At 41.7% G+C, this 47,812-nt stretch carries 43 protein-coding genes and 2 pseudogenes; 22 read left to right on the top strand and 23 right to left on the bottom strand.

All coding sequences use genetic code 11. From position 1 onward, the window contains the following. The first annotated feature begins 104 nt into the window (after positions 1-104). The 4 genes from parA to HCZ91_RS13025 all read left to right on the top strand — a co-directional run bounded on the left by parA (position 105) and on the right by HCZ91_RS13025 (position 2,679). Entirely contained in the window at positions 105-743 is a 639-nt protein-coding gene (gene parA, locus HCZ91_RS13040) for a ParA family partition ATPase (RefSeq protein WP_045448057.1), read from the top strand. 3 nt (positions 744-746) lie between these two features. Further along, positions 747-956: a plasmid partition protein ParG gene (locus tag HCZ91_RS13035; protein WP_045448060.1), complete on the top strand. Its 210-nt coding sequence runs from the start codon at positions 747-749 to the stop codon at positions 954-956. Between the two features lie 356 nt (positions 957-1,312). Then, positions 1,313-1,507, top strand: coding sequence for a hypothetical protein (locus HCZ91_RS13030; protein WP_140412949.1), 195 nt, complete (start codon positions 1,313-1,315; stop codon positions 1,505-1,507). A 245-nt stretch (positions 1,508-1,752) separates the two neighbouring features. Next, the gene (locus HCZ91_RS13025; protein WP_087813585.1) at positions 1,753-2,679 is read left to right on the top strand and encodes a cation diffusion facilitator family transporter; all 927 of its coding nucleotides are present in this window, start codon (positions 1,753-1,755) and stop codon (positions 2,677-2,679) included. Positions 2,680-2,865: 186 nt separating this feature from the next. Here the strand turns inward: HCZ91_RS13025 and lnt are convergent, their stop codons facing one another. Further along, complete coding sequence (lnt, locus tag HCZ91_RS13020; protein WP_045448063.1) at positions 2,866-4,434, bottom strand: apolipoprotein N-acyltransferase; 1,569 nt, start codon at positions 4,432-4,434, stop codon at positions 2,866-2,868. Between the two features lie 239 nt (positions 4,435-4,673). Between lnt and HCZ91_RS13015 the strand changes: the two genes are divergently transcribed. Both HCZ91_RS13015 and HCZ91_RS13010 read left to right on the top strand, forming a co-directional pair. Continuing rightward, positions 4,674-5,324 (top strand): DUF411 domain-containing protein, encoded by a 651-nt coding sequence (locus HCZ91_RS13015; RefSeq protein WP_011513677.1) that lies wholly within the window; start codon positions 4,674-4,676, stop codon positions 5,322-5,324. Positions 5,325-6,121: 797 nt separating this feature from the next. Next, positions 6,122-6,844: a CHAP domain-containing protein gene (locus tag HCZ91_RS13010; RefSeq protein WP_011513678.1), complete on the top strand. Its 723-nt coding sequence runs from the start codon at positions 6,122-6,124 to the stop codon at positions 6,842-6,844. 148 nt (positions 6,845-6,992) lie between these two features. Here the strand turns inward: HCZ91_RS13010 and cadR are convergent, their stop codons facing one another. Continuing rightward, a complete protein-coding gene (gene cadR, locus HCZ91_RS13005) occupies positions 6,993-7,403 on the bottom strand; it encodes a Cd(II)/Pb(II)-responsive transcriptional regulator (protein WP_011513679.1) in 411 nt (136 codons plus the stop codon). 142 nt (positions 7,404-7,545) lie between these two features. On the opposite strand from cadR, the gene HCZ91_RS13000 reads away from it, so the two are divergent. The 10 genes and pseudogenes from HCZ91_RS13000 (at position 7,546) to HCZ91_RS12955 (ending at position 20,247) form a co-directional block, all read left to right on the top strand. Beyond that, positions 7,546-9,762 carry a heavy metal translocating P-type ATPase gene (locus HCZ91_RS13000; protein WP_011513680.1) on the top strand — a complete coding sequence of 739 codons (2,217 nt, stop codon included), beginning with the start codon at positions 7,546-7,548 and terminating at the stop codon, positions 9,760-9,762. Positions 9,763-9,883: 121 nt separating this feature from the next. Further along, positions 9,884-11,932 (top strand): heme lyase CcmF/NrfE family subunit, encoded by a 2,049-nt coding sequence (locus HCZ91_RS12995; RefSeq protein WP_087813586.1) that lies wholly within the window; start codon positions 9,884-9,886, stop codon positions 11,930-11,932. Positions 11,933-11,938: 6 nt separating this feature from the next. Then, a complete protein-coding gene (locus tag HCZ91_RS12990; RefSeq protein ID WP_173240336.1) occupies positions 11,939-12,595 on the top strand; it encodes a DsbE family thiol:disulfide interchange protein in 657 nt (218 codons plus the stop codon). Continuing rightward, a complete protein-coding gene (locus HCZ91_RS12985) occupies positions 12,592-13,161 on the top strand; it encodes a cytochrome c-type biogenesis protein (RefSeq protein ID WP_045448069.1) in 570 nt (189 codons plus the stop codon). Before HCZ91_RS12990 ends, HCZ91_RS12985 begins: the two co-directional genes overlap by 4 nt. Further along, positions 13,158-14,438: a c-type cytochrome biogenesis protein CcmI gene (gene ccmI, locus HCZ91_RS12980; RefSeq protein WP_045448072.1), complete on the top strand. Its 1,281-nt coding sequence runs from the start codon at positions 13,158-13,160 to the stop codon at positions 14,436-14,438. Before HCZ91_RS12985 ends, ccmI begins: the two co-directional genes overlap by 4 nt. A 141-nt stretch (positions 14,439-14,579) precedes the next feature. Continuing rightward, positions 14,580-15,287, top strand: coding sequence for a signal peptidase II (lspA, locus tag HCZ91_RS12975; RefSeq protein WP_045448075.1), 708 nt, complete (start codon positions 14,580-14,582; stop codon positions 15,285-15,287). A gap of 245 nt (positions 15,288-15,532) precedes the next feature. Next, on the top strand, positions 15,533-15,895 hold the full coding sequence (locus HCZ91_RS12970) for a DUF3817 domain-containing protein (RefSeq protein ID WP_087813587.1): 363 nt from the start codon (positions 15,533-15,535) through the stop codon (positions 15,893-15,895). 548 nt (positions 15,896-16,443) lie between these two features. Beyond that, entirely contained in the window at positions 16,444-17,037 is a 594-nt protein-coding gene (locus HCZ91_RS12965; RefSeq protein ID WP_011959997.1) for a recombinase family protein, read from the top strand. 306 nt (positions 17,038-17,343) lie between these two features. Beyond that, positions 17,344-18,927 carry a Fic family protein gene (locus HCZ91_RS12960; protein ID WP_179799674.1) on the top strand — a complete coding sequence of 528 codons (1,584 nt, stop codon included), beginning with the start codon at positions 17,344-17,346 and terminating at the stop codon, positions 18,925-18,927. A gap of 438 nt (positions 18,928-19,365) precedes the next feature. Next, a pseudogene (locus HCZ91_RS12955) lies at positions 19,366-20,247 on the top strand (IS982 family transposase). 116 nt (positions 20,248-20,363) lie between these two features. Here the strand turns inward: HCZ91_RS12955 and HCZ91_RS12950 are convergent. The 12 genes from HCZ91_RS12950 to HCZ91_RS12895 all read right to left on the bottom strand — a co-directional run bounded on the left by HCZ91_RS12950 (position 20,364) and on the right by HCZ91_RS12895 (position 32,258). After that, on the bottom strand, positions 20,364-21,653 hold the full coding sequence (locus HCZ91_RS12950; RefSeq protein WP_036599449.1) for a hypothetical protein: 1,290 nt from the start codon (positions 21,651-21,653) through the stop codon (positions 20,364-20,366). Between the two features lie 97 nt (positions 21,654-21,750). Then, a complete protein-coding gene (tatC, locus tag HCZ91_RS12945) occupies positions 21,751-22,620 on the bottom strand; it encodes a twin-arginine translocase subunit TatC (RefSeq protein WP_011959994.1) in 870 nt (289 codons plus the stop codon). Continuing rightward, entirely contained in the window at positions 22,617-23,003 is a 387-nt protein-coding gene (gene tatB / locus HCZ91_RS12940; RefSeq protein WP_036599454.1) for a Sec-independent protein translocase protein TatB, read from the bottom strand. Before tatB ends, tatC begins: the two co-directional genes overlap by 4 nt. 55 nt (positions 23,004-23,058) lie before the next feature. After that, positions 23,059-23,343 (bottom strand): Sec-independent protein translocase subunit TatA, encoded by a 285-nt coding sequence (tatA, locus tag HCZ91_RS12935; protein WP_011959992.1) that lies wholly within the window; start codon positions 23,341-23,343, stop codon positions 23,059-23,061. Between the two features lie 80 nt (positions 23,344-23,423). Beyond that, entirely contained in the window at positions 23,424-26,042 is a 2,619-nt protein-coding gene (locus HCZ91_RS12930) for a copper-translocating P-type ATPase (protein ID WP_087945736.1), read from the bottom strand. 575 nt (positions 26,043-26,617) lie between these two features. Further along, complete coding sequence (locus tag HCZ91_RS12925) at positions 26,618-27,112, bottom strand: DUF305 domain-containing protein (RefSeq protein ID WP_060492335.1); 495 nt, start codon at positions 27,110-27,112, stop codon at positions 26,618-26,620. 27 nt (positions 27,113-27,139) lie between these two features. Next, entirely contained in the window at positions 27,140-28,204 is a 1,065-nt protein-coding gene (locus HCZ91_RS12920; protein WP_045448088.1) for a copper resistance protein B, read from the bottom strand. A 31-nt stretch (positions 28,205-28,235) separates the two neighbouring features. Next, positions 28,236-29,942 (bottom strand): copper resistance system multicopper oxidase, encoded by a 1,707-nt coding sequence (locus HCZ91_RS12915; protein WP_045448091.1) that lies wholly within the window; start codon positions 29,940-29,942, stop codon positions 28,236-28,238. Positions 29,943-30,036: 94 nt separating this feature from the next. Then, on the bottom strand, positions 30,037-30,675 hold the full coding sequence (locus HCZ91_RS12910; RefSeq protein ID WP_011959987.1) for a DUF411 domain-containing protein: 639 nt from the start codon (positions 30,673-30,675) through the stop codon (positions 30,037-30,039). Positions 30,676-30,840: 165 nt separating this feature from the next. Beyond that, positions 30,841-31,464 (bottom strand): cytochrome c, encoded by a 624-nt coding sequence (locus tag HCZ91_RS12905; protein WP_045448094.1) that lies wholly within the window; start codon positions 31,462-31,464, stop codon positions 30,841-30,843. Between the two features lie 61 nt (positions 31,465-31,525). Continuing rightward, a complete protein-coding gene (locus HCZ91_RS12900; protein WP_011959985.1) occupies positions 31,526-31,798 on the bottom strand; it encodes a hypothetical protein in 273 nt (90 codons plus the stop codon). A gap of 133 nt (positions 31,799-31,931) precedes the next feature. Next, positions 31,932-32,258 carry a hypothetical protein gene (locus HCZ91_RS12895; RefSeq protein ID WP_045448097.1) on the bottom strand — a complete coding sequence of 109 codons (327 nt, stop codon included), beginning with the start codon at positions 32,256-32,258 and terminating at the stop codon, positions 31,932-31,934. A gap of 325 nt (positions 32,259-32,583) precedes the next feature. Here HCZ91_RS12895 and HCZ91_RS12890 point away from each other — a divergent pair, with 325 nt between their 5' ends. From HCZ91_RS12890 to HCZ91_RS12875, 4 genes are all read left to right on the top strand, one after another. Further along, a complete protein-coding gene (locus tag HCZ91_RS12890) occupies positions 32,584-33,330 on the top strand; it encodes a heavy metal response regulator transcription factor (protein WP_045448100.1) in 747 nt (248 codons plus the stop codon). Continuing rightward, complete coding sequence (locus HCZ91_RS12885; RefSeq protein WP_060492334.1) at positions 33,320-34,792, top strand: ATP-binding protein; 1,473 nt, start codon at positions 33,320-33,322, stop codon at positions 34,790-34,792. The genes HCZ91_RS12890 and HCZ91_RS12885 overlap by 11 nt, the downstream gene beginning before the upstream one ends. Positions 34,793-34,975: 183 nt before the next feature. Next, positions 34,976-35,860: a prolipoprotein diacylglyceryl transferase gene (gene lgt / locus HCZ91_RS12880; protein ID WP_011959981.1), complete on the top strand. Its 885-nt coding sequence runs from the start codon at positions 34,976-34,978 to the stop codon at positions 35,858-35,860. 812 nt (positions 35,861-36,672) lie between these two features. Then, a complete protein-coding gene (locus HCZ91_RS12875) occupies positions 36,673-37,395 on the top strand; it encodes a CHAP domain-containing protein (protein ID WP_060492333.1) in 723 nt (240 codons plus the stop codon). Positions 37,396-38,765: 1,370 nt separating this feature from the next. Here HCZ91_RS12875 and HCZ91_RS12870 read toward each other — a convergent pair. The 7 genes and pseudogenes from HCZ91_RS12870 to HCZ91_RS12840 all read right to left on the bottom strand — a co-directional run bounded on the left by HCZ91_RS12870 (position 38,766) and on the right by HCZ91_RS12840 (position 42,747). Further along, complete coding sequence (locus HCZ91_RS12870) at positions 38,766-39,734, bottom strand: DNA-binding protein (protein WP_060492332.1); 969 nt, start codon at positions 39,732-39,734, stop codon at positions 38,766-38,768. Between the two features lie 141 nt (positions 39,735-39,875). Next, entirely contained in the window at positions 39,876-40,172 is a 297-nt protein-coding gene (locus tag HCZ91_RS12865) for a hypothetical protein (RefSeq protein WP_045448295.1), read from the bottom strand. After that, positions 40,159-40,445 (bottom strand): annotated as a pseudogene (locus HCZ91_RS12860) (BrnT family toxin). Before HCZ91_RS12860 ends, HCZ91_RS12865 begins: the two are co-directional and overlap by 14 nt. Before the next feature lie 8 nt (positions 40,446-40,453). After that, complete coding sequence (locus tag HCZ91_RS12855) at positions 40,454-40,669, bottom strand: type II toxin-antitoxin system RelB/DinJ family antitoxin (protein ID WP_045448298.1); 216 nt, start codon at positions 40,667-40,669, stop codon at positions 40,454-40,456. A gap of 84 nt (positions 40,670-40,753) precedes the next feature. Further along, positions 40,754-41,707, bottom strand: a complete 954-nt coding sequence (locus tag HCZ91_RS12850) for a replication initiation protein (RefSeq protein WP_045448300.1) — start codon at positions 41,705-41,707, stop codon at positions 40,754-40,756. Between the two features lie 329 nt (positions 41,708-42,036). Then, a complete protein-coding gene (locus HCZ91_RS12845; protein WP_157292455.1) occupies positions 42,037-42,207 on the bottom strand; it encodes a hypothetical protein in 171 nt (56 codons plus the stop codon). Positions 42,208-42,405: 198 nt separating this feature from the next. Further along, entirely contained in the window at positions 42,406-42,747 is a 342-nt protein-coding gene (locus tag HCZ91_RS12840) for a hypothetical protein (RefSeq protein ID WP_045448302.1), read from the bottom strand. Between the two features lie 261 nt (positions 42,748-43,008). Here HCZ91_RS12840 and HCZ91_RS12835 point away from each other — a divergent pair, with 261 nt between their 5' ends. Next, positions 43,009-45,657 carry a MobA/MobL family protein gene (locus HCZ91_RS12835; protein ID WP_179799673.1) on the top strand — a complete coding sequence of 883 codons (2,649 nt, stop codon included), beginning with the start codon at positions 43,009-43,011 and terminating at the stop codon, positions 45,655-45,657. A 25-nt stretch (positions 45,658-45,682) separates the two neighbouring features. Then, complete coding sequence (locus tag HCZ91_RS12830) at positions 45,683-46,639, top strand: hypothetical protein (protein WP_087813584.1); 957 nt, start codon at positions 45,683-45,685, stop codon at positions 46,637-46,639. Between the two features lie 188 nt (positions 46,640-46,827). Here the strand turns inward: HCZ91_RS12830 and HCZ91_RS12825 are convergent, their stop codons facing one another. Together HCZ91_RS12825 and HCZ91_RS12820 are read right to left on the bottom strand one after the other, a co-directional pair. Continuing rightward, entirely contained in the window at positions 46,828-47,103 is a 276-nt protein-coding gene (locus HCZ91_RS12825; protein ID WP_045448311.1) for a hypothetical protein, read from the bottom strand. A 156-nt stretch (positions 47,104-47,259) separates the two neighbouring features. Continuing rightward, a complete protein-coding gene (locus HCZ91_RS12820; RefSeq protein WP_045448313.1) occupies positions 47,260-47,484 on the bottom strand; it encodes a helix-turn-helix transcriptional regulator in 225 nt (74 codons plus the stop codon). Positions 47,485-47,812: the final 328 nt, after the last annotated feature.

Raw genomic sequence — 47,812 nt, 5'->3', positions numbered from 1 at the left:
ATACTTATATACTTATATACTTATATACTTATATACTTATATACTTATATACTTATATACTTATATACTTATATACTCAATACATACTACAGGGATCTGTATTTATGAAGGTAATCGCGGTATTAAATCAAAAGGGTGGTAGCGGTAAGACTACCATCGCAACGCATTTGGCTCGTGGCTTACAACTAAAAGGTCATAGTGTTTTGTTGGTGGATAGCGACCAGCAGGGCAGTGCGCGTGACTGGAGAGCGGTTGATGAAGACAATCCGGTACCAGTGATCGGGCTTGATAGACCAACACTTGATAAAGATTTAAAAAGCGTTTCTGATAAAGATTACGTGGTGATCGATGGATCGCCGCAAGCTACTAGTTTGGCCATTTCAGCTATTAAAGCCGCAGATTTTATATTGATTCCGGTGCAGCCGAGCCCCTATGATATCTGGGCGACCAGCGATTTGGTTGATCTGGTGCAGCAGCGTATAGAGATGATGGATGGTCAACTAAAGGCGGCGTTTGTCGTATCACGTGCTATTCAAAACACCAATATAGGTAAGGAAGTCGCGACAGCACTACTGGATTACAATCTTCCAGTGTTAGAAACTAGAGTTATACAGCGTGTTGCTTATCCTAACAGTGCTGCCCTTGGTAAAACAGTATTTGATACCGAATCGCCTAACAGCAATGCGATACAAGAGATAACTGCATTAGTCAGTGAGATTCAAACATTTTTTGGTGAGGAGTAGGTCATGAGTTTATCAGCAGGTCGCCCTAGTAAGAACGTTAAGGATCAGTTAGCTCTATCGGATGTGACGGACAGTCCCAAAAAGACGGTACGCGTGAATTTTAATCTAGATGAAGATAAACACATTGCGCTCAAACGGTACGCGCTTGAAAGCCGAAAAACGGTTACTGAGCTGTTGACTGAAATGATTGATGAAAAGTTGGTTGAACGATAGATATAAAAAATCGGATTTTTTATACCTAAAAAAAGGATATGTATAAAAAACTCAAAAAACTATATATATCATCGAACGCTGTGTACCTTTCTAGTATCATCAGATGCTTGTTTTCTTAAGCCAGACGTAGAAGCAAGCTGCAAAAAAAATGCCCATGGCAAAACAAGCACTGTTTCCTATATCAGTACCATATAATAGAACCAAAAACGGTTAGCAGTGCTAAGGTATATTGCCCTTAATCAAAGCGTACTCAATAACGATTTAAGTTACACAAAATATAAGGGGCTTCTAGCCCCATCATTATTCTGAACCGCCCCGAGATTGTCGGAGACTCAACTTTCTGAGAGAATACGACAATGAAAAGACAAACCTACACTCCTGAGATTAAAAAACGCGCCGTTCGCATGCTGATTGAAGCATTAAACGATTACACCTCTATGTGGTCAACCATTCAAGTTATAGTACTGAAAATAGAATCTACTTTTGGAACATTGTGGTCATGTCATAAAAAGCGCACTAATGAAACCATACTAACCAACATTCAAGACTAAGCTACACATACTAAAGAGCTTGAACGTGAAAATAAGAAGCTTACGTAAGCCAGTTAGATTACAGTAAAAGCCGCTTTTTTCGCCCAAGGAGAGATAGGACATACAATCCAGTTGTGGCTCAGTTTATTGATAACAATAAGTGTGTCTACGGTATTAGAGCAATATTGACTGTGCAATATAGAAGATATGCAATAAAATTATTTTCTACCTTTAATAAAATGCAGCAACCTAAACAAGGGTAAATTATGAGTAATTCAGATAACCACAGTCACCAAGCTCCAAACCCTAAAAATATGAATAAGGCTTTCTATATTGGAATTGGTCTAAATTCTGCATTTACGCTCATCGAGTTCATAGTGGGCTACTCAACTAATTCATTAGCTTTAATCGCAGACGCTAGCCACAACTTAAGTGATGTTGCCAGTTTAATAATCTCGTTAATTGGAATGAAATTAGCACAGAAAGCATCTACTACGCTTTATACCTATGGCTACAAAAAAGCTTCTATAATGGCTTCTCTTATTAACGCCATATTGTTAGTTACAATCGTTATAGGTATTGCGTATGAGGCCTTGGGTCGATTTGATACCATACCGGAAGTTGCAGGAAAAGTTATTATTATTACAGCTCTAATAGGTGTATTTATAAATACTGTTTCTGCTTTTGCATTCTACAAAGGTCAAAAAGACGATATTAATGTTAAAGGTGCTTTCTTGCATCTAATGGTAGATGCATTGGTCTCTGTAGGTGTCGTTATCTCGGGCATTATTATTTACTATACAAGTTGGAATATCGTTGATCCTCTAGTTAGCTTGATTATTTCAGTCGTGATACTGTTATCGACTTGGGGTCTACTAAAAGAGAGTATCAAGCTTGCTATTGACGGAGTACCTCAAAATGTTGATCTCAGTAAAATCACTGCTATCTTAGAGAGCTATAAATTTATTCAAAACTTTCATCATCTGCACATCTGGGCCTTGAGTACCACTGAGAATGCTCTGACAGTTCATATCGTACCGAAGAGCGATGTGACATTAGAAGAGACTCTTATTATGAAAGAAAATATTAAGGAAGATTTGGCGCATCAGAATATACAACATGCAACTATTGAATTTGGTATTAAGGCAGATGACAATCAAAAATCGCGTGCATTAAATGAAAGTATCAACTAAAAGATGATAGACCGTATATAGCTATCTCTTTTTAAGTATGAGGCGCGTGCTTTATGTCGACATAATTTTTTCAATCAGTTCTTATGTGATCAATAGTTTAAAACTTTTATATTTACGTGCGTTAGGACGTTACCTAGAAAAAATAAAAAACTTACGCTGATTAAATTATTATAATTAAGTTTACTATTACCCTCGTCCTCTAAGTGTGGTTAGACCTTTGCCAAAATAGCTTAGTAGTAATAACAGAGTTATTATTATCAAGATAGGATAATTTCCCATAAGCATAAAGGGAGTGTTACCAACCCGTGCCTGTATCTCACCACGTAGTACAGTACGCTCAAACTGCGGTGCGCGTTCTACAATACGACCTTTATGGTTAATGATAGCGGTAACACCAGTATTGGTCGCTCGAATAAACCAGCGCCCGTTCTCAAGCGCGCGCATTTGTACCATTTGCAAATGTTGCAATGGTCCTGCTGAAGTGCCAAACCAGGCATCGTTAGAGACCGTCAACAAAAAGTCAGTATCGATGGCATTTTTACGCGTGGTATCTGGATAAGCTACCTCATAACAGATAGCCGTCCCTATATTGTGTCCACGCACCTGTAGCGGTGACTGCTGATCACTACCGCGACTATAGCTCTTAATATCCTGACTACCGGCCAAACTTGGGAAAATATCGAGCACGCCTTCAAATGGAATATACTCTCCAAAAGGCACCAGACGCTGCTTCTTGTATAGGCCTTCCGCTTCTACACCTCGAGCAATCACGCTATTGTAAAATGGGGGATACTTATCCGTACTGGCATTGAATGCCGCTTTATCCTTATAAGGGATACCAGTTATCCATGTCGTATTGGTCGCATTAGCCATTTCTATCATTTCACTAATAAAGCCCGCAGCCTCATCCTGAAACATCGGAATAGATGATTCAGGCCACACCACAACATCACGTCCCCACTCAGTGCGCGTTAACTTCGCATAAATCTTTAGCGTTTCTACTTGATATTGAGTCAGCCACTTTATATCTTGTGAAATATTACCTTGAATCAATGACACTGACAGATCAGGTGTGCCCTTAGGTTTTGTCCATTGCGGATTGACCAGCCATAATGATGTGCTAATGGCCAATAACAGTACAGAAACGACGGCATAACTACTGCGCCGAAGCAGTAGCTCTACTAAACTTGCAGCCAATAGTATGGCAACAAAAGAGACGGCAAAAACACCAGCAACGGGTGCTAAGGACGATAACCAATACTCTTCAGTAAACGCATAACCAACAAACAGCCACGGAAAGCCTGTGAATAACCAAGTTTTTAACCATTCTTGTAGCACCCAAAGAGCAGCAAATGAAAAGGGTTGTTTGCCTACCATACGGTTAAAGGCTAGTGCTAAAAATCCATGAAACAGTCCCATACCGAGACCCATCAATCCAATCATAATCAATGCGAGCCACGTTGGAGTATCGCTATAATCATGGATAGCTGTATAGAGCCAAAAGCCGCCGACGCACCATAGCCCCATACCGTAAGCTTCACCGATAATAAAAGCGCGACGACCACTCATATTTGGCACCAACAGCGCATATAAAATCGCTGGTGACACTATTGCTAGCGGCCAGAACCCATAAGGCGATAATGCAAATAAAAAAATAGCCCCTGCAAGCCATGCTGCTACTAGCGTAAGCCATAGCGGTAATTGATTTAAGTGAGTACTCAAACGCTTTTGTAGACTAATAGTAGACAGGTGCATCGCAAATTATCCAAAATTATGAGCCTTGAATTTTTAATCAAAATCCAAAACTCAGATAGACCCGTTAATACTACAGGCAGCATTTCAAAATAAAAACTGCTTATGATACCAGTCCGCACTGCTCAATGTATAAATTTACGTACCCCGTTTGATGGGTTATTATGCTACATTACCAAACGATATGAAGTGTTACTTGACCTTCTATAGCTCACAATATCTACAGTACATGAGAGAGCACTATGACCCCCTTAAAAATAAAATCCAGTCTTATATTCAATCGTCATCTGTCTAAGGGGTTGCGTGGTACGCTGGTGTTACTTGCCGCCTCATCACTATTTGCTTGTAGCCAACCGAGTAGTGGCGTATCTGATGCAAACACAACATCAGTAACAACCGAAAATGCAACAGCTATCACTTTAAAGGAAGATGAACCAAACGCTAAAAGTGCTCACATGATGACAAGGTCAGTAAGTAAACCAGACCTACTAAAAAACGTCTCAGCTACGGTCTATAAAGATGCCAATTGCGGCTGCTGTAAAGAATGGATAAGTCATGCAGAAGATAATGGTCTAAGTGCAACCGCGCAAGATGTTGCGGACTTAGCCGTATTTAAAGAGCGCTACAGCGTTCCAACTGAGATGCGTTCTTGCCATACTGTAGTCACTACTGATGATTACGTCTTTGAAGGTCATGTACCTGCTAAGTATATGGCGCAGTTCTTAGAAAATCCGCCAGTACAAGCTATGGGTCTTGCCGTACCTGGCATGCCTGTTGGTAGCCCAGGTATGGAGTATCAAAATAAATTCATGCCCTATCAGGTTATGCAGCTCAATAAAGACGGGACGACCCAAGTTTATGCTGATATTGAATCGGTAGAGCAGCAATTATAGTGTGTTAGCAGTTAAGAATACTTTGATTATAGTGTTAGCGTTAAAAGTAAATGAGGCAGGTATAAGACTGTTCTATTGCTTATAAAATGATTCTTCATCAAAAAAATCATTAGCTATTGCGACTTTAAAAGCAAAAACAACTTTGAATTTGTAACTTTTGATGACAATGTAAGCGGATTTATCGGTTATTAACCCTTAAAATAGATAAATAATTAAGGGTTAATACAAGAATATACAGGATGTATCGAAACAATTACGTAATATTACATAAGCCAGTAGGGAATTAACATCTATATTAATATTATAAATTATTATATTATCTTAATAATTAGTTAGACCCTATATAGGGTAATTACTTCATCCAATAAAAAAACGTCTGAGGGTTAAATCTGTAATTTAGATTTAACCCTCAGACGTTTTTTTGCTTATAAAACAGTAGAAATTGTTGTCAATTTAGTCAGCTATATTCTGTATATGTTACACAAACTTACATTGTAAAATGTGGAATATTAGCAATTTTTTCAACATCAAAAAAGTATTTTTGGGGTTTTTAAGGGTGATGACAGGCTAAACAGCCTATGCTAAAGTCGGCTTTGTGTTTTGGCCAGCAGCTTGATTTGCAACAGCTTCGTAAGACTTCAATGATGCTGTGATCGCCAATAATCATTTTTTATATGAATAATATGCAGCAGAAGTATCAGTCACTATGACGTATATATACTTGAGTTGTTGAAATTTAATTGACTGCGCTGTTGTTGATAACAGACCATTTTGAATTAACCGTAGGTATTAGATTTATGAAACAGGCTTTATTGATTTTGTCAGTACTGGGTATGGGCATAGCACAAACGAGTGGTGCTGCTATCACAATCTCTCAAACAAATAATACCATCACCAATACTTCTGTGGCATCAAACTACGGTTCATCAAAAAACATCTATAGCACTAGCAGTGGTGCTTATGTTTCTAGTAATGACGAAATCAGTCAAGCTATTAGCAACCTAAGTGCGCAGGCTAAGCAAAAAGAGAGTCGGCTTTCATCATTAAACAGCCGCTTATACGCTGAAAAACAACAGCAGCAAGTCAATACAGTTCCTGATAGCAATTCAGCCCCCGCTATCGCTGCTGCTCGTGCTTCACGAGTGGCTCTATCTGGTAGCTCTGGATACTGTGCCCGTTACGTACGTAAAGCACTACAATCAGCAGGTTATGAGTTCACCCCCAATCCTTCAGCCTATCAGTACGCCACTCGTGGCACGCTTGATAAAGCAGGTTTTAGCAAAATCAGTAATGATATGCCAACCCAAGTAGGTGATGTTATTGTCTATGATCGCTCATCAAAGCGTCCACATGGCCATATCCAAATCTTTGATGGCGAAAACTGGATTTCTGATTTCCGTCAGAACAGCATCAGCCCATACAGTGGTGTCTATGCTTATACCACATGGCGTGATTCAAAATACGTGGATGACGCATCCGCATCAGATCGAAATATCTACCTTGCTATGAATGATAAATAAGACCTGATAAGTCAGCACAACATAGTTATTATTTCCTCCAACCCCAGTAGTGATCTTAATATCATTGCTGGGTTTTTTTGTGCTTAACATCAGGGTGTATTTAACCTTTCATGATTTGATCAGTCAGAAATGAACACTACTAATATCATTACTCATGACAAGAATTATCGGCAAGAGCCTTTAATATCCCACATGATACCGCTGGTGCACTACTTGCACATTTCTGGCGCAAAACAGTCAAGTGCTGCTTTAAGTGCATCAGTTCTTCCATTCGTATTTCTACAGCATAAATTTGCTTATCTAGTAAGGAGCTCACATCACCACAGTCTTTATCAGGTTCCTCCCAAAACTCAAGTAAGATTCGTACTTCGTCTAGAGCCATGTCAAGCGTACGGCAGTGTAGGATAAATTGTAGACGCTCAATGTGCTCTTCATTATATAAACGATAATTCCCTGCGCTGCGAGAAGGCTCAGGTAATAAGTGCTCCTTTTCGTAATAGCGAATGGTTTCCACTGTGGCACCTGTGCGTTTAGCGAGCTCACCAATTTTGATTGTCATAATAACCTCTATGATTTAAATAATTAAAGTGGCTGTAAAGACTGGCGCTAGAGAAATTAAATTTACAAAACTGTAGATAGACAACCTTGACTCTAAAGCCACTAGAGGGTTCATAATACCATTATTCAAAGGGTAAATTATTATGAAATATCATATTGAAGGTATGGACTGTGCCAGTTGCATCGGCAAGATTGAAACAGCTTTGAAACGTATGCCTGGGGTTTCTGATGTTGAGCTAAATTTTGCTACAGAAACGCTAGAGCTAAGCTTGGCCCCTGATGCGCCGACTCAGGCTAGTGATATTGAAAAAACCATCAAAAGCCTAGGGTTCGGTATATCTGCCAATACTGGTCAACAAACTGTATCGGCTATTGATATTGACAGCGACAATCAGATGGCTCCGCAGGATAAGCGGTGGTGGCAAACTCAAAAAGGCAAACAGGTTGTTGGTCTCGGTATTTTGATGGGCAGCGCTTATGCACTGTCACTACTGTTCCCCGCTTATGGGATATGGGTGTTTGCCATCGCTGTGATTGTAGGCGTTTTTCCATTTGCACGCAAAGCCTTAGCACTGGCTAAAACAGGTTCATTCTTTTCAATTGAAACGCTGATGTCCGTCGCCGTGCTTGGCGCACTTATCATTGGTGAAGCTGAAGAGGCCGCAGCGGTTGTCTTTTTGTTCTCAATCGGTGAACTGTTTGAGAGTATCGCTGCTGATCGCGCTCGCGCTGGCATCAGAGCCTTATCATCGCTGGTTCCGAAAAGTGCGATTTTACTTGATGCTCAAGGTGGGCAGCGTAACGTTCCAGCGACTTCACTACAAGTGAATGACCTTGTGCTGGTGCGTCCTGGAGATAGGGTATCTGCTGATGGTTCCATTGTTCAAGGTGCGTCCAGCCTTGATGATTCGCCCGTGACGGGAGAGTCTGTTCCTGTTGCCAAGACGATGGGTGACAATGTATTTGCAGGGTCAATTAACATCGATGGTGTGCTCCAAGTGCGCGTAGAAAAGACAGCCGCCGATAACACTATTTCGCGCATTATTGATTTGGTAGAGCAAGCGCAAGCTTCCAAAGCACCCACTGCCCGTTTTATTGAGAAATTCAGTCGTTACTATACACCGGCTGTGATGGCTATTGCCGCCCTAATTATCATCGTCCCACCGTTAACCATGGGCGGAGATTGGTCAACTTGGTTATATCGAGGTCTAGCCTTATTATTGATCGCTTGTCCTTGTGCTCTTGTGCTCTCAACACCAGCTGCTATCGCCTCTGGTCTAGCGGTCGGTGCGCGCCGCGGCTTGCTGATCAAGGGCGGTAGTGCTTTAGAAACCATCGGCCAAGTGAAGACAGTCGCTTTTGACAAGACAGGCACTTTAACTGAAGGTAAACCACGCGTGACCGATGTTGTTGACATTACACAAGAGTATTCAAGTGTTCAAGGTCAGGATTCTCAGGATCAGGGTTCTCAAGGTAAAGATAAGGTATTGGCGCTCTTTGCCAGTGTGGAGACAGGTTCTAGTCACCCGCTTGCTGAAGCTATTGTCAGTCATGCCAAAGCCGCCAAAGTTGTCATACCTGTGGCTTCTAAAGCTTCTGCTACTGCGGGTAAAGCGGTACACGCAACTATCGCTGGGCGCGCGCTAGCTATCGGTTCGCCTGTTTATGCCGCAGATGAGGCATCAATTTCAGCCGAGCAACAGGCACAAATCGAGGCGCTGCAAAATGAGGGCAAGACCGTCTCAGTTCTTTTCGATGAGCAAAGTCGAGAAGTGCTTGGATTGGTCGCACTAAGAGACGAGTTACGAGACGACGCTCATGAAGGTGTGGCTCAACTTAAAGCGATGGGTGTGCGCTCCGTCATGCTAACAGGCGACAACCGCTTAACCGCTCAAGCACTTGCCAGTAATTTAGACGTGGAATGGGAAGCTGAGCTGTTGCCTGAGGACAAACTGCGCTTGCTTAACGAGATGAAGAATAACAGCAAAATAGCGATGGTGGGTGATGGTATTAACGATGCGCCAGCACTAGCAACCGCTGATGTTGGCATCGCGATGGGTGGTGGTACCGATGTGGCCATTGAGACGGCCGATATCGCATTATTAAAAAGTCGTGTTACAGACATGGCCCATCTGATTGCACTTTCGCGTGCCACCATGCGCAACATTCATCAGAACGTCATTTTCGCTTTAGGTCTCAAAGGCGTCTTTCTGATCACGACCGTATTCGGCATTACTGGACTATGGATTGCGGTTCTAGCTGATGCTGGAGCAACAGTGCTCGTTACTCTCAATGCGTTACGTTTACTGCGCTTTAAAGGCGCGCCTCCACTGGTAACTCCGCCTAAAGTAGTTAAATAAAACCCTTCGAAATCAATTAAAAACTAGAGATAGCAGCAGATTTCGGGGGTGGGTTCTAATAATAAAAATTCCACCGCTACAGTAAACTGCAACCGCATTAGAGTAAATAAGGTTAGACCGTATGTTGATTACAGAATTGGGCTATTTTGCCTTGCTTACCGCTTTTGTATTGGCGTTATTGCAGGTAATTCTGCCAACTATTGGTGTTATTCGTAACCAAGTTGCTTGGCAACGACTAGCCCCTAGCTTAGCTTGGGCACAGTTTGCCGCCATGATAACGTCATTTGGCGCTTTGATAGCAGGTTTTTATTATAATGATTTTAGCCTCAGTTACGTCGCGCAGCATTCCAATACGCTGTTGCCTTGGTACTATAAATTATCGGCGACATGGGGCGGACACGAGGGCTCTTTGCTGCTATGGATGACCATCATGGCCACATGGTGTGCACTGGTATCATACTTTAGTCGCGGCTTGCCGTTATCAATGCGTGCGCGGGTATTAGTTATTTTGGCCGGTGTACAGTTAATGATGCTAACAATGCTGATATTTACCTCGTCACCGTTTGAGCGTACCTTACCCAATCTAGCGGTCGATGGCGCTGATTTAAATCCTGTCCTACAAGATTTCGGTCTGATTATTCATCCGCCCATGTTATATATGGGCTATGTGGGTATGGTAGTGCCTTTTGCATTTTGTATGGCGGCATTGTGGGAAGGGCGTTTAGATGCTGCTTGGACACGCTGGTCACGTCCATGGGCGCTCGCGGCTTGGGGATTTTTGACCATTGGTATTGCACTGGGCTCGTGGTGGGCCTACTACGAGCTTGGCTGGGGCGGTTGGTGGTTTTGGGATCCGGTAGAGAACGCCTCGTTTATGCCTTGGCTTGTCGGCTTAGCATTGCTGCATTCATTAGCAGTCACTGAAAAGCGCGGGGTGTTTAAAGCATGGACCATCATGCTGGCTATTTTCGCTTTTGCCTTAAGCTTGCTTGGCACGTTCCTGGTACGCTCTGGAGTCCTTACCTCAGTGCATTCGTTTGCCGCTGATCCGACGCGTGGTTTGGTCATCTTAGCTATTCTTGGCATTATCATCGGTAGTGGTCTATTAATGTTTGCCGTTCGCGGTTGGCGTTTGACGGTTGAGAGTCAGTATCAGCTGGTTTCGCGCGAGTCTTTCTTAGTCATTAATAACGCTATTATCTTGATTGCAACGCTCGTGGTATTGCTCGGTACACTTTATCCTATTATCGCTGATGCCTTTAGTCTCGGTCAGGTATCTGTAGGGCCTCCATACTTCAATGCGCTGTTTGTGCCTTTGACATGGCTGTTGTTAATCGCTATGGGTATGGGCTCTAATATTCGCTGGAAACAAGATAAGCGTCCGTTACTAGGGGTGGGTATCGCCATTGCCGCTAGTAGTATCGTATTGGCTGCTATTATCGCCTACTTTACCAGTCCATCTGCTATGTTCAATATTGGCGTGACTTTAGCGGTGAGCTTTTGGGTACTGCTATGGATGATCGTTGACTTTAGAGACAAAACCAAGAACGCCCCTAATTTCTTTAAAGGTCTGCGTCAGCTGCGTCTGAGCTATTGGGGTCAACAGACTGCTCATATTGGCGTATTGGTTGCTGTCATTGGCATAGCCTTTACTAGTAGCTTGAGTATTGAGCGTGACGTAGCAATGGGTATTGGCGATACAGTCAATGTTCAAGGTTACGATTTTGAAGTAACTGAATTTTTTGAAATAAAGGGGAGTAACTTTGATGCAACGCAAGCTGAGGTTGTAGTGACTAAGAATGGCCAAGAAGTGGCAACGCTATATCCTGAAAAACGTACGTATATTATCAGCACTATGCCAACAACTGAGGCCGCTATTGACCCCAATCTTATGCGCGATGTTTATGTCGCACTGGGCGAACCTATTGCCGATGGTAGTAACCAATGGGCATTAAGGATTTATGTAAAACCATTAATTCGCTGGATTTGGTTAGGGGCAATTATCATGGCTCTAGGTGGATTAATTAGCATGCTTGATAAACGATACCGCATCAAAAAAGTTAAAGCTCCATTGCTAGTTACTGGTGATCTGGCTACTGATGGAGTCAATGAGGTAGCTATTGAACAGGCAATCTCAGCATCGACGATGTCGACACTAAAGGAGAAATAAATGACTATGTCGAATAATACTCCTGAGCAAAAAGATAGCCAAAACAGTAAGCAGCGTAACCCAAAGACAATGAAAAAAAAGCAGACGAAGCTATGGTTCTTAATTCCGCTTATCCTCTTTTTTGGTTTGGTAGTTATATTGTACATGCGCTTAGGTAAACCAACAGACATTGTGACCAATACCGCTCTTGAGCGTCCGGTTCCTACCTTTGAGCTGCCGTTATTAGCAGATACTACCCGTACTATCACCAATGATAATTTGCCGGATAAGCCGTTTTTACTTAATGTTTGGGGCTCATGGTGCCCAACTTGCGTTATTGAGCATCCGTTTTTAATGCAACTAGAAGAGCGCGGCGTTGATATCGTTGGTGTGAATTATAAGGATGAGATTGGTAATGCGCTCAGTTACTTAAACCGAGGCGGTGATCCATTTTCTATGTCTATTCAGGATTCATTGGGTCAGTTTGCTCTAGACTTAGGCATAACTGGTGCGCCCGAAACCTTTGTTGTGGATGGAGATGGCATCATTCGTCAGCATATTGTTGGTGAGGTTAATGAAGCCAATTGGCAACAGCGTGTTAAGCCGTGCCTGACCGTACTTAATGAGGCTAATAAGAACAACGATAGTCCTGATCTCATTCAGGTTGAGGAGATGTGCAAATGAACGTTATTCGAATAAGAGCTCCTCAACTAAAACCCAATATAGTTTTAAAACTAGCAAGCTTAATACTAGCGTGTCTGCTTAACATGACGGCAAACGCAGCTATTGACGTATACGATTTTGACTCACCACAGCAAGAAGCTCAGTATCGTGGATTAATAGAAGAGTTTCGCTGCCCAAAATGCCAAAATCAAAACCTTGCAGCCTCTGATGCACCGATTGCACAGGATCTAAAGCAAAAAGTCTATGATTTAATTAAAGATAGACGTAGTGATGCTGAAATACGCGTCTATATGCAAGAGCGCTACGGTGACTTTATTAGCTACAAGCCGCCTATGCGACCATCAACATGGATCCTATGGTTTTTTCCACCACTATTATTGCTCGTCTTAATTATTGGTTGGTTTTGGCAAAGTAAGCGTCGCCAAGTTGTTGCCCGTGGTCAAAGCGGCGTCACAGTGAACAGTACTGCTGCCTTGACCTCTACGGAAAAGGCTGAGCTTGATCGTCTATTATCGCAAGCTGAGAGTGTCGACCACGACATTACTAGCCTAGAGGACAAAAAATGACTCTATTTTCTACTTTTGGCTTATTTGTAACTCTAAGCTTGCTGATTGCTCTTATATTTGCGCTGATTGCTATTATGCCATGGCTACGAGCACCGCGTTTGCAGTCCAAACCAATAGACAATCAACTGCTAGATATTAATGTTGCAGTATTTCGCGAACGTTTAGCTGAGCTACAAACAGATAAAGACAGCGGTACTATTAATAATAGCCATTATCAAAATCAAAAGCTGGAGCTTGAGCGTCAGCTATTAGATGCGCAGCGTCAGATAACACCTATGGTCACCCCTGATGTCAAAAGCCGTTTAATTGTCGCAGCTTGGATCCCAATATTGGCTGCAATGGCGTATTTACTAATAGGCAATCGTACGCCCGTGTTTGATTTGTGGACAGCTGAGGACAAAGTAGGACAAGTGGCTGACGACCTATTGACAGCTAAAATTGACAAGCCGCCATCATGGGCGTTTGAAGATGGTCGTCAACTGATTAGCGCCATGCAAACCAATGTTCATCGTAATGCTGATGATCCTAATCGCTGGATGCGCCTATCCGAGCTTTTCTTATCTATGGAGGCAACTGATTCTGCGCTGGAAGCCTTATCTCGTGCCTATCGTTTAGCTCCTGAAAATGAAGAAATCGCCACCACTTATGCTCAGACTAGCTTTTTCGTTAATGAAGGTCAGTTAGACGCCAATATTCGCCGTGTATTACAAGCTATATTAGCTAAGAATCCGCAGCATGAACGGGCTCAAATGCTCATGGCAATGGGTGAGACTCGTAGTAGTAACTTTGCCCAAGCGCAAGGTTGGATTAAACGCTTACAAGGCAGCATTGTGGCCAAACCAGGTGATCATACTAAAGCTTTAGCAAGCTTAGATGAGTTAAGCAACTACGTTAGCACGCAAGAAAAGCAAGCGCTAGAAGGTATTGACGTGACAGTGAAAATTAACGCTAATTTATTACCGTTAGTGAAAGCTGATGATGTGTTGTTTGTTGCGATACGTGACGTTAAAGGAGGTCCACCGTTTGCCGCCAAACGTTTACCCATTAGTGTTATTGAGCAAGGTGAGGCCAGTATCCGCTTAAGCAATCTTGATGCGATGATGCCAGATCGCACGTTAAATTCAGCTCGTAGTGACAAAACTCAGTTAGCAGTCGTTGCTCGTATTAGTCATAGCGGTAATGCCATAGCAGAGTCAGGCGACTTATCGGGTAATCCGATAGTGATTAGTGCTGAACAGACTCAGGTTAATATTGAAATCAATCAACAGATTCCCTAATAAAAAATTATTACCGTAAGTTTCATAATACCAGAGCGGTAAGTGGAGCCGTTTTTAAAAGTGGCGCTATTAATAGTCGTATACTAAAAACATATACGTTTAACATTGTTCATTGTATAAACACAGATAAAGAAAACAACTATGACTGAATCTACCGACAGATTAGATAGTACTAAATTGAATAGCGTTGAATCGGCTAGTACTAATATTGCTGACAATAAAGTACCTATAGCTGTGAGTAGTACTCATCAATCAATTGACTCTAAAACCATGAATCATACGCCTAAAGCTATGTACGTAACCTCAGGCAACTCGATAACACCTAAAGGTAAGTTGAATAAAATGCCAAAAATGGTTGCCAATGGCAGTCGCGCTTTTATCTGGTATTTGTTGGCGATAATGGTATTAATACTTGATCAATGGACTAAGTGGTTGGCCCAAACCAAATTAGCGTTCAATGACCCCGTACCGGTCATTGAACCATTTCTCAACTGGACACTCGCTTATAACTATGGGGCAGCATTTAGCTTTTTAGCCGACGCTGGCGGTTGGCAGAAATGGTTTTTCTCAGGCTTAGCTTTTGTAATGGCTATCTTTTTAACGGTTTATTTAATCAAAGCGCCACGTGCAGCCAAGCTATTGTCCATGGGGTTAGCCTTAATGCTCGGTGGTGCGATTGGCAACTTAATCGATCGTTTAAGAATTGGTAAAGTGGTTGACTTTATCCATGTGCATTATGCTGATGTCTGGAATTATCCTATTTTCAATGTTGCAGATATAGGTGTCTGTGTCGGTGTCGCATTGATTATAATTGACATGATATTTTTAGAAAGTAAGCGTAATAAATAAGCACATTGATGCCGATTATCACAAACAAAATGAACTAGCGTCGTAGTCACTCTATACGGAAAAATACTTTTTATACTTGAGTATGTTTATAAAATGTGAACTGGAAGGTAATGTATGACTGGTATAGGTACTCACTCATTTTAGGTCTTAAAACCCAATACTTAAAAGCTCTGCGTAGAGCCATTATTATAGAGACATTGAATAATCCATAAATTCTTTATTGATAATAACAAAAGGAAAATATAGTGTCACAGGCTCAGCCAACTATTGAAAAAATTCACAGCCTTAGAAAAAAACAAGAGACCGCGTTAAAAAGTCTTACCCTTATAGGCTACCTAGAAGGCACCTCTTTCTTATTATTGCTCTTCATCGCCATGCCACTAAAATATATGCTGGATATTCCAGAAGGTGTGAAATACATCGGTATGGCACACGGTATTTTGTTTATTACCTATATCATAATACTTATAGGCTCAGCTATCAAAATGAAAATGCCTCTTTGGGCAATACCTGCGGGCGTACTCGGCTCACTCTTACCTTTTGGCCCATTTATATTCGATCATTTACTAAAAAATAACTTACAGAAAAGTGTAAGTAAAGAAGCCTAGAACAAGCTCTGCTACAAATGATACAAATGATACAAACGTATATTATTACTCAAGATTATTTTTCCTAACTAAATTACAAGCCGCCATCACTCATCATGGCGACAAATGAATAATATTGAGCAGAAATTAATCACAATAAAACTTTGATTCAGACCCAGTATGAATAGTCTTACACTCTAGTTACTTTTCCAACTTATCTTACATACTATCGACAAACCCGTCTTGTTTAAAAGCTAAACAGGTTTTGTCATCCGCGATGGATTTCCTGTTATCGTAGGGTATACCCCAAGGAAACCAGTTATTTTACCTTTCAAACCTATTAACAGACTACTTAAAGCAGACTGTTAGCATGGAACCATCTATAACAGACTTTTGAATTATAAGACTGGCTGCTGTGCTTTTTTCCTATCATTAGCCTATACCCAAAACATAAAACCTTTAAATGATAATCTATCTATCATTAGACTTTTTTATATTATTAAATGATAGTAATATCTTGTTATTATCAATGAGCACTAATTATTAAGTCTAAATAATAGAGGTGGGTTATGACTGTTCGTATTTATGTGAGAGCCAGCACTAAGGATCAAGACGCTACCAGAGCATTGGCTGATTTGGTGGCTTTCAGTACAAGTTATGATGATAACCATGTTGAGTACGTCGAGCATTTCAGTGGTACAAAGCTCGATAGACCATTATTAGCCAAGCTGCTAAAGGACGCTGAGCAAGGCGATATTCTACTGGTTGAAAGCGTGGATAGATTAAGCCGATTATCTCAAGATGATTTTGCAATTCTAAAGCAGCGTATCAAAGACAAAGGCTTGCGATTGGTGGTGGCTGATCTACCAACGACGCATACAGTTAATAATGGCATGACAGGTGAGATCCTAACAGTGATTAACCATATGCTGATCGACTTATTAGCAACGATGGCAAAGCTTGATAACGACAAGCGTAGAGAGCGTATCAAGCAGGGATTGGCTAACAGTGGCTATAAGCCCTCCGGTAAGAAGCCTAATACAACGAAACACAATCGTATTAGAGAATTAGACAGTCAAGGCAATATGACAAAAGAGGAAATCGCTAAGGCAGTTGGTGTTGGCGTAGCTACTGTTTACCGGGTGTTAAAGCCAGGCTCATAGCTGAGGTATTTTATTTTATTTTTGTTCATAAACAGCTGATATATAAGGCTTTACACGCGAGGCAAGAAGGCTTTATTTGCAGAAATAGGTACTCTATTACTACGTAGCTGTGTTAAGAACGGTGTATTTTCATCATTCAATTTCGTTCAATTATGCCCACTTAAAACGCCCTTCGATCTTTATCTAAAGACATCACAGCGTCATATAAAAATCGATTTAATGCAATGAGGCTTCATTATAATCATTATATTGCATTCATAATCGCTTTTCTGCAAAATGGCTTATCTAGAATCGCTTGAGCCCCTCATGATGAATACCCCTACTTCAGACCCTATTGGCGCAGCATGGCTTATCCGTTATGCCAGCATCGAGCTGGTTTCGCCTTTATATGTCAGCAGTAGTATCGGTGGGCGCAGGCAAACCTATAAAGACGGTGATGTCATCCATAATGCTTATCAGGAAACCGCGCGTCCACTGGACACGATCATTGCGCACTTACAGTTTCACATGCGTCATGAAGTACTGAATTTGGAGTTACTGGCTCGTCTGTTTGAGCAGATAGGGGCTAATGACGTACAAGCATGGGTAAACGCTGAGCCCACAGGCAGCTATGCCCGTAGAATGGCTTTCTTGTATGAATGGCTCATGGGTCAGCAGTTAGCAGTACCGAGTAATTTAGGCGGTAACTATGTGGACGCTTTAGATGCTAAGAAGCAGGTTACTTCAAGCCCTGCGCATGTCATAAAGAATGCTCGTTGGCGTATCAATGACAATCTTGCAGGAACCCGTCATTTCTGTCCTCAACTGGTGAAAACAGAGGCATTTACGAAAGCCGCTGCACTCGATATTGCCACAATGGTTGACAAGCTGAACGATGAATTTGGGCAAGACTTACTGATGCGTGCCTCCGTATGGATGACATTACGAGAGAGTAAAGCCAGTTTTACTATAGAAGGTGAAGGGAAAGAGTTAAAACGTATTGAACGTTTCGCCGATGTAATGGCAAGGCGTACCGGCAAGGGCGATATCCCGCTTGATCCTGAGTCGCTAGCAGAGTTGCAACAAGAGATACTTGGTAGCAAAACGGTCATCCAGCAGTATGGCGTCCGTCAATCTCCAGTTTTTGTGTCGCATACCCAGGTGAATGGCTTTAAAGAAATTGTGCATTATATCGCGCCACCTGCTGATGACATTGCTAATAAGCTAGCAGGATTACAGGTATTTATGGAGAAGACTGAGGGACAATCAGCACTGATGCGTAGTGCTGTTGTCTCCTTTGCCTTTGTGTATATTCATCCATTAGCGGATGGCAATGGCCGCGTACATCGCTTTTTAATTAATGATGTCCTTAGACGAGACCAAGTCATTCATGAGCCGATTATCCTACCTATATCACAAGCCATTGCTGAGCATCCCTCAGACCGTCATGCCTATGATAAAATCTTAGACCGTGTCTCTGTGCCCCTTATGAAGCAAATCCGTGATCATTACAGCTTTGATAAACAAGCGATTACTTACCCTGATGGTATTCGCTCAAACTTAAATTTTGAAGACAGTCACCTTATTCAACCGGCATGGCGCTTTATGGACCTGACGCCTCATGTTCAGTACTTATCAGGACTGATTGCGCATGTTATTGAAAAAGAGATGCATAACGAGTCACAGTACCTAAGACAACATGACCATGCACGACTGGCGATAAAAGAGATTATTGAGATGCCCAACAGCTATGCCGATAGAATCATTCGCAGCATGCTACAAAATAAAGGTGCTAAAAGTAATAAGCTACTTAAGGATTATCCGTTTTTGGCAAATGAGGCAGTTTGGGATGACATTTTTGCTGTCGTTGTAGAAACCTTTAAAGATGAGACAGATGATTTGAATAGGTAGGGGAAACCCTGCTATACGCAGGGAAGCCTACTTTGATAATCAATCTGGTATAAATATCATCGTTGCGATGATGATTCGGCTATAAGAGATTCGGCTGAAATACCATAGCCTAAAACGTAATCAATATTTTTCTTGACCCTATTTACGCTAATAAACTACTTAAAACAGACTGTATAAAAGGAACTGCTGATAACAGACCATTGTAATTTGACAAGCCTTGATACAGATAGTCAAAATGATTTTGAGTATTTGAGTATTTGAGTATTTGAGTATTTGAGTATTTGAGTATTTGAGTATTTGAGTATTTGAGTATTACTTCGCTTCTTTAGTTATGATAACCCCAGTTCGGGATAAGCGCTCAAAAAAAAGATAAAAAAAGAAGTCCAAAGTTGCTAAAGTAAGTTTACCAAGACAAACTTCACAACAAGGACTTCTTACATGGACAACCTAACCGAACTATACTGCCATATTGACGACTTTTATTAGCAATTCAAACCTGAGTTTGACGCTCACTTAATCGCAACGGGACACCAAAGGTTAAGAGCATGCCAGATAAGTGTAGCAGAGATTATGACCATCTTGGTACTGTTTCATCAACGGCGGTATCGACAGTTTAAGTCTTTTTACTACCACCATATGCATGGCATGATGAAACAGGAGTTTCCAAACCTGCCGAGCTACTCACGATTTATAAAGCTTATGCCGCGCAGTATCATGCCACTGTGTGCCTACTTGCAAAGCATGATGGGCGACTGTACAGGTATCAGCTATATTGATTCAACCAAGATAGCAGTTTGTCATAACAAACGTATCTACCGTCATAAAGTCTTTAAGGGACTTGCAACCCGAGGCAAAAGCAGCATGGGCTGGTTTTACGGCTTTAAGCTGCACGCCATTATCAATCACAAGGGCGAGCTTGTATCTGTTAAAGTCACTGCGGGTAATACGGATGACAGAGTGCCTGTTAAGGATATGGCAACGCCTGTGTTTGGCAAGGTGTTTGGGGATAGAGGCTATATCAGTAAAGCACTGAACGAGTGGCTCACAAAACACAGTGATACTAGGCTGATAACGAAACTTCGGCGTAATATGAAACCGCAAGTACTCAAGCCGATAGATGAGGCGCTACTCAATCATCGCTCTTTGGTTGAGACGGTGTTTGGGGAGCTGAAAAACTTGTGTCAGATTGAGCATTCACGCCATCGTAGTGTCACGGGTTTTATTACAAACTTGCTGTCAGGTTTGATTGCTTATCGCTGGTTTCCCTATAAACCCACCATCAAAAACATGCCTCAGCAAGGGCAGGTGGCTACATTGTAAATAGTATCAATGAGTTACAATGTGGCTTATCCCGAACTGGGGTTAGGTAAGAAGAATATTGAATTAGTTAACCGGACTTATAACAGCCTAATGCCATCTAAATAAGACCTAGACGATCACACCTGAAAGACAGGCGCGAATCCACCGCCTGGCGTACGGAAGTTAGTCACCTGACCTTGATACACACGCGCAGCAGGTAGTAACAGTTTTCCGCCATACGTATAAAGACGTATATCTACCTTTCTTGTTGTTACGATGTCATCAATTTTGAGTGATCTCTCTCCTGCAGGGACAAAGGTCTGTGCGATATAATCTTCATCCAGAATGTTTTCGAAGACGCGTCGAGTCAGTTTGCTACCGCGATAAACGCCTTTGCTTCCATGACCAGCAACTGGCTTAAAAAACAGTTGCCGCCGAGTAAGCCACAACTCTGCTGCATCGTCTCTTGATACAATCTTAGTCCTCGGTACAGACCTTTCGAGGCACTCCACTGCAGCCTCATCCAGACCCCAAGAGCGCAATATTTGGGAGTCTGATAGCAATGTCAGGTTTTGCTTATTGGCCAACATAGCATGTACGCGGGGATTGGGTGTCACTACCACAGCACCCTCTAAATAAGCCTGCTTAAGCAATACATGGTCAGGGTCCTCAAATGCAAAGTCGACAAGCCGATTGTAAATCATATCGATTTTCTGGCCATGGGCTGTTAACGTACCGTCGATATACTCGAGTTCAGAGGGATCAAGTATCACAGTATCAATACCTCTAGCTTGGAGCAGTTGACAGGCTAACTCAAACTCTAAGAACATGAACTGACTCTCGGGGTCATTGTCCACAATGGCTATCCGATTGGGCATAGCAACAGCGGACTGTCGCTGCCATTCCTGTTTGAACATGTCAAACACTGCTTCCTCGAACCTATCTAGCATTTGATTGGTTGCAGCGCTTTGCTCTGAGGGGTTGCAACAGCGTTTTTGTGCGCGAGCGAGCAACACATTCAGAAATGCGCCACCGGCATTAGTATTGACCTCGATGAGCTGAGGTCCATCGCTACCCAAGTGAAAGTCATAACCCATGAGGGCCCCTATTGGGCCTGGGTCGAAAGCAGCTATTTCTGGTGCCCACGACAGCACTTGCTCTTGATACAATGGCAGTTCGGCAGCTGACTCGATAGCCCTGACGATTCGCTCCATCGCCTCTATCTCTGTTTTGGGAACGAACACGGGTGTTGCTGAAAAAAGCTTATTAAGCTCGTTCGCTCCTATTGGATTGTTTCTAGTTTCTACCAATTGATCTTGAAGGCTTGTATTAAGCGCTTTACGATCAAGGGTAATGCAGTAGCACTCTTGGTTAAGTCGATTTGCAAGACCGTCATTTTTTTCGTTGTTATTAGTTGGGTGTTCCATTTAGAGTCCGTCGCTAAGTAGAGTACTCACGCTGACATACTCTAGTAAAAAGTAAAAAGTAAAAAGTAAAAAAGGTTCTTGGCGTATTTAAGTAGTGCTAGCTACTTTCTAATGTTTCATTCCCTGAGACTAAATCATTATTTCGTTCATTTTTAATTAATATCTTTGCTAAGAGTAAACCCAGCTCAAATAATAGCCACATAGGAATCGCCAACAACAGCATTGATACACCATCAGGCGGTGTCACTACCGCGGCGATCCCAAAACAGCCGACTATGATATAACGACGCTTATCTTCTAAAATTTGAGTAGAAACGATTCCGGCCATTATCAGCAATAAGGTAACCACTGGAATCTCAAAAGTCAGTCCAAACACCATAAATAGCTTGAGGGCAAAGCTCAGATAACTGTCAATATCGGTCATTGGTATAACGTTCTGCGGAGCGAACATAATAAAAAATTTCAATACCCCTTTGAGTACGACAAAGTAGGAAAAAGCAACACCAGCATAAAATAGAAATATCGAAGATAGCAGTACAGGAATGGCAATTTTCTTCTCTTTTTTATATAAGCCGGAAGCTACAAATGACCAAATTTGATACAGGATATAAGGCATTGCTAAAAATGCGGCGACGAATATCGTTAAGCGAATGGGTGCCATAAAGTTTGACGTTATATCAGTGGCAATCATGGTCGAATTGATGGGTAACTGCGCCACTAATGGGTCTGATAAAAGATTATAAAGCTCGCGTGAAAATCCCACCAATACTAAGAATATAATTAAGACGACCACGCATATTCTTATTAAGTGCGTACGCAGCTCGATTAAATGTCCGGTAATAGGCATATCGCCAAGCGTACCTAACGTATCTCCAGACTCACTATTCTGTGTTGTATCTGTTGGCGCCTCAAACTCTATATCTGTTATTTTTTCTTGTCGACTTTTTTGCCGTTTAAATAGGCTCACTGATCCGCCTCCTGTTTAATGAACGAGGAGGTAGTATTCTGTTGATGGTCTTTATCATAAGGGGTGATTGACTGATGTGAAGCGTCTAGGCTTTGGTTCTGTGACTGCTCAAACTTTTGCATACTGCCACGCATTTCTGCTAATTCGCGCTTCATATCCGACTCGGTCTGACGGATTTTCGCAAGTTCATTTTGCATTTGTTGACGTGTTTCAGCTAGATCAAGCTCAGCTTCTATTTCAGATTGTAGAGTGGATACTGTACGGCGCAGTTTGGCATACCATTGCCCAGCGGTACGTGCGGCTTGCGGCAGTTTTTCTGGGCCCAATACGATTAAAGCAATGACGCCAAACAAGAGTAATTCGGAAAACCCAATATCAAACATAACAGTCACATATATTAATAGACTACTTAGTGCCGCTATTTATAAGCGGCGCGCTTCATACTTTAGGCTGGTCATCAGTGGAAATAGGGCTGATTTCCATATCATCAGCCTGATTACCTACACGCGTATTTAAATCATTACTTGCAGCTGGCGTACTATTTTCATGGCTAAGCACATGATTTTTGCGAGCATTCTCGGGTTCTTCATCTTTGACCGCTTCTTTAAAACCCTTCACCGCACCGCCTAAATCTTTACCTGCATTTTTAAGCTTGGCAGTACCAAATACGACCACCACTACGACCAATAAAATCAGCCAATGTGTAATAGAAAAGCTGCCCATAACGGTATCCTTATATTTTGTGATCTTGTTTAGACCAGTATGTGTCAGTGTGCTTTAGAACACTTTTTACCGTACCAGAATTATAGTTTCAAACGGCGCAATCGCAGCGCGTTAGCAATCACCGAGAATGACGACAAGCTCATCGCTGCCGCTGCTATCATCGGACTGAGCAGAAGCCCAAATGTGGGATAGAGCACACCTGCGGCAATAGGAACACCAAGTGCATTGTAGATAAAGGCAAAAAACAGATTCTGTCTGATATTGCGCATGGTGGCGTGGCTAAGCTTATAAGCTTTGGCAATGCCCATTAAATCACCTTTTAGCAGGGTAATGCCCGCACTCTCCATCGCCACATCGGTACCGGTTCCCATAGCGATACCAACATTAGCTTGCGCTAGCGCTGGTGCGTCGTTGATACCATCACCCGCCATAGCGACCAATTTACCGCTGTCTTGCATTTCTTTGACGATACGGTTTTTATCCTCTGGTGAGACATCCGCATGAACTTCATCAATACCTAGTTTATTGGCGACTGCCTGCGCGGTTTTTTCGTTGTCACCGGTTAGCATCACAACTTTTAAACCTGCGTCATGAAGCAGTGAAATAGCCTCTTTAGTGCTTGGTTTAATAGGGTCAGCAACTGAAATAATACCAGCAGCTTTACCGTCTATAGCCACAAACATTACCGTTTCACCGTCTTTTCTACGGACATCAGCTTTAGTGGACAGCTCATTATCAAAACTATTTAGGCTTTCCATAAGCTTAGAGTTACCAATAGCGACTTTCTTACCATCGACCACGGCTTGTACGCCTTCGCCAGTAGTCGAATTAAAGTCAGTAGCTTTAGGAATAATGAGTGATCTTTCTTGAGCTGCTCTAACGATAGCTTCTGCTAAAGGATGCTCGCTAGCGCTTTCTACTGAGGCTACCAATGCGAGGAACTCGTCTTCATCTTGACCTACCTGCGCATCAATTGCGGTAAGCTCGGGCTTACCAGCGGTCAGTGTTCCGGTCTTGTCGACGACAATGGTATCGACTTTTTCCATACTCTCTAACGCTTCAGCATTTTTGATGAGGACGCCGTTTTGCGCGCCTTTGCCGGTACCAACCATAATGGACATCGGCGTCGCTAGACCAAGGGCACAAGGACAAGCAATAATCAGTACCGCAATCGCGTTAACCAAGGCATAGGCCATAGCGGGCTCAGGGCCGAATATCGCCCAGACAATAAAGGTAATGACGGAGCAAATAAGCACGATCGGTACGAACCACCCAGCTACCTTATCTACCAATTTCTGTATAGGTGCGCGGCTACGCTGGGCTTCAGCAACCATTTGTACAATTTTAGATAATACTGAATCTGCTCCAACATTGACCGCTTCGACTAATAGCGTTCCGGTGCCATTTACCGTACCACCAGTCACTGTATCTCCTGCTACTTTTGATACAGGGATTGGCTCACCCGTCACCATTGATTCATCAACATTACTATTACCATCGATCACTGTACCATCTACGGGTAGTTTCTCACCTGGTTTAACCCGTAGCTTATCGCCAGTGACGACCTCATCAAGCGAGACTTCGACTTCTTCACCGTTTTCATCGACACGTCTTGCGGTTGGTGGTGCGAGCTCAAGCAAAGCTCTAATCGCACCTGAAGTTTGACTTCTAGCTTTGAGCTCTAATACTTGACCCAGTAGCACCAAGGTCACAATGACCGCTGCCGCTTCATAGTAGACTCCGACTTGACCAGAGGCATCTCTGAAACTGTCTGGGAAAATATCGGGAAAAAAGGTCGCGACAATACTAAAAATATAAGCAGCGCCTACGCCTATCGCAATCAAGGTAAACATATTTAGATTGCGGCTTTTTATAGACTGCCAGCCACGGACGAAAAACGGGGCGGCGCCCCAAAGCACTACAGGGGTCGCGAGCACTAACTCAGCCCATTGTAAGATCTTTGAGGAGATACCATACTGACTAAAATTAACTACGTTTAAGTCAAACATACCGCTCATCACATATATTAATAGCGGTACAGTCAACACGGTACATATCCAAAAACGACGAGTCATGTCGTCAAGCTCTGAGGTGTCCTCTTCACCGATAGTAAGCGTTTCGGGCTCAAGCGCCATACCACATATCGGACAACCGCTATTTCTAACGTCTCTCACTTCAGGATGCATAGGACAGGTATATACCGTGCCATCGTAATCAGCAGGTACTTTATCGTATTTACCGCCTTTAACAGATTTTACTCCGCTACTATCAGTATCCTTTCCATGACAGCTAGCGTGACTATCATCTTTAGCAACTTCGTCTTCAGGTTTAAGAAACATGCCACATATTGGGCAGTCACTTTTTTCAACATCTCTTACTTCTGGATGCATAGGACAAATATAGACCGTACCGCTATAATTTTCCGGTATCTTGTCGTACTTATCGTCTTCGACAGAATTTACCTCATTACTATTATTAGCATCCGCTCCATGACAATGCGCATGACTATCTTCATGGTTGTTGGATTCAGCAACCTCGTCTTCAGGTTTAAGAAACATGCCGCATATCGGACAATCGCTCTTTTCAGTATCTCTAACCTCAGGATGCATCGGGCAGATATAAACCGTACCACTATAATTTTCTGGTACTTTATCGTACTGACCACCTTTGATAGATTTTTCATCGGCAATATGTTTCATAAAACCACTCCTTGAAGACAATAAATATTTATAATAAGTACAACTCTTAAAGCACTATCATCAATCCTCGATTGCTATTCATCTAATCATTAATCTAAAAACCTCTAAAAAATAATTTCTATACTTTTCAATTGGAATTTAGTTTTTATCACGCAAATACTTGAGCAGTGCCATGATTGTTAGTACTAGTACTGCGAAAAATAGTAGCGCAAACAACAAGCAGAGAGCCATCCAACCCCAACCCATGCCTTCCATCATAGTATTTCTCCAAGACTCATAGCACTCATATTGACAGTGGTGGGCGAGCGTATACTTTTAGATGCTTACTATCACTCAAGAATAGCAATCGACAGATATTGAACATTTCGATATAGGAATAAGAGGTTTTGAAATAAGAACAGTAAAACAAAGAGCAGTTACTGCAGTTGAAGGGGTAGGTAAAAAATCACATTAATTATCTGTGCAATCTGTCCTTTTAAGGTAAAGGTACCAGCGAAGACTATAGCGCTGATACCAGGTATCACCATTTTTTCATAATCAATTTCTTAGCTTGCCATACCTCTATATATAGCCGTCTATTCGAGCTCTTCAATAAGCGCTTGCATCTCAGCGATTTCACGCTTTTGCGCTTTAATAATATCGTCAGCGAGCTGTTGTACTCTAGGGTCTTCAATATCTGCTCTTGAGCTCGTCAAAATGGCAATCGAGTGATGAGGTATCATGGCTTGCATCCAATCGACTTGATCAACCGTTGCTTGGGAACGCACACCCCAAATACCTACAGCAAACATTACTACACTTATTCCATAAACCAGTAGATTTACCTTGGTCTTCTTATACATATTACCCATAAAGGCCAGCATAATGACGGCCATACCGGCACCCATGTAGAGCGCCATATAAGCTCGGGTCTCACTAAAATAAACATGATCCAATTGATAGGTATTAAAATACATCATGATAAACATTACAATCGTAGACGTCAGAATCATCAAAGTGAACTTCACATAAGGATTCATGCCCTGTTGATGGCTTTGATGATTCATGCTGTTTTGATCAGAAGTATTCATAATATATCTCCTATAATTTTGACAATGTTAGAACCAGAATTTAACACCGGCAGTCAAACTACTGCTATCAACCGATTCATTTTCTTGACGCCGCTGGTCACGCGCACTGCCAAGAGCCGTCTCATAGCTCACACCGACGTAAGGTGCCAGTTGACGACCTAAGGTTTCATAAGTCAGTCTAACTTCAGTCTCTAATTCATTGAATCCCTTGGTGATATGATTGTCAATATCGTCTTTACTAAAAGCTGACAGACCAACTTCCGGTATCACAACCCAGTGCTGACTCAAACGCCATTCATATTCTGCACCAAGATCAAGCCTAACTTGACCATCGGTGTAGAGATATGCTCTAGCATCTGTTTCAATAAAGTAAGGCATTGTGCCGACAATACCGGCCATAATGGCAGGCTTATCATTCTTGGTATCATAGGCGACCCCTGCTTCGCCATTCCAAAAAATACTTAGCGGCTTCCAGTAAGACAATGAGGTCAGACTATCAATGTCTTTCTCATCTTTGGTCTGAACACTACCTTCACTACGTAAAGATAGACGGCGCTCATCTAGGCCATACCAAGCACTAACCTCATAATTAATCTGATCGTCATCAAACTGATAGCCTAAATCGTCTACAGAAACGCCCCATAATGGCATATCACCCATCATCATAGGCTGACCATAGCGTCCATAGGGAACACCGTTTGAATAGTCAGGACTGCGAGCATCAGCTGGAGCTTTACCACCTTGCATACCTGACATATCCATACTGCCATGGTCCATGCCTGACATATCCATGCCACTGTGATCCATATCCGACATGCCCATACCAGACATATCCATTTTGCTATGATCCATATCCGACATGCCCATACCAGACATATCCATTTTGCTGTGATCCATATCCGACATGTCCATACCAGACATATCCATTTTGCTGTGATCCATATCCGACATGTCCATACTACTATGGTCCATATCTGACATAGTCATGTCTTTTTTAGCAGTGGCAGGGTCAGCAGCATTAGCAAATGATGATGCTAGTAATACCAATGATGATACCCCAGCGAACCGTAAACCCACTTTATGTATTTTCATCTCATCTCTCACCTATCAACCAAAGATTTGCTTAAACGACCGCCACTTCTCTGAACATACCGGCTTCCATATGATAGAGCAGATGACAATGCCATGCCCATCGACCAGCTTCTCCTGTGACATCAAAGCTAATTTTTTGAGCTGGTTGCACCATCATAGTATGCTTGCGCACCTGAAACTCACCGTTAGGCATGCGCAAATCGCTCCACATCCCATGTAAATGCATCGGATGATTCATCATCGTGTCATTGACTAAGGTAATACGCACGCGCTCACCCGGCTTGATATTGACCGGCGTGGCCTCACTGAACTTAACCCCATCAAACGCCCAAATATAGCGCTCCATGTTACCGGTTAAATGTAGCTCGATCTCTCGGGTAGGCTTGCGCTGCTCCGCAAATATTGCCTCATCGACAGAGCGTAGCTGACTATAATTCAATACCTCTCTATTAATATTGCGCAGGTTGATACCTGGATCGTCAAGGTTCATACGTGGACTGTCCACACGCATATCAGACTTAAAGTCATATTCTGTTTTAGCGTGCTTAGCTTTATAACCATTAGCACCCATAGCACCCATCATATCTGCCATGGTGAGCCATTCAATTTTGTCCATAGCAGGCGTTGCCGCACGAGCACCTTCTTTGGTGGCAAGCGTTGCTGCGACATAGCCCGAACGGTCTATGTTTTGGGCAAATATGGTATGCGCATCTTTGGTCGGGGTGACAATGACATCATAGGTCTCAGCCACGCCAATACGAAAATCATCAATAGCGACTGGTGCGACATCATTACCATCCGTTGAGACGACTGTCATTTTAAGACCGGGTATGCGTACATCAAAGATGGTTTGCGCTGAGGCATTGATAAAGCGTAATTTAACGCGCTGTCCTGCTTTGACGATTTGCGCCCAATTAGCTGCGGTCGTTTTGCCATTGATAAGGTAGGTAAATGTGTTTTCACCCGACAAGTCCGTAAAATCAGTGGGCATCATGCGCATCTGATTCCACATTTTGCGCTTATCAAACGCGGTTTTCATATCCGTTTCGGCAATATCAGCAAGCAGTTTTTTGAAGTCTGGTAGATGGTAGTTGTCAAAGTCGGCGCGCTGTTTGAGCAGCTTCAAGAGATTATGCGGGTTGCGGCTGGTCCAATCACTAAGCACGATCACATGGTCTTCGTCGATAGGATGACGCTCACGCCCTTTAGGTTCAATCACAATGGCACCCAGCATACCGGTTTGTTCTTGGAACCCACTGTGTGAGTGATACCAATAAGTGCCTGATTGTTTTAATTTGAATTTATAAGTAAAGGTGCTGTTCGCAGGAATGCCATCAAAGCTAATGCCCGGCACCCCATCCATCTCAAACGGTACTAGTAGTCCATGCCAATGGATAGAGGTTGATTCATCCATCTGATTATGAACACGTATCACCACCGTATCGCCTTCACGCATTTTTAGCGTCGGTGCTGGTAGTGAATCATTGATGAGCGTCGCCATGCTCTTTTTGCCGTTCACAATAGCGGACTGTTTACTGACGTATAAATCAAACTCTTTCCCTGTCAATACAGGTACTTTATGAACGTTTTGATCACTATTAATAGTAGCGCCCTGACTGCCTGAGCGACTCGATTGTCCCAATGCGCTACTAGCAATAGTCGGCATCAAGGAGGCACCAAGGACAGCAGAGGATCCGGTTAAAAAACGTCGGCGGTTCAGTATGTTCTTTTTATTCATAATGATAACCTGATTTAATTTGAGAGATGGTGGTTAAGCTTATAGTTATAATATTTTCGATATTTAACAGAATCTATTCACATCTAAGCCAACACTACAGCTGCTGCTGAGGAGACTCAATAGCAGCATAGACTTCTGTGGTGCCGTCTTTATTAAGCTGCATTACCTTATAAGGCATGAATTTACCTTCATACTCCATACCGGGGCTACCAACCGGCATACTCGGTACGGCAAGTCCAATAGCTTGTGCAGGAGGATTTGCTAAGAATTCAGCCATGTGTTTAGCAGGGACATGCCCTTCAAAGACAAAACCGTCGGTGGTAACGGTGGTATGACAAGAGCGCATTTGCTGTGGTACGCCATAACGCTCCTTAAATAAGGATAGATCTTCCACATCGTGCGTGGTTGCACTTAATCCATTGTTTTTTGCATAGCCTACCCATTCTTTACAGCAGCCGCAGTTGGCATCTTTATAAACCGTGGCTGAGACGTTTTTGAGTAATGATGACGAGCTGTTAACGGGAGCATTTGTAGGAGCAGAACTTTCATTTTGTACTTGTGCATTCTGGGTAGCAGACTGTTCAACCTTTACTGGTTGAGAATCAGAGCCACTGGTATTAGATTGGCTGCAAGCGGCTAGCGTTAACGAGAGTGACGATGTCACCACCAATAAAAGGACACGACCGGATAACCAGCTATGTCCATTAGAAAGCACATGTGTGTAATGTCTCATTAAATTACTCCTAAACGTCTATTGTTATGCTCGATATTCTAAAAACTTACACCCTATATTTGAATTCTTATGTACTTAACTAAAAACATTAAATGCAGCACTGTTCAGTACTGCATTATTAATAGCGACAACCGTGAGTTAGGAGGCTTTCATATCTAGAAAGTATTAATGCTGCATTCCAGATCCATCATCCGACATATTCATACCCATATCACCACCATCTGACATATTCATATCACCGTCAAATGACATGTCCATCATATCGCCATCTATCCTAGTGGTTAGCATCGTGTATTGGCTTTCATCTAATTCAGGTAACGATCTAATGAAGGCTACCATTGCCCACATTCTACCGTCATCATGGGACGCGCCCCACGCAGGCATTCCAGATGCCATAATACCGTGCTTGATTGCCCAAAAGCTTTGCTTTGCACCGTCTTCTGTTTGATAACGTTTGACAATATCAGCCTTGGTAAAGTTGGGCGGCTTTGGATATAAGCTCTCACTAAAGTCAGTTTGTGCCACTCCCGGAGACAAGTGACAGCCTGCACACATATCCTTATAGTCCGCGCCACCAGAACTGATTAGCTCAACCTTCTCTAAATCTGGTACCACAATATCTTTACTGGCATTTTCTATGGAACGATTGCGAGCAGTTTCTAAAAAGCTAAACATCATTGGGCTATGCTCTTGGTCAGCTCCCACATTGACAACGCCACTAGTAACAACCGCAAACACGCTAACGATTGCCACAAATACGGTAAAGAGCGCACCCAATAAAAATTTCATATGTTTTCCTAAAAATTTATTTCCGTTAAGTGTTGACTGCTATTTAACAGAGCTAAAATTTTTAAGATTTACTGTCGTTAGTAACGCAGTGTTTTTGGTACATTTGCTTCATTTTACCCATGTTAGCCATCATCGCTTTCATGGCAGGATCGCTCATGTCCATCTTGCTATGATCCATTTTTCCCATCATATCCATATGCTTTTGCATTTTTTCACAGTTCATTTGATCTTTTTCAGCATGCATTTTAGGGTCATGCGCCATAGCTGAGGTCGATACGACAAGAGCGATGGCCGTCATTGCGATTGATTTAGACAGTAATTTAAATTGTGACATGATTAATTCCTATTGTTTGGATTAAAGGCTATTGAGTTCAATAGCTGTTAAACCAGCCTAAATGATACATTAATCATTCTGACTGGTAGATGACGTTAAGATTACAATGCTGTCATTCTCACCGCTTTAGATTTTAATGCGCGATATATTCATTTAATATGGCTTCAGCATTTCTATCACGATCGCTACCATATTTTTTCACAAAATACTTTTCAGACTGCAAGTGTTGATCTTGATGCTGTACCTGACACGCGACTCTCGCATCAACATAGCCTTTCATTTGCGCGCTAGAAATCTGTGCATCGTTATGATCTGCGTTCTTTGCAAAACTAGTGAGCGCATCACAATTACCGAGAACAGAAGCATCTAAGTTTGTGGTATGCGCATTGGCCGCTGACATGCCCACTAACATCGATACTGAAAGCAAAGCTGCTTTTTTTAATGAACTATAATTTTTCATATAAGACCCTTTAAAGATAAATAACAAACTGTTTAAGTAGGATAATTGCTTTACTCGTAGAGGCAGTCTGTATCAGAGACAAGCCAATATGCGGCGTTGATTTAGAATACTAAATGGTGGCTGACAGCTAGATGACACGGATATTACATGTTCGTTAGGAACAGCATAATATTGTCATCTTCTTGTCATTAAAACCAAATACCAGCATCTGTCTCTATCCAAAGAACACTGTTATAACAAGGGTTCCTGATAAATATATGGCTGATAAGCTAACAATGTTAGTGATACGCTGTTGACAACTATAATGATATAAAGGTAAGCAACGATGAAAGTACTGTTAGTAGAAGATGAGAAAAACCTTGGAGAATATATTAAGAAAGGCTTAACTGAGGCCGGTTTCATCGTGGATCATCACATGACAGGTTTAGATGGCTATCATGCGTTAATGACTGAAGATTTTAGTGTGGTTTTGATGGATGTCATGCTACCTGACGTCAGTGGCTTTGAGTTGGTACAGCGCTACCGAGCTGCTGGAAAGCATACGCCAGTTTTATTTTTAACGGCTAAAGATGATTTAAGCGATCGGATCAAAGGTATTGAAATTGGTGGCGATGATTATCTGACCAAGCCTTTTGCTTTTGCTGAACTGATTGTTAGAATAAAAAGCCTATTGCGCCGTGCCAATCAATCTGATTATAAAAGCTCGGTCATACACATAGCTGATCTGAAAATGGATATTGCCAAACGCACCGTTCATAGAGGCAACACTAATATAAAATTGACTGCTAAAGAGTTTGCTTTATTACAACTTTTCTTAGAACGTCAAGGTGAGGTACTGCCGCGCACTGTGATCGCCTCGCAAGTATGGGATATAAACTTTGAGAGTGATACGAATGTCATTGACGTGGCTATAAGGCGCTTGCGGATAAAAATTGATGATGGATTTGATATAAAGCTGATTCATACGGTACGCGGAATGGGCTACAAGTTAGAGCCACTGGCTGTCGACGTGGATAGTGGCATGGGCGACGATAGTATTAATAAAGACAGTCTGACATCAAATGAGACATAAATCTAAGAATCGGCGTTGGTCACTGTTATGGCGAACTATTTTTTTACTGACATTGTTCGTTATTATCTCTCAGGTTATTATCTACGCATGGGTTCAGCGCTCTGTGAGTGGACACTTTGAGCAAATGGACTCAGAAATCCTTACTCATGCAGCTTTTAACCTGCGCAAACGTATGGTTAGTTTGGAAGATCACATAGAACCATTCACAGTATCAAAGTCGCAAGCGCTAATTGATGCCAATCATCTACATTCTTCTTGGCTGGATTATGATTTAAAAACCTTAGTATCAGATAAAAATGGCAAATTATTATCCAGCGATCCCAGTAATTTCATCAATGATCTACCGGCAGATTTTAGCTTGTTACAACTATTGCAGGACTATCGCGATCAGCAGTTTATGATCAAGATAAATAATAGGCATTACCGAGCCATTATCATTACACATCAAGAGGTTTTGGCATTTATTGCTCTACCTATCGATGTGCATAATCAATATCTTATCCAGTTTAATCGCCAGCTGAGCTTGATACTTATCGCCATTACCTTATTATTGGTTTCAGTAGCAGCACTAAGTGTACACTGGGGTTTTGCTCCCCTAGCTACTATCGTACAAAAGATGAAAGGCATTAATCTTCAAAGGTTAGATGAAAGAATTGTGGTTGGCGATATGCCGTTAGAATTACGTCCACTAACGGAGTCTTATAATTCTATGATGGTCAAGCTTGAAAGTAACTTTGAATCATTATCACGGTTTTCAGACAATATCGCCCATGAGCTACGTACGCCAATAGCGACGCTGAGTACGCAAACGCAAGTCATGTTAACTAAGCCAAGAGAAAGCGACGAATACATTGAGCAATTGCATCATCAGCATGATACGTTAAAGCAGTTATCCGCCATGATTAACGATATGTTATTACTGGCAAAAACTCAAAAAGAGCTGAGTGATTCGCAAATCAGTCATGTCGATATAGAGAGCTTGATCACAAAGCTTATAGATTATTATGAGATGATTGCTGAGGATCGTGAGATAATCTTTGAAAAATCGGGTGATTTTAAAACAGTACTAGGTGATAAAGGCTTATTGCAACGGCTGTTTGCCAACCTGATGTCAAATGCGATTTATTATGCGGCTAGTAATAGCACTATTATGATATCCGCTACTGTCCTCACTTCAAGCACCTCGCTTAATGCGCCAAAAGACGATATTCAATCCCCAGAGCAGCTCTGGTTAAGAATAACTATGACCAACCGTCTAGACAAACCATTAAATCAGATTGAAGCCGATAAACTGTTTGAGCGATTCTATCGTCATGATAAAACGAATACGATGCATTCAGGAACAGGCTTAGGCTTATCTATTGTGCAAGCTATCGCCAATGCTCATAATGGCAAAGTTAGTATTACTATCAAAGATGAGTGTCTTTTTGAGGTTGCTGTAAAGTTGTTGATTGCCAGGTAGTAAATACCTTCATACTGTCTATGAACCGCTCAGATTAGATCGAAGGCGAGTTTACTTGGAAGGTCTCTCTATCCATAAGATGAGATTCTGACTTGCGATAGTTGTACTTTTCAATTGTTGGACAAAAAATTTCTTATATAAGCCTATTTCATACATTCTATTACCAATAATTATGATGCCTTTATGATGATTCATCCTCAGTATGATCCCGTAGCGCTTTCCTTGGGTCCATTGGAAGTGCACTGGTATGGGCTAATGTATTTGCTAGCCTTTGCTGCCGCTTACGGTTTGGCTTGGTATCGCAGTACCAAACGCGACAATTGGACCACCGACATGGTCTCTGACTTAGTCTTTTATGGCGCGCTTGGTGTCATCTTAGGCGGTCGTATTGGCTATGTGCTGTTTTATCAGTTCGGTGAATTACTCCAAAACCCTGCCTATATATTAAAAGTCTGGGAAGGCGGTATGTCTTTCCACGGCGGCTTTATCGGCGTCATGCTAGGTATGTGGTTCTTTGCCCGTAAATATAAAAAGACTACCTTTCAAGTATTCGATTTTATCGTTCCTTGTGTACCAACCGGCTTACTGTTTGGGCGTATCGGCAACTATATCAATGGCGAATTATGGGGTCGCGTCTCAGACGGTGGCTATAACTGGCTGACCTACTTTCCGCAAGCCGCGGCGTTTGATATGGAGCAATTACAGAGCAATCCACAATTGCAAGAATTGATGATTGAAGTCAATGGTCAATACATATTGCCTCGTCATCCATCACAGCTATATGAAGCCTTTGCCGAAGGTCTGCTGCTATTTATATTCTTATGGTGGTATTCATCAAAACCACGTCCACGTATGGCCGCCTCCGCTGTATTCTTACTAGGCTATGGCATCAGCCGCTTTATCATTGAATTCTTCCGCCAGCCAGATGCTGACCAAGGATTCATATTATTAGGTTGGATGACCAAAGGGCAAATCTTAAGCGCGCCGATGATTATCGCCGGCTTAATCATGCTGATTTATGCTTACAAACGCGGTATTTATGATTGGGGTAAGCAGTCTGCATATTAGAAATAAGTGTCGAGGTGCATGAACAAATAAATATAAATGCAGTTCTAACAAGATACATTCCATTTGCAGAATTAATACCTATGTTAGTACAAGGATTTTTATTCCTAAACCTAATTTTTTCATCAGATAGTGGAACTTCAAAAGCTAAAAACAAATTTGGATATGTAACTTTTTATGTCAATGTAACCTATTTTAGATGTTATCTGTCTTTAAAATAACCAATTTCTTAGAAATTAATACAAGGAACTACATGATGTATCGCAACAATTACGTAAGATTACATAGTTCCTTAGCGAATTAAAATTCATATTGACACTATAAATTAGTATATTATTTTAATAATTGGTTAAACCCTATATAGCATAATTACTTCACCCACTAAAAAAACGTTTGAGGATTAAATCTAAATTAAGGATTTAATCCTCAAACGTTTTTTTCTGCTTATCAAACAGGAGATATTGTTGTCAGGTTGGTCAGCTATATTCTATAAATGTTACACGAAATTACATTATAAAATAGGTATTTTTTATCATTTTATAAGCTTAAAAAGAGCTTTTATCAGATTTTTATTAGTGATGACATGCTTTACAGCCTATGCTAAAGTCCGATTTGTGTTTTGGCTAACAGTTTGACTTCCAATAAATTTATAAGGTTTTAGCGAAATCGTTGATAATGCCGGCCGCCTATGGAATAAGGGTTTGCAGCATAATTATTAGTCACCACAATGTGTATATTCTTGAGTTGTTGAGATTTAATTGACTGCTCTGTTATGGACAACAGACCATTTTGAATTAACCGTAGGTATTAGATTTATGAAACAGGCCTTATTGATTTTGTCAGTACTGGGTATGGGCATAGCACAAACGAGTACTGCTGCTGTAACGACCTTTCAAACAAGTAATAATATAACCAATATTTCTGCGGCATCAAACTACAGTTCGTCAAAAAATATTTATAGCACCAAAAGTGGTGCTTATGTTTCTAGCAATGATGAAATCAGTCAAGCAATTAGCAACTTAAGTGCGCAGGCTCAACAAAAAGAGAAACAGCTTTCGTTATCAAGTAGCCGCTTATATGCTGAAAGACAACAGCAGCAAGTCAATACTATCCCTGATAGCAATTCAGCACCCGCTATCGCTGCTGCTCGCGCTTCACGAGTGGCTCTATCTAGCAGCTCTGGATACTGTGCCCGTTACGTACGTAAAGCACTACAATCAGCTGGTTATGAGTTCACTCCAAATCCTTCAGCCTATCAGTACGCTACTCGTGGCACACTTGATAAAGCAGGTTTCAGCAAAATCAGCAATGATATGCCAACCCAAGTAGGTGATGTTATTGTCTATGATCGCTCATCAAAGCGTCCACATGGCCATATTCAAATTTTCGATGGTACAGATTGGATTTCTGACTTCCGTCAGAACAGTATCAGCCCATACAGTGGTGTCTATGCTTATACGACATGGCGTGATTCAAAATATGTGGATGACGCATCCGCATCAGATCGTAATATCTACCTTGCTATGAATGATAAATAAGACCTGAGAAGTCAGCACAACATATTTATTGCTTTTCTCCAACCCAGTAGTGATCTTACTATCATTGCTGGGTTTTTTTGTGCTTAACATCAGGGTGTATTTAACCTTTCATGATTTGATCAGTCAGAAATAGACACTACTGATATCATTACTCATTACAAGAATTATCGGCAAGCGCGTTTAAGATGCCACATGATACCGCTTGTGCACTACCTGCACATTTCTGGCGCAAAACTGAGAAATTTTTGGATTGCTAGCATTACAAGACAAATTACGAAACGACGCTCATGAAGATGTGGCTTAGCTCAAAGCGTATGGGTAAACCACCCCGAGTTCGTCGTACTCTCTAAGACTGTTTAGTCTCCGAAAACCTGAGGCGGTTCAGATGGTTTTTTGAGAGATTATGACACTCTCAAAGCGATTTGAAGTACTTGAGAAAGTTGATTATGATAGCACCTAAAGATTTACCAGAGTCATATCGAAAGACTAAACAAAAAAATGCCTCTGGGAGTTGACTCCTAGAGGCATTTAGTTTTTAATGTAGCTAACGGTTACAGAGTGCGTCAACACCCTGTAACGAACAAATAAGCATACGCAGTGCGTTATTTGAACAGCATTAAATGCCCGTGTAGGTGCATTTTATCCAAAAACTGCTTTCATATCAACCTTATTCACTATACATTTTAAAAACTGCTTGTTCGCTCGTTACATCCTTGTGCTGCTCTCTTTGTACCCGTTACCCGTCAAATGGGTGGCAGGCCTCGGCGACGACTGCGTTTGACACAGGGGTAAGCTCTCGACAGGGGGTTCTAGACATATTGAGCAACGCAATGAGTGGTTACTCGTGCATATCGTAGCGGTATATTGGGTTTAGGCCCTTGCTAGCGTATGACAGCACAGTAGCGGTTAAGAGCGTGTCTAGGCGGTGCTATCAGCCGTAATCTTAACAACCGTAGCTTGATACAGTGATACGGTCTTGATGACGCGATGGGCGATGAAGTCGGCATGACTAATCACATCAAATCCAAGGAATGCACTAAAGCGTTTGTGAGTGTTTTTATTATACTCATAACTGCTTTAGGGTGAGTGTTCCTTGAAATCTGCTCAAGGCTCCAAAATCAGCATAAATTCACTTAGGCTAATTTAAGTAGTATATAGCCCACTCGGCTATATACTATAAGAGTCCAGAGAAAAATTTAGAATAGTTATTATACAGCAGTCACTTATTCAGTGAGTCGATATTGTCATGGTTGATTCATAAGCTTAGTGTGAATAGAACGAGATCTATGCCTTGGGTAAACTACCTCCCAAACTTATAACTGTTCTTTATCTTGAAATCCTAATTAAACTGAAACCTCGAATACTTTTATTTAGTCAGCATCCAAAGTATTATCTTTGTTTTGAATAAGTATTAGAGCATCTTGTGCTTTCTTAAGTTGATCTTGTAACAGAGTCACTTGTTCCTGCTTTGATAAATGACGGCTTGATAGCTCGCTATATTGTTTATTCAATACGCTATGCTCAGCTTCAAGCTTAGCCTGTGTTTGAGTCAACTGATCGTTGAGTCCTGATAGTTTGTTACGCTCAGCGATTATGGCCTTTAACTCCCCTTTAACCTCTGCTGTGTCAGTCGCTATCTCATTGCGTTCAGTAGTGACTTTCTTTAGCTCATCCTTAGTCGCGGTCAGTTCTATTTGCAGACGTGAAATTTCTGCTTTATCGCTATGAGCAGTGGCTTCAAGCGTGGCCACTTTTGATAAGTTGACGTTAAGCTCTTTTGCTTGCTGGTCAAAGCTGCTGTGTAGCTCTGCAAGTTGCACTTGGGCTGCATCTGTTTTAGCTTGCTCAAGCTCAAGCGCGTGCTGAGTATCACTGAGCGTCTGTAACAGCGTATCACGCTCAGCAGTCATTTGAGCTGTACTGATTGCTGCTGCCTCTGCCGTTGCTGTGACTTCATCGAGCTGTACCAACAAATCGGCTTGTTCACTCTCTAGCGTTTTAACCGCCTCTTGCGCCTCATCTGTTTCAGCTTGTGCCTTGGCCTTAATACTCTCTAGTGCCTCACGCTCTTTCACCAAGCGATCATTAGCGATATCAATGGCCGTCTGCCACATATCCGCACCAAGCGCTTGTAAGCGCTCAGTGATACCACTTGGTAGCTCAACCTGTCTGAGCTGCTCTTCTTCTTGGTTATCCTGACGCCAAGACTTCATCGCCTCACTGATGGTTGTGAATGAACCACCGCCCAAAGCCTTACGCACCTCAGCTAATGTTGGCTTAATTCCTTGTTCTTGCAATTGGTCGGCAGTAGCATGAATTTGCTGAATAGTGATGGCCATCATCATCGTCCTTAATTTTGTATGAATAAATATGTAATTGTTGTATATTATGTATGTAGTATAATACAATTTACAATATACTACAATACAAAATATAAAAAAACCTCAAGTGATCTTGAGGTCACGGTCATTAAATTATAGTTAGTGATCCGCTAAGTATTCTTCTAGCGCATTATTGATCATTTCTTGATAGTCACCACCTGTTTGCTTGGCTCTATCCTTAAACTTGGCAATGATACTTGGGTTGATGACGCTCGCTTCAGCAGAGAACGCTTGCGGCTTAATACTGCCACGGATAGCGTTTGACCAATCCGTAACTTCTGGAATATCTGATAAATCAATATTGTCATCACTAAGCGTTGCTAAATATTCTAAGTCCGCTTGTTGCTTTGCCGTTAGTGGTGGTAAATCGTCTATTTGATAGCTAACCTTGTTCATATTGCCTCCTCTCACTCTTTGTGGCACGCCTAGCCGAGATAATGCGTATAACCTCGCCACCATCTATGTCTGTCTGCGTATGGGCTACTAATAAGACTGCTGTGCCGTCTATTGTACCCAGCGCCTGCCACCGCTCCTCACCATTTTCATACCTGTCTTGCTGACGCAGGCATAAAGGATCTAAAAAACCCGGGTAGCTGCCTCAAATGATAAACGGTGTTTGCACTGATTGGTGATGTTTTTTTGTTCATCCCATTCAAATCTAATACTCATCTTTTCTCTCAATCAGTATGCTCTTTATAGATTGGCAATTCATCTTGACTGACAGCTGCTACTTTCTGATACTCAAAAGATAGTGGCACTTTATTGGTTTGCGCCACTTGGGTCAAAAATAATTTGATCGCTTGAGACGGTGTTAATCCATAGCTTTCAAATACCGAAAAAGCATTTTCTTTTAGCTCTTGATCGAGCCTAATATTATAATTAGTTGTCGTCATAACATCACTTTTAGCTTATTTATGTACATATAATATAAGCCATTTGTATAGGCTACGCTAGCTCAATTACTCTTTTTTTCTTTGCTATGATTTCTGCTTAGGGAACGTATAGCCTATCGCCAGTAAGTGCTTTTTGTGGGTCTTTAAAAAAGCCTCATCTCTTAATTGAGTGTGTAACCAACTAATAACTTCTTGAGTGCTTTTACCTGATGGTGCGTAACTACCAAACGGTGAGTAGTTAGCCAACAAAGGGGCAAAACGATCAATTTGCTTAACGGTTAGAGGTGGGATATCTCTATCCTCATTATTCTGATTTAGGCCCTCCTGTCCTTTTTTCTTAGTTGGCTTGGCCTTGACGGTGAATGTCAAACCTGTAACTGTGCGTCCACGTTTGATGTTTTCATAGGTGATTTTGATGTCGGTTTTCTGATTAATTTCTTTTATGGGCCCATCAACTGCATTCTCTTTCAAATTGTTGATGCGCTCATACGACTTAGGCGTGCCAAGTTCTTGCCTATATTGATCTAAAGTCATAGAAAAACCACCCTTCCCCTCAGACTTTTTTGCTAGATGGTAAAGGTCTAACGAGTAAGTCAATTTGAGGTTTAAGATATCTTCTTTTAAATATTTAGTGTAAGGGTTGAGCTTATCAAAAACCTGAAGTAAGTATATTACCTCATCTGTAAAATGCATCGATATATAGCCATCTGCATATTTCGACCTGATTAGCCATTGAACCTCTGTATCATCACCATCCTTATCCTCATAAATGAATGTACGCTTCATTAATTTTTTGCTAGCTGATTTCATTTGCTTATAAGCCGAGTTTCTATCTATTCCGCTAAGCTTAGCAAATTCAGAAGACGCAACCTCTATCGGTGTTTTTTCAGTAGCATTATTAACCCTAACCAATGGGCTCGCTAGAATAATGATGCGCTTCTCATCAATAGACATCTCTCTAAAAGCTTGAGTAATTTTATTCTGCATAACAATCCATTTTTCAGGATATTTTTTTTCGTATAGCTCGACATCATTCATTATGACAACCTCATTATGCTAGTTACTTTAAGATACTAGCATAATGCGGGATAAAAGTAGCATTTAAACGGGATAAAAGTAGCATAATGCGGGATAAAAGTAGCATAATGCGGGATAAAAGTAGCATAATAGAGTGCGTAACCCTTTAATAGCAAAGCTTACAGACTGTCTAAAAGTCTTTAAAAGTTTTTAAAAGTAAAAAATATATTTTTATTTTAAATAATAAGGAAAAAACCAAAAAACCGACGGATTTAAGATGATAATTTGATCGACCAATCACTTGTAAAACTGATCAGTAGCTCAGAATGCAATTGTCCATTTACTTAATGTTATTCCACGTTCGCATGGTTCGGATCAAGCTTAGATCTTTGAAGATCTTCAAAAGCATGGTCAAAGATATTTTGAATATCTTCGTCTGTCATTCTGGACAACCCTGTTTTCACATTCTCAATATCAGTCTCATTTTTTGTAGATAGTTTGTCTTCATTTTCAGTAGCCATTATCGACACATCTGTAAACACTTATCAAACCGTTGCTAAAAAGCCTAGAAACCACTCTTATATACGTTTTACGCTCTGTCCGATACGATGGTAGCTAAAGCTATTCTAAAACGCTTAAAACAGCCGATAACCGTCTCCTAACCTTTCGCTAATTAGTAGACGATCCAGCTGTACCTTCAATTAGGCGATTTCTAGCAGCTACTGTGCTGATGAGTAAGCATCAAGCAATGAACCGTGGTCACTGTCCTGACTGCTTTTAGGTGGTGTAAAGCTGCTTGGTGTTTCCTTAGCCTCACTTTGCATCTTATGAGCGATTGATTTTAAAAACTCACGGTGCTTTTTTAAACGAACGTACCTTTCATTATCATGGGCGTCTAAAAATATAGCTTGTAGTTCATGATTGTCATCATCGTCTAATGCGTTGGCTAACCATTCCCCCAACACCTGATGTGCCTCAAGTCTGTCCTGATTGATTTCTTTTTTAATAGCCTGTAACTGCTTTATCTTATCTGCGAATAGATCATCTGATATTACTGACATTATCTCATCCTTTTCTAGTCAACTATGATAGAGTTGATCCTAGCAGTGTACACATAGGGATGCAAGGTAGTAAAATACACAAGACCACATTGTTTCGTGGGCGCAGTAGTATTTTAACCCTCTGTTAAGAGCGAACTTAGGAGTTTGTGTAAAAAAGACCCACAAGGGGTACTGTTTTTTTACATAAACTCCGTCGTTCGGCAGGGGGCGAACCCCCTACAACCCCCAAAAAATCATCTCTCAATATTGGGTTTTTTTGCTATGAATAATAAAGGGTTTCATCTGTCGGTTAGCGCCGTTAGTAAGGCGAAAAATCATAGCGTGGCGGCAAAGTCGGCTTATAATTCTGGCTCAAAACTGGTTGATGAGCAGTCAGGAGTCGTCCACGATTACACCAGTAAAGCTAAAGACAAAATCTTAAATTTAGTGGACAGTGATGGTACTAAATACACGCAAGTTATTGAGAAAAATGTGATGCATACGGCGTTGATAACGCCAACTCTTGCTGGGGATTTGGCGGTAACGCGTGAGGGGTTTTGGAATGATATCGAACGTATTGAGACTCGTAAAAACGCGCAATTGGGTACTGAGATTGACATGATGTTTCCTGATGGGATCACCGCGGATCAGCGTATAGTTCTGGTCGAGCGCTACGCTCAAACCTTATCTGATCGCTATAACGTGCTTGTCGATGTGGCCATTCATCGGCCCCACAGTCACGAGAAACATGTGGGGGAGGTTGAAGTGGTTGAGCTGACCAGTCGTAACTTTCATGCCCATATTTTACTCTCAAGCCGTGAGATAGTAGCGGATGTTGAGGGTTATGCTTTATCAGCACGCAAGAATTGGTTGCAGTGGTCAACGGAGGAGCGGTTATCTAAGGGGTTAAACGGACGCGGCGATGAGCTTAAATATCAACGCACCCTTTGGGCGGATATGGCCAATGAGCTACTGCCTAAGAATAAAACCATTAGTGAGAAATCCTACCGTGAGCTGGGCATCAATCGTTTGCCAAAAATGAAACTGGGTAAATCACTATATAAGGATATTCTCAAAGGCAATCGTTCAGTGATTCATGAATACAACGAGACGATTGATGAGATCAATGCTTACATTGAAAAAAATGGTTTAGTAATTGAGTACGACGACAAGGGACGTATTGACCTAGAAAGCAATGAACAAGAGGTTAACGGCGTCACAATACATTATAAAAAGCGTAAACCCTTTGCGCGAATTGAGCTCAGTAATATCCGATTTGTAGATCCTGCCGTTGAACTTGAACCCGCTATCCCTAAAAGTAACAGTCAGACGCATAGTGATGCGGCCAATGATCACGCACTTGATGAGCTTTTAGCAATCTCAGCCGACTTTGTGAGTCAAAAAAAGATGGTACGCAGCGCCTTATTTTCAACCATTGATGCGCTGCATGAAGAGTTAGCGCACCAGTCTAAACAGATTATTACTATTGATAAAAACATTAAGAGTACCCAGCGGTTCACCGAGGAGGTGGGACAGGATTTTAGTGACCCCCGCCAAAAAATGATTGAGCTTACCAAGCAAATAAACACAAAAGAGCAAAGTGAGGCACTAAAGACGGCTTTAGTGTTGGTTGAGGAGTTTAGACAAGATGATACCCTACAAACAGGCCGCGCCGTTACAAGTCTTGAGAAGCAACTGTCACAGATTGATAAAATAGTGCTGAATAATAAAGCGATGCTAGAAAAGCTGATCCCGCTTAATAATGAAGTCATTGCTGACTACAAAGGGTTGAAGGCCACGCTAAAACCCTTTGCCGCAAAGCTGAATAAACTGGCGACTGGCTTTAAAGCTCTTGATGAGATTGATATTGAAAAATCCGACTTATCCTTACAGTGGGATCAAGCGTTTGCGGATCTACAAGAGATAGATATCACCAATAACATGGATACTTATCATAAGTTTGCTGCATTTGCAGATCTGGACGTTGAGCGCTTTAAGTACCTTGAAAAAGAACGTGAGGCGCTCAGTACGTTAAAAGCGGTAGAGATAGACGCGGATGCTGACACTCGTTTGACGGCATTGGCCGCTGATGTTAAAGCGTTTAAGACCACCAATAATGAAGACATCAAACAGTTAAAGCAGCAAATTAATACCAGTAAAAAGACTTATCAGCGCTTATCACCGTTTTATGAGCAGCGTATCGCCTTACTGGATCAAAGTGAGGCGGTGATCGTGCAAGATGATGATTTATACGATGAAATCATAAGTACCAAGACTACTCAATTGAATGCAGATCGGCTTGAGGACTGGCGCAGCCGTACTATGGCGCTGCAATATCAGCTCAACAAAGCGCATGAGCAAGCAAAGCTTAAGAAAGAGGCTGAGCGCGCACGAGAGGAGGCTTTGATCAGGCGGCGAGAAACCTTAAAACAGAGACGGCAGCAGGCATCTCTTAAGCGTCAGCGAATCAATGAGACCAAAGCATATCGAGATCGATTTGACAATTTAGTGGTACGGGTGCGTAACCGCGTTAATACCCTTGATTTTAAGGCCGTTGATGCACCGATCGAAGTGATCAACGCGGCTGAGGCGGTTGCCGCACAAGCATTTATATTCACTACTCTAAAACACACTGACAGCTTTACGACACTACAAAAAAGTTTACGAGACACCGATGCTAAAAAAATTGCAACGCAGGTGCAGAAGGCAGCAACGACGCTATGGCAACAGCTTGAGCGCTTGCCTGACAATCAAGATAAGGTCGAGGTGTTAACGAAAATCAATGAGCGCTTTGAGCACGTTCCTGCTATCACCATAGATGGGGCAACGCTCACACAAACTGTGACAGATCACCTGCAAAAAACGAAGAACGCCATCCAAGCGCATGAACAAGCACAAACACGCCGCTACTCCTCACCACGCCCATTTTAGGCGGCATTATAATAATGAGTACCCCATGAATAAAGACAATAGCAATGAGCAAGACATACACGATCAACTTGTTAACCTAGTGACTTCATTGACTCCGGTCATTGGGGCCTTGCGTGAGCTGATTAAGCGAGCCGATGATGCGGTAGCGAGGCGGCTTGAGCGTTCGCTTAGCGGTATTGATAGCAAGGTGAATGAGGTGTCTTCTGCCATTGAAGAATTAGGTAGTAGCGCAAGCACGACTTCGCAGGCATTGAGCCAGTATCAAGAACTCGTGTTAAAGCAGCTACAAGCGGCAGTGACTGCTTTTACTGACAATGAGATGCCGCGTCGTTATGATGACAAAATAGCGGGCATCATCACCGATATGAAACAGCAGATTGATACGGCTGTAGAGTCGGTCGTCACTGCTAAAAACGATAGCATAGAGGTACAAATCAGTACCATGCAAGGAGTTGCTGATAAACTTAGCGCAAGCGCGGACAATCTAGCCCTATTCACCAATCAGTACCAAGCTGGTCATAAGCAGATTATTGAAGATATTGAGACCTTTGAGACCACCACCAAAACGCGGATTGAGCAGGTCGAGGCTAGAGCTAGTAAAGACTTGGACAAAATTCATAAGTCCATTGAGACTATGAGTATTAAAAGGATTGCAGCCGCTGTCGCAGCGGGTACGATGGCTGTGATAATAAGTTTGGTGGCTCTGGTATTTTGGTATGTGCCAAGCTTTGATGAGATTGCAGAGATGAAATACCAGCAAGCAGAGCTACAGCGCGGCATCGATGAGCTTGAAACGGGTTGGAAACAGGCCTTTAATAATGCTCAAAGTGCGCAGTTTATTTTGGCTTGTGATGTTAATAAAGAGCAGCCTGATGCAATCAGCTGGTGCGTTAGAGCAGACAGTAAGAGTGTTTTGAGAGATGAGAGAGGCTTTGTTTATTATAAAATAGCTGGGGTGCCGCGTGCAAAGCCGACTGAGTAAAGACGTATGGTAATAGCGAGCTATATTGCCCAAAAGTGCGTCTTCTGAAACATATAAGACTGAAAAAAGGCTTGTTTGATTGTCGTTATCTTTGTCTATATTAAAAAGCCAGATAATGACACTTTATCTGGCTTTAAGGGTTATTGTTTCTTGTTAAACAAGAAGTCTGTAAATATAAGCTAAAGTGACTAGGCTGCTTGGTCAGTATGAGCTGTGACCAACTCTATAAAAGCAGTTTCAAGGGTACTTAACGCATAATCATCAATCATAAGACCGTCATCTATCTGTCGTTGCACCCAGACATAAATCGCTTCATCATTATAAAGAATAGCGTCAACACCAAGTAATGATGCCAGTTGTACGCCTTGCTGTACTTGTAAGCTGAATAACAGCTGAGAGGCTAAAGCTTTAGTCTGTTCACTAAACCAAGCGCAGCTGTTGAGCCGAGATAGATTGTTATTCATTGGTATTCTCCTGTAGATTATTGTGTATAAATAATGGATAAAATGACTTACTACAGGTCAAATTATACCTATATTTTAATCTATTGCAAGAGAAAATGACCTTCTATAGGTCTTTTTATACTTTTAAAGGTGATAATGTCTTATGAGCGAAGGTGTTCACTCAGGTGATTCACTGCTGTCCTCATTTATGATTTCATATAAATCACCAACATTGATTCTAAGATACGTGCATAAAGACTCGATGATATCTAGATCAACTCGGGTGGCTTCTTCATGATACATGCGAGTAATGGTGCCACGATTGATACCAGTATCTCTTGCGACATCGGCAATTTTAAGGCGTCTTTCGCCCATGATGGTCGATAAGTGACACTTCACCATAGTGGTTTCCTCATTAACGATTAGTAGTTTTTGATTGGTGAACGGATTATAACGAATATGAGCGGCTAAAGTATTCCTTTTAGTAGCTCAAATTGGTATCCAATAGCGCAATTTGCCTAGTAATAGGCAGTTTATTATGCTGTCTTTGATACAGGACGTCTATCATGATGGATATACGCTAGTTAGAAAAGGCGATGCTATTTTTACTATGAAGTATTGCTATTAATAGTGATGTGACGTACATTTTTAGTTATACTTATATACTTATATACTTATATACTTATATACTTATATACTTATATACTTATATACTTATATACTTATATAC

The sequence above is a fragment of the Psychrobacter sp. BI730 genome (assembly GCF_013414195.1).
Taxonomy (GTDB): domain Bacteria; phylum Pseudomonadota; class Gammaproteobacteria; order Pseudomonadales; family Moraxellaceae; genus Psychrobacter.
This window is presented reverse-complemented; position numbering and strand designations above follow the sequence as displayed.

Bases quoted from the DNA above. Each gene is read 5' to 3' on its own strand.
- parA (WP_045448057.1), top strand. From the start codon at position 105: ATGAAGGTAATCGCGGTATTAAATCAAAAGGGTGGTAGCGGTAAGACT.
- HCZ91_RS13035 (WP_045448060.1), top strand. From the start codon at position 747: ATGAGTTTATCAGCAGGTCGCCCTAGTAAGAACGTTAAGGATCAGTTA.
- HCZ91_RS13030 (WP_140412949.1), top strand. From the start codon at position 1,313: ATGAAAAGACAAACCTACACTCCTGAGATTAAAAAACGCGCCGTTCGC.
- HCZ91_RS13025 (WP_087813585.1), top strand. From the start codon at position 1,753: ATGAGTAATTCAGATAACCACAGTCACCAAGCTCCAAACCCTAAAAAT.
- lnt (WP_045448063.1), bottom strand. From the start codon at position 4,434: ATGCACCTGTCTACTATTAGTCTACAAAAGCGTTTGAGTACTCACTTA.
- HCZ91_RS13015 (WP_011513677.1), top strand. From the start codon at position 4,674: ATGACCCCCTTAAAAATAAAATCCAGTCTTATATTCAATCGTCATCTG.
- HCZ91_RS13010 (WP_011513678.1), top strand. From the start codon at position 6,122: ATGAAACAGGCTTTATTGATTTTGTCAGTACTGGGTATGGGCATAGCA.
- cadR (WP_011513679.1), bottom strand. From the start codon at position 7,403: ATGACAATCAAAATTGGTGAGCTCGCTAAACGCACAGGTGCCACAGTG.
- HCZ91_RS13000 (WP_011513680.1), top strand. From the start codon at position 7,546: ATGAAATATCATATTGAAGGTATGGACTGTGCCAGTTGCATCGGCAAG.
- HCZ91_RS12995 (WP_087813586.1), top strand. From the start codon at position 9,884: ATGTTGATTACAGAATTGGGCTATTTTGCCTTGCTTACCGCTTTTGTA.
- HCZ91_RS12990 (WP_173240336.1), top strand. From the start codon at position 11,939: ATGTCGAATAATACTCCTGAGCAAAAAGATAGCCAAAACAGTAAGCAG.
- HCZ91_RS12985 (WP_045448069.1), top strand. From the start codon at position 12,592: ATGAACGTTATTCGAATAAGAGCTCCTCAACTAAAACCCAATATAGTT.
- ccmI (WP_045448072.1), top strand. From the start codon at position 13,158: ATGACTCTATTTTCTACTTTTGGCTTATTTGTAACTCTAAGCTTGCTG.
- lspA (WP_045448075.1), top strand. From the start codon at position 14,580: ATGACTGAATCTACCGACAGATTAGATAGTACTAAATTGAATAGCGTT.
- HCZ91_RS12965 (WP_011959997.1), top strand. From the start codon at position 16,444: ATGACTGTTCGTATTTATGTGAGAGCCAGCACTAAGGATCAAGACGCT.
- HCZ91_RS12960 (WP_179799674.1), top strand. From the start codon at position 17,344: ATGATGAATACCCCTACTTCAGACCCTATTGGCGCAGCATGGCTTATC.
- HCZ91_RS12950 (WP_036599449.1), bottom strand. From the start codon at position 21,653: ATGGAACACCCAACTAATAACAACGAAAAAAATGACGGTCTTGCAAAT.
- tatB (WP_036599454.1), bottom strand. From the start codon at position 23,003: ATGTTTGATATTGGGTTTTCCGAATTACTCTTGTTTGGCGTCATTGCT.
- tatA (WP_011959992.1), bottom strand. From the start codon at position 23,343: ATGGGCAGCTTTTCTATTACACATTGGCTGATTTTATTGGTCGTAGTG.
- HCZ91_RS12930 (WP_087945736.1), bottom strand. From the start codon at position 26,042: ATGAAACATATTGCCGATGAAAAATCTATCAAAGGTGGTCAGTACGAT.
- HCZ91_RS12925 (WP_060492335.1), bottom strand. From the start codon at position 27,112: ATGAATACTTCTGATCAAAACAGCATGAATCATCAAAGCCATCAACAG.
- HCZ91_RS12920 (WP_045448088.1), bottom strand. From the start codon at position 28,204: ATGAAAATACATAAAGTGGGTTTACGGTTCGCTGGGGTATCATCATTG.
- HCZ91_RS12915 (WP_045448091.1), bottom strand. From the start codon at position 29,942: ATGAATAAAAAGAACATACTGAACCGCCGACGTTTTTTAACCGGATCC.
- HCZ91_RS12910 (WP_011959987.1), bottom strand. From the start codon at position 30,675: ATGAGACATTACACACATGTGCTTTCTAATGGACATAGCTGGTTATCC.
- HCZ91_RS12905 (WP_045448094.1), bottom strand. From the start codon at position 31,464: ATGAAATTTTTATTGGGTGCGCTCTTTACCGTATTTGTGGCAATCGTT.
- HCZ91_RS12900 (WP_011959985.1), bottom strand. From the start codon at position 31,798: ATGTCACAATTTAAATTACTGTCTAAATCAATCGCAATGACGGCCATC.
- HCZ91_RS12895 (WP_045448097.1), bottom strand. From the start codon at position 32,258: ATGAAAAATTATAGTTCATTAAAAAAAGCAGCTTTGCTTTCAGTATCG.
- HCZ91_RS12890 (WP_045448100.1), top strand. From the start codon at position 32,584: ATGAAAGTACTGTTAGTAGAAGATGAGAAAAACCTTGGAGAATATATT.
- HCZ91_RS12885 (WP_060492334.1), top strand. From the start codon at position 33,320: ATGAGACATAAATCTAAGAATCGGCGTTGGTCACTGTTATGGCGAACT.
- lgt (WP_011959981.1), top strand. From the start codon at position 34,976: ATGATGATTCATCCTCAGTATGATCCCGTAGCGCTTTCCTTGGGTCCA.
- HCZ91_RS12875 (WP_060492333.1), top strand. From the start codon at position 36,673: ATGAAACAGGCCTTATTGATTTTGTCAGTACTGGGTATGGGCATAGCA.
- HCZ91_RS12870 (WP_060492332.1), bottom strand. From the start codon at position 39,734: ATGGCCATCACTATTCAGCAAATTCATGCTACTGCCGACCAATTGCAA.
- HCZ91_RS12865 (WP_045448295.1), bottom strand. From the start codon at position 40,172: ATGAACAAGGTTAGCTATCAAATAGACGATTTACCACCACTAACGGCA.
- HCZ91_RS12855 (WP_045448298.1), bottom strand. From the start codon at position 40,669: ATGACGACAACTAATTATAATATTAGGCTCGATCAAGAGCTAAAAGAA.
- HCZ91_RS12850 (WP_045448300.1), bottom strand. From the start codon at position 41,707: ATGAATGATGTCGAGCTATACGAAAAAAAATATCCTGAAAAATGGATT.
- HCZ91_RS12845 (WP_157292455.1), bottom strand. From the start codon at position 42,207: ATGGCTACTGAAAATGAAGACAAACTATCTACAAAAAATGAGACTGAT.
- HCZ91_RS12840 (WP_045448302.1), bottom strand. From the start codon at position 42,747: ATGTCAGTAATATCAGATGATCTATTCGCAGATAAGATAAAGCAGTTA.
- HCZ91_RS12835 (WP_179799673.1), top strand. From the start codon at position 43,009: ATGAATAATAAAGGGTTTCATCTGTCGGTTAGCGCCGTTAGTAAGGCG.
- HCZ91_RS12830 (WP_087813584.1), top strand. From the start codon at position 45,683: ATGAATAAAGACAATAGCAATGAGCAAGACATACACGATCAACTTGTT.
- HCZ91_RS12825 (WP_045448311.1), bottom strand. From the start codon at position 47,103: ATGAATAACAATCTATCTCGGCTCAACAGCTGCGCTTGGTTTAGTGAA.
- HCZ91_RS12820 (WP_045448313.1), bottom strand. From the start codon at position 47,484: ATGGTGAAGTGTCACTTATCGACCATCATGGGCGAAAGACGCCTTAAA.